General features: G+C 50.1%; 58 protein-coding genes (2 of these 58 cut by a window edge). 19 read left to right on the top strand and 39 right to left on the bottom strand.

All coding sequences use genetic code 11. From position 1 onward, the window contains the following. Together BUB81_RS03180 and greB are read right to left on the bottom strand one after the other, a co-directional pair. On the bottom strand, positions 1-2,153 hold the 5' portion of the coding sequence (locus BUB81_RS03180) for a Tex family protein (protein ID WP_073318719.1). The gene continues 181 nt to the left of window position 1, outside the view; the window shows 2,153 of its 2,334 coding nt (coding positions 1-2,153); the start codon lies at positions 2,151-2,153; its stop codon lies off the left edge, out of view. Between the two features lie 183 nt (positions 2,154-2,336). Next, positions 2,337-2,825, bottom strand: a complete 489-nt coding sequence (gene greB / locus BUB81_RS03175) for a transcription elongation factor GreB (RefSeq protein WP_073318048.1) — start codon at positions 2,823-2,825, stop codon at positions 2,337-2,339. Positions 2,826-3,065: 240 nt separating this feature from the next. On the opposite strand from greB, the gene BUB81_RS03170 reads away from it, so the two are divergent. Then, a complete protein-coding gene (locus BUB81_RS03170; protein ID WP_073318045.1) occupies positions 3,066-3,350 on the top strand; it encodes a hypothetical protein in 285 nt (94 codons plus the stop codon). 292 nt (positions 3,351-3,642) lie between these two features. Here BUB81_RS03170 and fkpA read toward each other — a convergent pair whose 3' ends face one another. Then, positions 3,643-4,410 (bottom strand): FKBP-type peptidyl-prolyl cis-trans isomerase, encoded by a 768-nt coding sequence (gene fkpA / locus BUB81_RS03165; protein WP_073318042.1) that lies wholly within the window; start codon positions 4,408-4,410, stop codon positions 3,643-3,645. Positions 4,411-4,755: 345 nt separating this feature from the next. Here fkpA and BUB81_RS03160 point away from each other — a divergent pair, with 345 nt between their 5' ends. The 4 genes from BUB81_RS03160 to BUB81_RS03145 all read left to right on the top strand — a co-directional run bounded on the left by BUB81_RS03160 (position 4,756) and on the right by BUB81_RS03145 (position 7,922). Further along, positions 4,756-5,703: a WD40 repeat domain-containing protein gene (locus BUB81_RS03160; RefSeq protein WP_073318716.1), complete on the top strand. Its 948-nt coding sequence runs from the start codon at positions 4,756-4,758 to the stop codon at positions 5,701-5,703. Next, a complete protein-coding gene (locus BUB81_RS03155; protein ID WP_073318038.1) occupies positions 5,700-5,945 on the top strand; it encodes a SlyX family protein in 246 nt (81 codons plus the stop codon). The genes BUB81_RS03160 and BUB81_RS03155 overlap by 4 nt, the downstream gene beginning before the upstream one ends. 205 nt (positions 5,946-6,150) lie before the next feature. Next, positions 6,151-7,335: a S1 family peptidase gene (locus BUB81_RS03150; protein WP_073318035.1), complete on the top strand. Its 1,185-nt coding sequence runs from the start codon at positions 6,151-6,153 to the stop codon at positions 7,333-7,335. A 14-nt stretch (positions 7,336-7,349) separates the two neighbouring features. Further along, a complete protein-coding gene (locus BUB81_RS03145) occupies positions 7,350-7,922 on the top strand; it encodes a hypothetical protein (protein ID WP_073318032.1) in 573 nt (190 codons plus the stop codon). A 70-nt stretch (positions 7,923-7,992) separates the two neighbouring features. On the opposite strand, the gene BUB81_RS22335 is transcribed toward BUB81_RS03145, so the two are convergent. The 6 genes from BUB81_RS22335 to BUB81_RS03115 form a co-directional block, all read right to left on the bottom strand. Beyond that, positions 7,993-8,880, bottom strand: a complete 888-nt coding sequence (locus BUB81_RS22335; protein ID WP_245819102.1) for a hypothetical protein — start codon at positions 8,878-8,880, stop codon at positions 7,993-7,995. A gap of 114 nt (positions 8,881-8,994) precedes the next feature. Beyond that, a complete protein-coding gene (locus tag BUB81_RS03135) occupies positions 8,995-9,618 on the bottom strand; it encodes a DUF1294 domain-containing protein (RefSeq protein ID WP_073318029.1) in 624 nt (207 codons plus the stop codon). Between the two features lie 17 nt (positions 9,619-9,635). Next, a complete protein-coding gene (locus tag BUB81_RS03130) occupies positions 9,636-11,384 on the bottom strand; it encodes a flotillin family protein (protein WP_073318027.1) in 1,749 nt (582 codons plus the stop codon). Between the two features lie 21 nt (positions 11,385-11,405). Next, the gene (locus BUB81_RS03125) at positions 11,406-12,038 is read right to left on the bottom strand and encodes an OB-fold-containig protein (RefSeq protein WP_073318024.1); all 633 of its coding nucleotides are present in this window, start codon (positions 12,036-12,038) and stop codon (positions 11,406-11,408) included. 81 nt (positions 12,039-12,119) lie between these two features. Continuing rightward, a complete protein-coding gene (locus BUB81_RS03120) occupies positions 12,120-12,629 on the bottom strand; it encodes a YgjV family protein (RefSeq protein ID WP_073318021.1) in 510 nt (169 codons plus the stop codon). A gap of 52 nt (positions 12,630-12,681) precedes the next feature. Beyond that, positions 12,682-12,888, bottom strand: a complete 207-nt coding sequence (locus BUB81_RS03115; protein ID WP_073318018.1) for a YheV family putative zinc ribbon protein — start codon at positions 12,886-12,888, stop codon at positions 12,682-12,684. Between the two features lie 116 nt (positions 12,889-13,004). Here BUB81_RS03115 and BUB81_RS03110 point away from each other — a divergent pair, with 116 nt between their 5' ends. From BUB81_RS03110 to BUB81_RS03095, 4 genes are read left to right on the top strand one after another with little or no spacing between them, the layout of a single operon-like run. Continuing rightward, positions 13,005-14,903, top strand: coding sequence for an ATP-binding cassette domain-containing protein (locus tag BUB81_RS03110; protein WP_073318015.1), 1,899 nt, complete (start codon positions 13,005-13,007; stop codon positions 14,901-14,903). Continuing rightward, the gene (locus tag BUB81_RS03105) at positions 14,872-15,333 is read left to right on the top strand and encodes a TIGR02444 family protein (RefSeq protein WP_084526164.1); all 462 of its coding nucleotides are present in this window, start codon (positions 14,872-14,874) and stop codon (positions 15,331-15,333) included. Before BUB81_RS03110 ends, BUB81_RS03105 begins: the two co-directional genes overlap by 32 nt. Continuing rightward, positions 15,330-16,349, top strand: a complete 1,020-nt coding sequence (locus BUB81_RS03100) for a hydrolase (protein WP_073318009.1) — start codon at positions 15,330-15,332, stop codon at positions 16,347-16,349. Before BUB81_RS03105 ends, BUB81_RS03100 begins: the two co-directional genes overlap by 4 nt. Continuing rightward, a complete protein-coding gene (locus BUB81_RS03095; RefSeq protein WP_073318006.1) occupies positions 16,346-16,570 on the top strand; it encodes a YheU family protein in 225 nt (74 codons plus the stop codon). The genes BUB81_RS03100 and BUB81_RS03095 overlap by 4 nt, the downstream gene beginning before the upstream one ends. A 43-nt stretch (positions 16,571-16,613) precedes the next feature. Here the strand turns inward: BUB81_RS03095 and BUB81_RS03090 are convergent, their stop codons facing one another. Further along, positions 16,614-17,165 (bottom strand): outer membrane beta-barrel protein, encoded by a 552-nt coding sequence (locus BUB81_RS03090; RefSeq protein ID WP_073318003.1) that lies wholly within the window; start codon positions 17,163-17,165, stop codon positions 16,614-16,616. Positions 17,166-17,558: 393 nt separating this feature from the next. On the opposite strand from BUB81_RS03090, the gene BUB81_RS03085 reads away from it, so the two are divergent. After that, positions 17,559-19,190 carry an OpgD/OpgG family glucan biosynthesis protein gene (locus BUB81_RS03085; protein WP_073318000.1) on the top strand — a complete coding sequence of 544 codons (1,632 nt, stop codon included), beginning with the start codon at positions 17,559-17,561 and terminating at the stop codon, positions 19,188-19,190. Next, positions 19,171-21,135 (top strand): glucans biosynthesis glucosyltransferase MdoH, encoded by a 1,965-nt coding sequence (gene mdoH, locus BUB81_RS03080; RefSeq protein ID WP_073317997.1) that lies wholly within the window; start codon positions 19,171-19,173, stop codon positions 21,133-21,135. The genes BUB81_RS03085 and mdoH overlap by 20 nt, the downstream gene beginning before the upstream one ends. An 84-nt stretch (positions 21,136-21,219) precedes the next feature. On the opposite strand, the gene BUB81_RS03075 is transcribed toward mdoH, so the two are convergent. From BUB81_RS03075 to nudE, 3 genes are read right to left on the bottom strand one after another with little or no spacing between them, the layout of a single operon-like run. Then, positions 21,220-21,789 carry a YceI family protein gene (locus BUB81_RS03075; RefSeq protein WP_073317994.1) on the bottom strand — a complete coding sequence of 190 codons (570 nt, stop codon included), beginning with the start codon at positions 21,787-21,789 and terminating at the stop codon, positions 21,220-21,222. An 11-nt stretch (positions 21,790-21,800) separates the two neighbouring features. Next, complete coding sequence (gene cysQ, locus BUB81_RS03070) at positions 21,801-22,619, bottom strand: 3'(2'),5'-bisphosphate nucleotidase CysQ (protein ID WP_073317990.1); 819 nt, start codon at positions 22,617-22,619, stop codon at positions 21,801-21,803. Next, the gene (gene nudE, locus BUB81_RS03065) at positions 22,612-23,184 is read right to left on the bottom strand and encodes an ADP compounds hydrolase NudE (protein ID WP_073317987.1); all 573 of its coding nucleotides are present in this window, start codon (positions 23,182-23,184) and stop codon (positions 22,612-22,614) included. Before nudE ends, cysQ begins: the two co-directional genes overlap by 8 nt. A 68-nt stretch (positions 23,185-23,252) precedes the next feature. Here nudE and yrfG point away from each other — a divergent pair, with 68 nt between their 5' ends. From yrfG to BUB81_RS03050, 3 genes are all read left to right on the top strand, one after another. After that, positions 23,253-23,936, top strand: coding sequence for a GMP/IMP nucleotidase (yrfG, locus tag BUB81_RS03060; protein ID WP_073317984.1), 684 nt, complete (start codon positions 23,253-23,255; stop codon positions 23,934-23,936). 13 nt (positions 23,937-23,949) lie between these two features. Next, on the top strand, positions 23,950-24,480 hold the full coding sequence (gene yjjX, locus BUB81_RS03055) for an inosine/xanthosine triphosphatase (protein ID WP_073317981.1): 531 nt from the start codon (positions 23,950-23,952) through the stop codon (positions 24,478-24,480). A gap of 97 nt (positions 24,481-24,577) precedes the next feature. Then, positions 24,578-24,979: a hypothetical protein gene (locus BUB81_RS03050; RefSeq protein WP_073317978.1), complete on the top strand. Its 402-nt coding sequence runs from the start codon at positions 24,578-24,580 to the stop codon at positions 24,977-24,979. Positions 24,980-25,031: 52 nt separating this feature from the next. On the opposite strand, the gene BUB81_RS03045 is transcribed toward BUB81_RS03050, so the two are convergent. From BUB81_RS03045 to gspC, 12 genes are all read right to left on the bottom strand, one after another. Next, positions 25,032-25,796, bottom strand: a complete 765-nt coding sequence (locus tag BUB81_RS03045; protein ID WP_073317975.1) for a type II secretion system protein N — start codon at positions 25,794-25,796, stop codon at positions 25,032-25,034. Further along, positions 25,793-26,269: a type II secretion system protein GspM gene (gene gspM, locus BUB81_RS03040; protein ID WP_073317972.1), complete on the bottom strand. Its 477-nt coding sequence runs from the start codon at positions 26,267-26,269 to the stop codon at positions 25,793-25,795. Before gspM ends, BUB81_RS03045 begins: the two co-directional genes overlap by 4 nt. After that, positions 26,269-27,471 (bottom strand): type II secretion system protein GspL, encoded by a 1,203-nt coding sequence (gspL, locus tag BUB81_RS03035; RefSeq protein ID WP_073317969.1) that lies wholly within the window; start codon positions 27,469-27,471, stop codon positions 26,269-26,271. Before gspL ends, gspM begins: the two co-directional genes overlap by 1 nt. After that, positions 27,471-28,457, bottom strand: a complete 987-nt coding sequence (gene gspK, locus BUB81_RS03030) for a type II secretion system minor pseudopilin GspK (protein WP_073317966.1) — start codon at positions 28,455-28,457, stop codon at positions 27,471-27,473. Before gspK ends, gspL begins: the two co-directional genes overlap by 1 nt. Next, positions 28,450-29,067 (bottom strand): type II secretion system minor pseudopilin GspJ, encoded by a 618-nt coding sequence (gspJ, locus tag BUB81_RS03025; RefSeq protein ID WP_073317963.1) that lies wholly within the window; start codon positions 29,065-29,067, stop codon positions 28,450-28,452. The genes gspK and gspJ overlap by 8 nt, the downstream gene beginning before the upstream one ends. Next, a complete protein-coding gene (gene gspI / locus BUB81_RS03020) occupies positions 29,064-29,453 on the bottom strand; it encodes a type II secretion system minor pseudopilin GspI (RefSeq protein WP_073317960.1) in 390 nt (129 codons plus the stop codon). The genes gspJ and gspI overlap by 4 nt, the downstream gene beginning before the upstream one ends. Next, positions 29,450-30,094: a type II secretion system minor pseudopilin GspH gene (gspH, locus tag BUB81_RS03015; RefSeq protein ID WP_073317957.1), complete on the bottom strand. Its 645-nt coding sequence runs from the start codon at positions 30,092-30,094 to the stop codon at positions 29,450-29,452. Before gspH ends, gspI begins: the two co-directional genes overlap by 4 nt. Positions 30,095-30,108: 14 nt before the next feature. After that, positions 30,109-30,546 carry a type II secretion system major pseudopilin GspG gene (gene gspG / locus BUB81_RS03010; protein WP_073317953.1) on the bottom strand — a complete coding sequence of 146 codons (438 nt, stop codon included), beginning with the start codon at positions 30,544-30,546 and terminating at the stop codon, positions 30,109-30,111. Continuing rightward, positions 30,546-31,769 (bottom strand): type II secretion system inner membrane protein GspF, encoded by a 1,224-nt coding sequence (gspF, locus tag BUB81_RS03005; protein ID WP_073317950.1) that lies wholly within the window; start codon positions 31,767-31,769, stop codon positions 30,546-30,548. The genes gspG and gspF overlap by 1 nt, the downstream gene beginning before the upstream one ends. Next, positions 31,769-33,304, bottom strand: coding sequence for a type II secretion system ATPase GspE (gene gspE, locus BUB81_RS03000; RefSeq protein WP_073317947.1), 1,536 nt, complete (start codon positions 33,302-33,304; stop codon positions 31,769-31,771). Before gspE ends, gspF begins: the two co-directional genes overlap by 1 nt. Then, positions 33,304-35,304, bottom strand: a complete 2,001-nt coding sequence (gene gspD / locus BUB81_RS02995; RefSeq protein WP_425435066.1) for a type II secretion system secretin GspD — start codon at positions 35,302-35,304, stop codon at positions 33,304-33,306. Before gspD ends, gspE begins: the two co-directional genes overlap by 1 nt. Positions 35,305-35,393: 89 nt before the next feature. After that, positions 35,394-36,320: a type II secretion system protein GspC gene (gspC, locus tag BUB81_RS02990; protein WP_073317943.1), complete on the bottom strand. Its 927-nt coding sequence runs from the start codon at positions 36,318-36,320 to the stop codon at positions 35,394-35,396. A 123-nt stretch (positions 36,321-36,443) separates the two neighbouring features. Between gspC and hslR the strand changes: the two genes are divergently transcribed. The 3 genes from hslR to BUB81_RS02970 all read left to right on the top strand — a co-directional run bounded on the left by hslR (position 36,444) and on the right by BUB81_RS02970 (position 39,699). Then, complete coding sequence (gene hslR / locus BUB81_RS02985; protein ID WP_073317940.1) at positions 36,444-36,848, top strand: ribosome-associated heat shock protein Hsp15; 405 nt, start codon at positions 36,444-36,446, stop codon at positions 36,846-36,848. A gap of 25 nt (positions 36,849-36,873) precedes the next feature. Continuing rightward, positions 36,874-37,773 (top strand): Hsp33 family molecular chaperone HslO, encoded by a 900-nt coding sequence (gene hslO, locus BUB81_RS02980; protein WP_073317936.1) that lies wholly within the window; start codon positions 36,874-36,876, stop codon positions 37,771-37,773. Positions 37,774-38,139: 366 nt separating this feature from the next. Then, positions 38,140-39,699: a phosphoenolpyruvate carboxykinase gene (locus BUB81_RS02970; RefSeq protein ID WP_175555760.1), complete on the top strand. Its 1,560-nt coding sequence runs from the start codon at positions 38,140-38,142 to the stop codon at positions 39,697-39,699. 78 nt (positions 39,700-39,777) lie between these two features. On the opposite strand, the gene BUB81_RS02965 is transcribed toward BUB81_RS02970, so the two are convergent. The 6 genes from BUB81_RS02965 to BUB81_RS02940 all read right to left on the bottom strand — a co-directional run bounded on the left by BUB81_RS02965 (position 39,778) and on the right by BUB81_RS02940 (position 46,214). Next, the gene (locus BUB81_RS02965; protein ID WP_073317930.1) at positions 39,778-40,389 is read right to left on the bottom strand and encodes a cytochrome c oxidase assembly factor Coa1 family protein; all 612 of its coding nucleotides are present in this window, start codon (positions 40,387-40,389) and stop codon (positions 39,778-39,780) included. Between the two features lie 191 nt (positions 40,390-40,580). After that, positions 40,581-41,921, bottom strand: a complete 1,341-nt coding sequence (gene envZ, locus BUB81_RS02960) for a two-component system sensor histidine kinase EnvZ (RefSeq protein WP_073317927.1) — start codon at positions 41,919-41,921, stop codon at positions 40,581-40,583. Positions 41,922-41,933: 12 nt separating this feature from the next. Next, positions 41,934-42,656: an osmolarity response regulator transcription factor OmpR gene (gene ompR, locus BUB81_RS02955; RefSeq protein ID WP_073317924.1), complete on the bottom strand. Its 723-nt coding sequence runs from the start codon at positions 42,654-42,656 to the stop codon at positions 41,934-41,936. 104 nt (positions 42,657-42,760) lie between these two features. After that, the gene (locus BUB81_RS02950) at positions 42,761-44,014 is read right to left on the bottom strand and encodes an ArsB/NhaD family transporter (RefSeq protein ID WP_073317921.1); all 1,254 of its coding nucleotides are present in this window, start codon (positions 44,012-44,014) and stop codon (positions 42,761-42,763) included. A gap of 182 nt (positions 44,015-44,196) precedes the next feature. Then, positions 44,197-45,093 carry a phosphoribulokinase gene (locus BUB81_RS02945; protein WP_073317918.1) on the bottom strand — a complete coding sequence of 299 codons (897 nt, stop codon included), beginning with the start codon at positions 45,091-45,093 and terminating at the stop codon, positions 44,197-44,199. Positions 45,094-45,200: 107 nt separating this feature from the next. Further along, on the bottom strand, positions 45,201-46,214 hold the full coding sequence (locus BUB81_RS02940) for a potassium channel family protein (protein WP_073317915.1): 1,014 nt from the start codon (positions 46,212-46,214) through the stop codon (positions 45,201-45,203). Between the two features lie 220 nt (positions 46,215-46,434). On the opposite strand from BUB81_RS02940, the gene BUB81_RS02935 reads away from it, so the two are divergent. After that, positions 46,435-46,686 carry a superinfection immunity protein gene (locus tag BUB81_RS02935; protein ID WP_073317912.1) on the top strand — a complete coding sequence of 84 codons (252 nt, stop codon included), beginning with the start codon at positions 46,435-46,437 and terminating at the stop codon, positions 46,684-46,686. 50 nt (positions 46,687-46,736) lie between these two features. On the opposite strand, the gene BUB81_RS02930 is transcribed toward BUB81_RS02935, so the two are convergent. From BUB81_RS02930 to prmA, 7 genes are all read right to left on the bottom strand, one after another. After that, positions 46,737-47,546: a putative porin gene (locus BUB81_RS02930; protein WP_073317909.1), complete on the bottom strand. Its 810-nt coding sequence runs from the start codon at positions 47,544-47,546 to the stop codon at positions 46,737-46,739. A 233-nt stretch (positions 47,547-47,779) separates the two neighbouring features. Beyond that, positions 47,780-49,066, bottom strand: coding sequence for a phosphoribosylamine--glycine ligase (purD, locus tag BUB81_RS02925; protein WP_073317906.1), 1,287 nt, complete (start codon positions 49,064-49,066; stop codon positions 47,780-47,782). Positions 49,067-49,083: 17 nt separating this feature from the next. After that, a complete protein-coding gene (locus tag BUB81_RS02920; RefSeq protein WP_073317903.1) occupies positions 49,084-49,896 on the bottom strand; it encodes a class I SAM-dependent methyltransferase in 813 nt (270 codons plus the stop codon). 84 nt (positions 49,897-49,980) lie between these two features. Continuing rightward, positions 49,981-51,579, bottom strand: coding sequence for a bifunctional phosphoribosylaminoimidazolecarboxamide formyltransferase/IMP cyclohydrolase (gene purH, locus BUB81_RS02915; protein WP_073317900.1), 1,599 nt, complete (start codon positions 51,577-51,579; stop codon positions 49,981-49,983). Between the two features lie 170 nt (positions 51,580-51,749). Continuing rightward, on the bottom strand, positions 51,750-52,043 hold the full coding sequence (fis, locus tag BUB81_RS02910) for a DNA-binding transcriptional regulator Fis (protein WP_073317897.1): 294 nt from the start codon (positions 52,041-52,043) through the stop codon (positions 51,750-51,752). A 30-nt stretch (positions 52,044-52,073) separates the two neighbouring features. Then, the gene (gene dusB, locus BUB81_RS02905; RefSeq protein WP_073317894.1) at positions 52,074-53,072 is read right to left on the bottom strand and encodes a tRNA dihydrouridine synthase DusB; all 999 of its coding nucleotides are present in this window, start codon (positions 53,070-53,072) and stop codon (positions 52,074-52,076) included. Positions 53,073-53,277: 205 nt separating this feature from the next. Then, positions 53,278-54,159, bottom strand: coding sequence for a 50S ribosomal protein L11 methyltransferase (gene prmA, locus BUB81_RS02900; RefSeq protein WP_073318690.1), 882 nt, complete (start codon positions 54,157-54,159; stop codon positions 53,278-53,280). A gap of 185 nt (positions 54,160-54,344) precedes the next feature. Between prmA and BUB81_RS02895 the strand changes: the two genes are divergently transcribed. After that, positions 54,345-55,949, top strand: a complete 1,605-nt coding sequence (locus tag BUB81_RS02895) for an amidase (protein ID WP_073317891.1) — start codon at positions 54,345-54,347, stop codon at positions 55,947-55,949. 54 nt (positions 55,950-56,003) lie between these two features. Here BUB81_RS02895 and BUB81_RS02890 read toward each other — a convergent pair whose 3' ends face one another. Next, positions 56,004-56,144 carry the final stretch of a high-potential iron-sulfur protein gene (locus tag BUB81_RS02890; RefSeq protein WP_073317888.1) on the bottom strand. 153 nt of this gene lie beyond the right edge of the window, so 141 of the gene's 294 nt are visible here — the last part of the coding sequence; its start codon lies beyond the right edge, outside the window; it ends in the stop codon at positions 56,004-56,006.

Below are 56,144 nucleotides of genomic sequence, written 5' to 3'. Positions count from 1 at the left end.
ATGGTAAAAGAAATACGCTTGCGCTGCGTGTCGACTTCCAGCACCTTCACTTTAACAATGTCACCCGCTTTCACCACTTCTCGCGGATCCGAGATAAACTTGTTGGTCAGCGCAGATATGTGTACCAGACCGTCCTGATGCACACCAACATCAACGAACGCACCAAAGTTTGCAACGTTGCTTACTACACCTTCCAGAATCATACCGGGCTTCAGGTCGGCGATGGTTTCTACACCTTCTTTAAAGGCTGCGGTTTTGAACTCGGGACGAGGGTCGCGCCCAGGCTTATCCAGTTCTTTGAAAATGTCTTTCACTGTAGGGACACCAAAGGCGTCGCTGACGAACTCTTCAGGGTTGAGCTTGCGCAGTAAGTCCGTATTACCAATCAGGTCATTTACCGCTACGGCAGCTGTGTTTACGATAGCATCAACCACAGGGTAGGCTTCCGGGTGCACCGCTGACGCATCCAACGGGTTCGTGCCGTTCACAATACGCAGGAATCCCGCGGCTTGTTCAAAGGCTTTGGGTCCCAGGCGCTCTACAGATTTCAGGTCTTTACGGCTGGCAAATGCGCCGTTGGCGTCGCGGAAATTAACAATGTTCTGAGCCAGAGTTTTGTTCAGGCCTGATACGTAGCTGAGCAGTGCTGGAGAGGCGGTATTCACATCGACACCTACCGCGTTTACGCAGTCCTCAATAACCTGATCCAGCGATTTGCCCAACATGCTTTGGCTTACGTCGTGCTGGTACTGACCGACCCCAATGGCTTTCGGCTCAATCTTAACCAGTTCTGCCAGTGGATCCTGCAGACGACGAGCGATAGATACCGCACCACGAAGCGACACGTCCAGCCCGGGTAATTCTTTTGATGCCAGTTCAGACGCTGAGTAAACCGAAGCCCCTGCTTCGCTCACCATGATCTTTTGCGCGCCCAGTTCCGGGTTTGCTTTTAGCATTTCGGCTACCAGCTTATCGGTTTCCCGTGAACCGGTACCGTTACCGATACTGATTAATTCCACTTTGTGTTGTCTGCACAGATTTGCCAGCGTGCGTTGGGACTTATCCCACTGGTTTTGCGGCGCATGCGGGAAGATAGTGGTGGTACCTACTACTTTACCTGTGGCATCCACAATGGCGACTTTCACGCCGGTACGCAGACCCGGATCCAGCCCCATAGTGACTTTTGCACCGGCGGGTGCAGCCATCAGCAGATCGTTGAGGTTCTTGGCAAAGACGTTGATGGCCTCTTCCTCGGCTTTTTCGCGCAGCTGACCAAACAATTCGGTTTCCATGTGCAGCGCGATTTTAATTTTCCAGGTCCATTGCACAACCTGTGCAAGCCAGCTATCTGCCGGGCGGCCCTGGTTACGGATATTGTAGTGCTCAGCAATTAAGTGTTCACAGTGTGAGGTTTGCCCTGGTGCTTCTTCCTGTCCCGGGTCGGCAACCAGTTGAATGTGGAGCATGCTTTCGTTGCGTCCGCGGAACATCGCCAATGCGCGATGCGACGGTACATTTGCCAGCTTTTCACTGTGATCAAAATAATCACTGTATTTTACGGCGGCGGTTTCCTGCCCTTCCACAACACGACTGCGGATATGCGCATTGTCGTTAAGATAACGGCGGATTTTCGCCAGCAACGCAGCGTCTTCAGCGAAGCGCTCCATCAGGATATAACGTGCGCCTTCGAGTGCTGCTTTGGTATCTGCTACACCGTTGTCGGCAGTGACGTAAGTTTCAGCGGTGCTCTCAGGGTTTAATGTAGGATCGTTGAACAACGCATCTGCCAGTGGCTCCAGACCAGCCTCGATGGCGATTTGGCCTTTAGTCCGGCGACGCGGCTTATACGGCAGATACAAGTCTTCAAGTGTTGTTTTGTTGTCTGCTTGCTGGATCTGTGCGGCTAACTCGTCGGTAAGCTTACCCTGCTCGGAAATGGACTTTATGATGACCTGGCGACGGTCTTCCAAATCACGCAGGTATGTCAGGCGCTGTTCCAGCGTTCTCAACTGGGTGTCGTCCAGTCCTTGCGTAACTTCTTTACGGTAACGGGCTATGAACGGTACGGTAGCCCCTTCATCCAATAGTTTTACTGCGGCTTCAACCTGTTTAGGGTTAACGGCAAGTTCGTTGGCAATGGTATTTGTTATCATCATGGAATTCAGGCGGTAGTCGATAGTTATGGAAAGTGACCCTTTCCTACCTTAATGCGATCGTTGTGAGACTGAGCAACACGCTGCTAATTCTAACTGCTTCATAGGCGAATCAACAGGCTATGCCCGTTATATTTGGGCCTGAGTATAGCATCGAATACTCGGGTGTCACATCGGTTTGCCCTATATCTTGTCAGTGGTGTCGTACCATATTTTATTGATCCACCAATCAAAACGGCCCGCTTCAGTCACCACCGTTACCTCGTCATCTGCTTCTTTGCCAATCAGGGCTCTGGCCATGGGTGCATCCACTGAGATCACATCCTTGCGATCAAAGATTTCGTCGTAACCTACAATGCGTATTGTCAGTACTTTACCGTCGTCATTTTCCAGCTCTACAAATGCGCCGAAAAATACCTTTCCTTCCTGTTGAGGGTGATAGTCAACCACTTTAAGGTTTTCCAGACACTTGCGAAGGTATCTGACACGCCGGTCGATTTCTCGTAGCTTCTTTTTGTTGTACTGGTAGTCAGCGTTCTCACTGCGGTCGCCCAAACTGGCGGCCCAGGTCACCTTACGGGTGATCTCCGGACGCTCTACGCGCCACAGGTAATCCAACTCATCACGGAGTTTTTGATAGCCCTTTCGGGTAATTAACGGTGTTTTTGCCATAAGTTGTTATAAAAAGTTAAAAAAATACCGGAAACAGACGATAACTTGTGTAGCATATTAGCGACAAATGCTGTAGCTTTGGTGAATAAATCACATTAATGACTACAATCTATACTAAAGGTCCATGGTGGCTCGCTGCTAAGTCGATTAATGTAACTAAAATGTAAATTAACTGAACGATGTCACATTTGAAGTGACTAATGAATTACTGGCATCGACTTTACCTGAACTGAAGAGATTATGCGTCAACCAACTGAAAATGAGCAACCAAACAATGCAGAGTCATCGCTTCGGCATGCGTCTGCGGGTGTGCTTGGCCTGGCGTTAATGGGATTCGTATTGCTGATTACCGGTGTATTGATGTTTGCTCTGACAACTATCGAAGCACTGACACAACACGAGGACACCAAAACCATTATTTCCATACTGGTGGGTCTTGGTATGTACCGCTTAGGCAAGCTGGTTCTTCAAAAAGTGGGTAAATTCAAACTGCCTCCTGACCGCCGCCGTAGCGTCCTGTCTTAACGACATTATTGTCGTTATAAACACGTCGTTTTTAGAACGAATCATTCCTAAACAATGACCACTTTTCGCTGGATAAGTCAGCGCCTTGTACTATCTTTATAGAGACAAACAAACACTGTCTGACAAACATTGCCCGAATAACTATTTGGGCGCATCCATTGGCCTAAACGTTAAGGCTGTAATGGTGCAGAAAAGTAGGGACTCACAGACAAGCAGGGACTGGTGCTGTAAAAAAGCCGACATATTACTGTCGGCTTTTTCCATTTTTTCGGTACTGGTGACGCCAGGCTTATTACTCGCCCTCTGCCTCAGCTTCCGGTTTCACCACTTCTAACAACTCTACTTCAAATACCAATGTAGAGTTTGGTGTGATGTTACCTGTAGCACGTTCGCCGTAAGCCAGTTCAGAAGGAATAAAGAAGCGGGTTTTACCGCCTTCTTTCATGGTTTGAACACCTTCCGTCCAACCAGGGATAACACGGTTCAGTGGGAATACCGCAGGTTCGCCGCGAGAGTAAGAAGAATCGAACTCAGTGCCGTCCAGTAAAGTACCTTTGTAGTGTACTTTTACCGTATCAGTTGCAACCGGGCTGGCGCCTTCACCGGCAACCATTACTTCGTACTGTAGGCCAGATTCAGTGGTGACAACACCGTCTTTCTTGCCATTTTCAGCCAGGAATTCTGCACCTTTTACCAGGTTTTCCTCTGCAAGCTGTGTTGCCATTTCCTGTTGCTTGGCGCGCATAGCTTGCTCGCCAGCTTGGGCCAATTGCTGAATTTCGTCAGTTTCGAACAATAACGTGTCGTTCATACCGTCTTTCATGCCTTGCATGATCGCCGCGGTATCCAGACCTTCGCCAAACTGCTCCATTTGCTTGTTACGTGTGAACACGAACATACCCATGCTTGCACCCATCGCGTAGGCTTGCTTTTGGGCGTCAGTCATTTCTTCTTTTTTAATGGCAGGGGCAGCTGCTTGTTCAGTTGCACTTTGCTGAGGCTGACATGCCGCCAGACCCAATGTTGCGATTAGCGAAAGGGCAACAATCGACTTTTGCATAAACTTCTCCGTTATAAATTTAATCCGGCAATTCGCATAGCCCACAATAGCCCGCATCAACTGCCGTATGTAAAGGTAATTTTTTCGCGTCCGATAATATACTCAGGTACTGTAACACGCTTGGTATAAAAAACGAGTCCCCACCGATGAATTACCGGTTACAACCGGCTAGTGAATCACATTGCACTACGTGTGCGGTGTTTTACAATGGGGGTATACCTTTATATTTGTGACCTGGGCTGATTAAACTGATCGGTTAAACAGGTCAGCCAGGGTAACAACAAAACGCTTATGACCACGATAACTGCAAAATCGTTCCTTCAATTTTTACCAGGTTGTCTGCTGATGCTGGGCTTGTATGGCTGCACGGTGCCGGGCACAGAGCCTGATAACAGCTGGAGGCTGGTTGAAGAAGGAGCTTATGCCGCCGATATTTCGCCAGACGGTCAACTCAGTGTGGTGTCGGGTATCAACAATGGTATTCATGTATGGCGCTATGGCGAGGCACAGCCCTTGTTTCAGTGGAGTCATCAGGGGGAAGGTAATAATCTGGTTGCCAGTGTGCACATAGGCGCAGACAGCCAGTACGCAGTAACGTCAGATCGAGAAGCCTTTGCATTGTGGAGTTTAACCAGCGGGGAACCAGTAGGGTTCTGGCGAATTGATGAGTCCACTATTCGCGATATTGCGGTGTCTAATCAAGGGCGTGGGGTTTTAGTCGGGCGTTCGAATGGCAAAGTGATGTACTTCGAACCGGTATCTGGCCGTCGAATTGAATTTTTAGGGCATCAGGAACGCGTTAACAGTGTGGATATCACCCCGAATGGCAACTATGCCTTAACGGGAGGCAATGATTATGTGGCGTATTTGTGGAGTACGCAGACCGGGCAGGTAATCCACACATTTACGCATCCAAGCAGAGTGACTCTGGTAGCACTGGATGATGCAGGACGCTATGCCTTTACCGCAGATAGTCAGCAAAAATCCCAGATTTGGAATGTACAAACAGGTGAACCTGTCAGTCAATTGCAGTATATTGCGCGCCAGAAAATCTTTACCGATGCGGTGTTTTCTGAAGATGGTAAGTACTTGCTAACCGGTGCGCCGTCCCGACGAGTTTATGTGTGGGATGTGCAAACGGGTGAGCAAGTGGCTGAATGGAAAGTGGCGCCGCGAGAAAATATGACCCCGCCGTCTGCGGTGGTTTATGCCGTAGGCTTTATTGACCCCCAACATGTGTTGTCAGTGAGCAGCAGCGGATTAGCCGAACTTTGGAGTAATTCATCACTATGACTTCTGAATCACAACAACTTGCCGACGAGCTTGCGGTCGCAAATCAAGCCATAGAAGAACTGCAAACCAAACTGGCGTTTCAGGAACATACCATCGATGCGCTGAATGATGCCTTGTCTTCTCAGCAGCGTCAGCTTGAAAAGATGGAATTTCAGTTGAAGCACGTCATCGACAAAGTAAAAGGCATGGAGCCGTCAAACATTGCCAAAATGTCGGAAGAAACGCCGCCACCGCACTATTAGCGCGGTGAAAAATATTATTTTTTCTCTGCATGTGCGGGCAAATAACTTCATCCAAAGTAGGATTTAGCCGCTCTTTACTTTTCAGCGAAGAGTGGCGCATAATCGTTCAACAAAAGGCAGAATGGACTCGCGTCTGCAACATCAACACACTGTCCTACCTTGCTTTTTAGCGAAAATTCCTATCTACCAACGGATTGTAATTTACATGAAAAAAATAGCAGTTGTACTCATATCCCTCATCCTGTTGGGGTGTGAAGCCACGCCTGTACAAAATGCGTCACAGGTAAAAACGAAAAGTAAACTCAACCCGGACATTCAACTCCCATTAGATGTGTCTGTTGCTTACTACGTTGATAAAAGCAAACCTGATAGAAAAATTAACTTTTATGGAAAACTGGAAGAAGCAGCAGAACTGGTTGTTAAAGACTTTTTCTCGAACAGCGAAAAGTTGTCTTCCACCAGTGATTTTGATTACTTAATTCAACTGGGAGCTGTGAGCGACTGGGACTTTGTCTGGGGCGGTTACGAGTCTGATCTTGAGCTTGTGATCAAAAACCGCAACGGCGATACCGTATTTAAGCGCCAGGTACAGAGCAGTGCCAGCGGAACGGGCGGGGTGTACGATTTTAACGCGGTGTATAACGCCTTTGTGAAAAGCATTAAAGAAAACCTCATTGATTTCCTGAACAGTCAGGATCGCAATTTGGTTGCTACAGCATCTGAAGCTGACCAACCCGTTTCAATTAAGGATTTCTTTGACGACATTAACCCTGAAGGCTCGGGTACCGGGTTTTACATTGATAAAAACGGTACGCTGGTGACCGCTGCTCATGTAGTAAGCGAGTGTATTCTAGTTGAGGTGAAACACAAAGGCCAAACTCACGCTGCAACCATTGCCAAGTCAAGTGAGTTACTGGATTTAGCCGTACTGACGACGGAATATCAGAACCCGGAAAGCATCTCGATCAGTGAAGAACTCGATGTAAGCTTAGGTAAGCCTTTGTTTGCGACAGGCTTCCCATTGTCTAACTTGCTGTCTGATTATCCTTCGCTTACCGTGGGTAACGTTACCTCACAAGGCGGATTAAAGGGAGCAAAAGGCAGTTTTCAGTTTTCTGCGCCAGTACAGCCGGGTAACAGCGGTGGTGCTGTGGTCGACTACAGCGGTCAGCTTCTGGGGGTCGTTTCTGGCTCTCTGAACCAACGCATGATGCTGACTAACGCCGGTACGACATCGCAAAATGTGAACTTTGCCATTGGTACCTCACTGCTTGCGAAGTTCCTGAACAAAGGGGGCTTCTCGTACAGCACCAATGCGCCGGCAGCGAGTTTTGAAGAGGCATCAAAACAAGCCGTTGAATATACCAATCAAGTTTTATGCTACCAATAAGGGAGTCTCGAACAATGAAAATGTACCGATTTGCCGTAGCATCGTGTTTATTGAGTGTCGCCGCCGTATCTCATTCATTCGCGCAGGACACTGAAGCGGCTATCTTCAACTACACCCACGAGGGAAAGGCGTACCCGCCGGTGTTTTTTGTTACCAATGTTGAAGACAAGTTGATTAAGGAAAAACTAGAAGAATACAAAGCGTTTACTGCATTGGATGACAAGGCTGTGGGCCTGCCTATTGGCGTGCGTGTGCTGAAAGGACACCGCACGAAACAGGATGGCACCCAGTTTTCGTCACTGATGCTGTCAGCCAGTACCCTTGGTATTATCCCGGTTGTATCGAACAAAGAGTTCAAAGTTCGCTATGACGTGTTTGTTCAGGGACGGTCAATTGAGAGTTTTGAGTACATGATGGACTCCACGGACGTGAATAACTTTTGGACATCGGCGTACAAAGAGCATCAGACCACGCCAACGGAAGAGCAGTTCTTGCTGGATACCCTGCCGCAGTTCCTGAATGAGTTAAGTAAATCTGATATTTCTCAGGAAACCTTTGCTGAATACTGGGAGTATTTCGGCGAGTAACAAGCATTGAATTTGCAGGGGCTGGAAGTATCACGGCCCCTGTTAGTTACGCCTTATTTGTGGGCAGGGGCTATTTCCCTGCCAACAAAACCTGTAGCCAACGAATGTCCTCTGGCCCCAGTTTTGCCTTAGCGTGCTTTTCTGGATCGGCCAATATCTCTTTATACACGTGGCTTATAGCCACTTCCGTCAGATGCCGCCAATCACAATGCTCAAGCGCAGGTAAACTGGCGTTTGCCAGATTAGGGTCATGCAGCGGATCGTGCTCCTGCTCATTGGTGCGCAGTGCAAATTCCAGTTCGTTGAGGATAGGGTTAGTCACTTTGAGCGTGGTGGCAGCAGCAAACTGGGCGAGTACGTGCTCTTCGGCCTGTTTCGCCTTGTGCTCAATCTGCGCCCGCGTGGCTTTTTCTCCAAGTGGTTTTAATCCATGACGAGATAACATGCCTGAAATACTCGGGAGCACTGCTTTCAGTGCTATGCCGGCGCCGATGAGAGGATTAAAAATTGCTGCTAATGCGCCCACCGCCAACATGCCGTAAGTGAGCTTGCTGTCCATGGCGTCAATATCGTCGGCCAGTTTTTCCAGGGTGCTTTGCGTATTGCTATTGGTATCAAAAGCCATGCTGCGGGCAGTTTCCACCATATGCAAACGCAGTGCGCCCTCGTAATGCTCGTTAGGAAAATGAAATACGCGCCGTTTTGGCAGGTCATTTATCTCCGGCGAGCCTGATGGCAATGTACGCATGGTGTGCAATGAAAAGCCAATATCACAGGTGTGATTAGGAATAACAAAGTAATGCTTTTCATCGTACTGTACGTCCTGTGGCTCGCTGCGTTCAAGGGACACAATAACCGGTAAAGCGCCTATATGCTCTTTTACCATCCCTAGCTTGGTATCCAGCTCCGCTTTCGCCGCATCCCAGCTTTTACTAACTCGGTTGAGCCAATCCTTCATGTAACGCTATTTCCATTTGTGTTGTAAGCAAAGTGTACGCTTATAAAACAACCAGGCACTTACTTTCTGTTTGGGAGTACAGCAATGAGTATTCGTAAAGAAAGGCACTGACTGCTAAATCGAATGTAGCAGCGACTGCCCTGACTCGGTAAACACATAACTCAGCGCAGCAAGATTAAGTGCCACCATGCACCAAAATGTGACCTTAAATGTGGTTTTGCTGGATTTATGACGTAGGGTGCGCTGCGCTACATACGCACCAGGCCAGCCGCCGAGCAAGGCAATGAGCTGTAGGTGGGCTTCAGGGGTTCGCCATCGGCCGTGTTGCGCCGCTGACTTGTCCCAGGCATACATCAGAAATGCCAGCAAACTGGCGCCTGCATAAATGAACATCAATTCAACCGGTATTGTGCGAAGTACAGTCAGTGCAACCAGAGCAATGCAAAACGCCAACGTGCCCAAAATAGCGGGTTTACTGCTGCCTGAGGAGCGCTGCGATTTTGATTTACGGGTATGGCCGGATTTATGATCTGCCAGCAACATGACGTTAACTGCTTTTGCCTTGCCGTCTGTCTGCTGAGCTACTTCATACACGATGATGTCACCGTCAACAGGGCGTCTGGAACGACGCGAAAAGGCGCTGATGTGCACAAACGCCCGCAGGCCGCCGCCATTGGGCTGCACAAAGCCAAATCCTTTGGCATCGTTCCAGTTACTTAGCTTTCCCTGGTGTTTCAAACTCTGAAACCCTAGACTTAACTGGCTTTCGGTGTTTCAGTTGTTTCTTCCGTCGCCGAGGCATCGTCAGTGGCGTTCGCCGGCGTTAAATTCCCATCGATAATGGCATTGCCGTGTAACAGGTCTTCCAGCGTCCCTTTTTCTTTGTCTACCAGACCTACTTCACGAAGTAATGAGTCCACCAATGGTGCGTTAGCGCGGTAGTTCAGTGCTGCTCGGGTCACCTGATCAGACAGGCTACCGCCTTCGTTGTGCGTGCTGCCTACGCCACCCGCGCCGGCGTTATACCCTTGCAGGATTTTAATGCCATCGATGTTTTCCAATGGCTTAACGGCACTTGCAATGATCTCTGGTAGAACTTTGAGTACAGCCAATGAACGCTGCAGGTCGATTTGCTCTTCTTTCAGGGTATTTTCGGCGTCATATAACGCTTTCTTACCCGCGGCTTCTACCGCAAAGACTTTTTCATCGGCTTCTGCTTGCAGTTTCTTGGCGTCGGCAGAGGCTTTAGCTTCGGTTAGAATGGCTTCTGATGTATTGATGGCCGCTTCGCGTTTGGCTTCGGCTTCTACGGTAATGTTAACCGCTTCACGCTCTGCCTCTTTACGGGCATCTATCACTTCGATTTCCATTCTACGGTTTGCTTCCGCGACCTGACGTGCCGTGATAACCGCTTCTTCTTTCTCTACTTTCAGCTTCTCGGCTTCCGCGGCTTTCGCGCGGGCTGCAGATTCTTCTTCCGACTTGTTCGCAATGGCGATTTGCTTGTTTTGCTCAGCCACTTCTAACTGTTGCAGTTGCTGAATACGCGCTTCTTCAATAGCCCGGCGCTTTTCAATTTCGCGGGCTTCGATGTCACGGTCTTTTTCAATTTGTGAGGCAGCAATGGCTTTGTCTTTAGCAATCTCGGCCTGGCGCTCTTCCCGCTCTTTCTCTTCGCGCTGCTTGGAAATTTCTGCTTTTTGCTCCTGGCGTTTGAATGCCAGTGCTTGTTCTTGCAGAATTTTAGCTTCTTCTTCGTCACGCTTGATGTTTAACGATAGCTTTTCCGCTTCCAGGTTACGCTGTTCAATCTGAATGCGGTTTTCCTGCTGGATGTCGTTGGTTTCTTTGCGCTTTTCTTCAATGATTTTGGCCAGGCGAGCACGACCTTCGGCATCGAACGCATTGTTTTCATTGAAGAACTGCAAGTCGGTCTGGTCGAAGCCGGTTAAGCTTACCGATTCCAGCTCTAACCCGTTTTTCTCCAAATCGTTCGCTACACTTTGCTGAACTTTTTGTACAAAGTCGGCGCGCTGTTCGTGCATTTCGGTCATGGTCATTTCAGCTGCAACGGCACGAAGCACGTCAACAAACTTCGATTCCATCAGCTTTTTCACTTCTTCGGCACGGGTGGTGCGTGTGCCAAGTGTTTGCGCGGCCATCGAAATGCCACTGGCATTCGGCGCTACGCGCAAATAGAAGTCGGCTTTCACGTCAACCCGCATGCGATCTTTAGTGATCAAAGCGTCTTTCTGTGTTTTTTCCACTTCAATACGCAGGGTATTCATGTTGACCGGAATGATTTCGTGTACCACCGGCAGTACAATGGCGCCACCGTCTTTAATGACTTTCTCGCCACCTAAACCGGTTCGCACGAACGCAGTTTCTTTAGTGGCACGCGTATACAAGCGCGCAAATAAAAAGCCAACTGTGATAGCGGCAATAAGGGCTGCACCGGCCGTAAACAGAATAGCGGGGAGGTTACTCAGATCTGTCGAATCCATGCTTACTACTTCCTTTGAGGTTTAAAGTTCTATATAGCGGGTGGCCAGCCAGCTGTGGTGTTGCTTTTTCACCAGCACCACCTTGTCGCCTTGTTGAAATATGTCTTTGGGCTCAATGGGTTCAACCAGCAAATAGTGGGGCTGTTCAAACGCATCTAAAAATTTGGCTTCTGCCGGGCTGGCGGCTCTTGCCGTGCCCACTGTGATATGACCTACGGAACCGACTAATTGTTCCGAGCTGGTGGCAGACGACTCGTGTTTCGGCAATAAACGGGCAATTACCCCGCCTAAACGCGCAGTAATGATCAGTGCGGCAATAACCGAAATGGTAACAACAATAAATACCGGGAAGTGTCCGCCAATCGCAGACTGAGAAACCATATTGGTGAGAATGCCAATGATACCGAAAGAGGTAAGTAGAATAACCAGCCACACCATGAGTGGCAGGCGGTCGAGTGACAACCAGCTGGCAAGTGCGGTCAGACTGCCTGCTGATGCGACGGCATCGGCGTCGAAATCAACCTGGTCGTCGGCAAGGCCAAGCAGGCTAATGCCCATAAGCGTCCCGACGACTTCCATAACAAACAGTGCTGCAACAATACCGAGCGCACAGCTAAACCAAAAATTGGCGTCGCTAAGAAAAAATGACAGCATTTCCACCGTCCCTGATGGTCTTAACAGGCAATCAGTGTAGTCATTTTTTTAGGCTGGGGCAAAAATTTTAACGCCGGTTAATTAGTTGGTTATCTGGGCTTTTTTAAGGATATACAGTCGCCAGATGGTAAAGCTGTTTACCATCAACAAAGTAGCTTCCAGCATGGTGCCACCAATCGACCCGACAATAATGTTATTGGTGAGCCAGCACAGTGCGCCGCATAAAAACGCCAGGCGCATTTTTATGCCCGATAGACAATACAGCGCATAAGTGCCAATGCAGGTACCAATGATAGGAAATAAGTCATACCACACATCGGCGAAATACAATCCGATAGCCAGTGTCATGACGATAAAGATATACGCCACCGTGCGGGAGCGGGTTTTAATCGACAACCCGGTTCGAACCACCGACAGCAAGGCACTCAGGCACGCAGTAAACGCACCCAGCAACGCAAAATGCAGGGCGTGATTTAAGTTCATCACCACCATCATAATGCGCAGGCGCTGATCGTTTTTTTGGTAAAAGCACAAAATGCCAAGCACAAAGCTTAGCAAGCCAAATGCTTGAGCCAGATTAAATTCAGGCATAACTAGAATTACCAGACTGTAAGTAAATACTTACTCTTTAAAAAACTGGATGTTAGTCGGGCTTAAATACGCCAATGACGTTTTCGGTACCACGACTTGCAGACTGCACATTTGCCTGTGGCTGGGATTCCGTGTAATCACATTCCACACAAGCCAGTTTCTCAACGTTGTTTTCAAAGTACAGCATAATGGTGTCTGTGGCTTTGCAATTCGGGCAGGTTGCACCGGCAACAAACCGTTTTCGCTGACGTTTACTCATAATACACACCACAATTATTCATTAATGAAATACGCCCTCACGACAAAGAAGATCGCCGCGTTGGGTTCTGCTATTATACCGCGCTTAATAGCGATATCACAGGCAATCAACGTTTTATGATCCAGTTATCACAGATCACCTTCATGCGCGGCAGCAAAGTACTGCTGGACGAAGCGTCAGCGCAGGTGTTCCCCGGACACAAAGTCGCCCTCATTGGCAGTAATGGCTGCGGTAAGTCGAGCCTGTTTGCGTTGCTACGCGGCGAACTAACGTTGGATGCAGGCGACGCCAGTGTGCCAAGCGACTGGCGGATCGTCAGTGTTGCACAGGAAACGCCAGCGGTATCGCGCAGTGCCATTGAATACGTCATCGACGGCGATAAGGTTTTACGCAATCTGCAACAACAGTTGGCGCAAGCAGAAGAGGCTGGCGACGGCGAGGCTATTGCAAAGTATCACGACCTGTTGGCTCAGGCTGGAGCCTATGACGTAGAGGCGCGGGCAGCGACCATCTTAGACGGTTTAGGTTTTTCGACTGCGCAGCTCAGTGCGCCGGTCACTGATTTTTCAGGTGGTTGGCGAATGCGTCTTAATTTGGCGCAGGCACTGTTGTGTCCGTCTGATTTATTGCTGCTCGACGAACCGACCAACCACCTGGATTTAGACGCGGTGATTTGGTTAGAGCGTTGGTTACAGCGTTATCAGGGTACATTACTGCTCATTTCCCACGACAAAGCCTTTATCGATAACTGCGTGGCGCAGATAATCAGCGTAGAGCACCAAAAACTGGTGACCTATACGGGCAACTATTCCAGTTATGAAACTCAGCGCGCAGAGCGTATTCGCTTGCAGGACATCGAATATCGCAAGCAGCAGGACAAGATTGCCCACCTGGAATCCTTTATTAACCGCTTTAAGGCCAAAGCCAGTAAAGCGAAGCAGGCACAAAGCCGGATCAAGCAGTTAGAGCGCATGGAAACCCTGTTACCTGCGCACCACGCCAGCCAGTTTAGTTTTGAATTTAAAACGCCAACGGCATTACCTAATCCCTTAGTGCAAATGGAACAGATCACGTTGGGATACGACGACCATATCGTGTTGCAACAGGTAAAGTTAAACCTGGTACCGGGGAGTCGCATCGGGTTACTGGGCCGCAATGGTCAGGGTAAATCTACCCTCATCAAGTTGCTTGCACAGGTACACGAACCCAAAACTGGGGTGTTTACCACCGCCAAAGGTCTGAATGTGGGCTACTTTGCTCAGCATCAGTTGGAAACACTGGACCCGGCTGCATCGGCGTTATTACATCTGCAGCGGCTGGACAAAATCACTACCGAGCAACAGTTACGTGATTACCTCGGAGGCTTTGGTTTCCATGGCGATGAGGCAACCGCGCCGGTGGCGCCAATGTCTGGTGGTGAAAAAGCTCGACTGGTATTAGCGCTTATTGTTTATCAGAAACCGAACCTGCTGTTGCTCGACGAACCCACCAACCACCTGGATTTGGAAATGCGCCATGCGCTTAATCTGGCGCTGCAAGGATTTGAAGGCGCGATGGTGCTGGTATCGCACGACCGTTTCTTATTGTCTGCGGTGTGTGAGGATTTCTATTTGGTAGACAGAGGCGAAGTGGCACCATTTGACGGTGATCTGGACGACTACCGGGATTGGATCTTAGCGCAACAGCAAGAAGACAAGCCGGTTTCAGAGAAGCCAAAAGTGGATCGCAAAGCTGAAAAGCGGCGTGAAGCCGAGTTTCGCCAGGCAACGGCCCCGCTTCGCAAACAAATTCAGCAAGCCGAACAGCAAATGGAAAAGCTTAATAAATCACTGGCAGACGTCGAGTCGTCCCTGTCAGACACCGCGTTATATGAAGCTGACCAAAAGCCACAGCTCATGAAGCTGCTCGACGAGCAAACCAGCATCAAAAATAAGTTAGACGATGCAGAAGCGTTGTGGCTGGAAGCCCAGGAAGCATTAGAAGATGCAAAAGCCGAGTATGATGTTAACGCCTGAGGATTTTTGGCAATTCAGCGTTAGCAGATACGGTAAACCCGGTGTGGCCGACGCCTGTCTGACGCTGCAGGACCAGTTTGGTATTAACGTGAATCTGGTGCTGCTGTATTGCTGGTGTATTGAGCATAACTATCAACCTTCATCTGCAGCGCGAGAGGCGATGCAGGACGCGGTGGCGCAAATCAATCCGGCTATTGAGTTGCATCGGCAAAAACGACGGTTGGCAAAAAGTTCACCGAATTACGAAGCTATGAAGCAAGCTGAGCTGGAACTGGAAGCAGAACAACAACGTGCGTTAGTGGCAGCATTGTGTTTTTTTGAAAGTGAAACAGAAACCACGGACATCAATGATCCAATTGAGCGTCTGGCGCACTATTTACACGTAGCAACGCAACCTGACATTAACCCCTACTTACAAGCAGTACTATGATTCGCGCACTTTCTTCACACGGACGGATATTACAAAGTAGCTTTCAGGCCCCCAAATGGGCTCGAAACCGCCACATACAAACCATATGGCCCCGCTTTATTCAAAAACGCATGCCGCTTCGCTACACCATGGAGCGAGTGAAATTACCCGACAGCGATTTTGTCGACCTGGCCTGGGGGCCTGCTCCGCCATCGCCAAGCGGAATGGTGGTCATGTTTCACGGCCTGGAAGGGTCGATCAACTCGCATTACGCCAACGACATGATGGCCTTTTTGACCAAAGCGGGTTGGCAGGTTGTGCTAATGCACTTCAGAGGTTGTAGCGGCGAAATTAATCAGGCACCCAGGGCATATCACTCGGGTGAAACCAGCGATCCGGCGTTTATTCTGTCATTGCTGAATGAGCGCTATCCTGCCCTGCCAAAAGTGGCAATGGGATTTTCTCTTGGCGCCAATATGTTACTCAAGTTATTGGGGGAGAACCCTCAGGCACTAGGCTTAAAAGCCGCCATTGCTATTTCAGCGCCGCTAAAGCTGGATGAGTGTGCTGCCAGTGTGAATCAGGGATTTTCCAAGGTTTATCAGAAGTACCTGCTGAACAGCATGAAGCATAACCTGCTGCAGAAAATGCAAAAGATTGATTACCGCGGTATTTTGCAAATCAGTCAGCACGATATTCAGGGTATTCATACGTTTCGGGATTTCGACGACAAAGTTACTGCACCGCTGCACGGTTACCAGGATGCCGACGATTATTACGAAAAATGCAGTGCGTTCTATTTTCTAAAAGGCATACACTGCCCTACGCTAATTTTACACGCGCTGGACGATCCTTTCATGAATGAAAACGTGGTGCCGGGAGAGCAAGATCTGTCGTCTGCAGTGACGCTGGAACTGAGTGAGCACGGTGGTCATGTCGGCTTTATGCAGGGCACGCCAGTTAAACCGGTCATTTGGATGCATGAACGTGTAAAGCGATTTTTTGCTGATTACTTACCGTTACAGGCGGCGTTATGATCATCCCCATTAGTGAGTTGTCTGCCGACACATTGGAAAATATTGCCAAAGAGTTCGTGCTGCGCGAAGGCACCGATTACGGCGAAATGGAATTTGATCTCTCAACTAAAGTGGAGCAAGTGCTGGCGCAGTTGCGCAGTGGCAAGGCGGTATTGGTCTATTCGGAATTACATGAAACGGTAGATATTCAGCAAGCAGATCGCTACCAGGGAGAGGAGTAACACAGCGTATTCAATGAACACGCTGCGTTGAATCGATGAGTGTTTAGAAAGCGTAACGCGCTGTAACTTGCAGCACATCGGCATCGTCGATGAATTTGTAGCTCGCACCTACCGCAAACTGTGGATTGAAGTAATAGTTCGCGCCTACTTTCAGCGTAATGTCGCCTTCGTCGACGTCGAAGTAACCCAGCTCACCGTTTAATTCCAGTTCTGGCGAAATCATTGAGCGCACACCGGTCACCAGGCTGTATCCATTGTCGTCGTAGTTGTCCGCGTCAATGCGTTCGAAGTTTGCGCCTACATAGGCATCGGTGGTGTTATTCACCGATAGACGGTAGCCACCACCCAATGTGAGTGTAGTAAAGTCAAAGCCTGACTCGTCCAGCCAGCCAAATTCACCGTTGGCGTAAAAATTACCATCGAGTAAATATTTCCCGGCAACGTGTAAACCATCAGGTTCAATGTTGCTGTTGTCAAAACCATAGCGGGTGTAACCCCCTTCTACATAGCGCCAGTCCGGCGTGTCCGCCAACGCAGGAAGAGAAACAGAAAGCAGGGTGCTGCCGGCTAACATCAGTTTTGTGATTAATTTCATACAAAATTCCTTATCAACAAATGAATCTCCCTGACTATCGCAAACACCGGGCCAACCCAGCTATCTGTTGCTATTAAATTTAAATAAATACAATTAAATCAATGTCTTGATTGTAATTTTTTGCTCTGCCTTGCTTTTATATAGCTTCCCGGCGGGAAAGACACACAACGATCTCATGGCATAGTGTTGCAAATTCCCTACACTTTCTTGGCCTAAAGTATAAGTTACACGGTCTTGGGTGTTATGGGTTGCGACAAAAAGTGAATGTTTACGTTTTTTAACCTAATGAATTTTATGGATTTTGTTTATTTTTTCTGTGTTGGGAACAGGGTTGGATCGGGAATTGCTCTATGACATTACAGGTGCAAGGAATTCATAACATTGGAGATCAACATGGCGCTTTTTCTAACAGCCGATTCCCGACCGGCGCGCTATTTGGCACAAACAGGTTCACAGTATAGTAAGGTCGCAATCGCTGGCCTATGCTTGCTTATGGCAAGTTTCGCGGCGATTGCTGAGCCGGCACCCGCTTATCAGGGTGTGCCGCCACAGGCCAAAATTTTACAAAGCGTCATTGAGTCTGCTGAGCACGCTGCTTCGCAAGACTTTGAGACGAGCGATCACGATCTGGATGACGCTTTGAAAAATATGGATTATCAAACATACCGGGCCATTCGCTTTAATGCTGACAGTAGCTTATGGCGCGGCGAAAACGACTACGAAGTACAGTTTTTTCACCCGGGGTTCTTATATCAGCAGCCCGTGACGGTTTATACGGTAGGCAGCGACAACCAGCCAGTTCGTTTGCCGTTTCAGCGTGATGCATTCAAGTACGATGCTACAGCGGCACCGCTGGCCGGTGTTACCAAAGAAAATAACGGCTATGCCGGTTTCCGTGTGCACTACCCAATAAAGAACCAACAATACAAAGACGAGTTCGCGGTGTTCCTGGGCGCGTCGTATTTTCGCCTGGTAGGTGAGTCGCATGTTTACGGTATTTCTGCACGCGGCCTGGCGATCGATACTGGCTTACCAGAAGGTGAGGAATTCCCGCACTTTACCGAATTCTGGCTGATCGAACCCAAGGACGGCGAGCCGATTACTGTGTACGCCCGCCTGGAAAGCCCGTCGGTAAGTGGTGCGTATAAGTTCGTTATTACACCGGGAAGTGAGTCAGCTATGCAGGTAGAAAGCTGGTTGTTTGCCCGCGAAGACGTGAATAAATTAGGTGTTGCGCCGTTTACCAGCATGTTCCTGTACGGTGAAAACAGCAGTAAGACGCCGGATGACTATCGGCCTGAGGTGCACGATAGCGATGGCATGTTGCTGCACATTCAGTCGGGTGAACAAATCTGGCGTCCGCTGACGAATCCTTCACAGCTGCAAATAACGTCTATGCGCGACACCGCGCCAAAGGGCTTTGGTGTATTGCAGCGCGATACGGCCTTCGACAATTACCTGGACAGCGAAGCGAACTATCACATTCGCCCTGGTTTCTGGGTAACCCCTCAGCAAGGTTTTGAGGCGGGTCGATTGGAGCTGGTGGAGATCCCAACGAACTCGGAAACCCACGACAATATCGTCGCGTACTGGGTGCCGGAAGCACCGTTTAAAGCGGGCGAGCACCGCTACTTTGCTTACACCCTGTCAACCGTGACCGGATTGGGTGAAGGCGTTATCGACGGCGAATCAGAAGCAACTATTGCCCGCGTGATCAGAACACGACAAGGGGCGGCGGTGTTGCCTGGTGAGCAGGACAACGCCGTGGCGACCCGACGCTTTGTTGTGGACTTTGCAGTGCCTGAGGACATGACTTTCGACCCGGCCAAGCTGGAAGTCAAAGCCGGTGTTGCACAGGGTACGATTCGTCAGGTAAGGGTGTTTCCTGTCGACGGTGGCAAAACGCTGAGAGCCACGTTCCTTGTTACTCCACAAGGGAATAAAGCGACCGATATGCGAATTTTCATTCATCAAAATAACCAACGTGTCAGTGAGGTATGGAACTATGTCTACCAAGCAAAATAATCCCCACTCGCACGCTACTCACCGTGCGCCTAATGCAGCTTCTCTGCGTACCTGGGGCGAGGGTGTGCGACTATCCATCATGGCGTTACTGGTGTTGCCAACGGCCTCGTTGGCGACCTGGAGCCTGTACGAAATTTTTAAACCGAATCAGTTAACCGGGTTGGAAATTGCCCAACTAGTGCTGAGCACGGTACTGTTTTTATGGTTGTCCATGTCGTTCTGGACGGCCGCAATCGGGTTTGTTTTGAAGCTGTTTAACATTGACCCGTTAAGTATGCAAAAAGCACAGCCGAGCCCGAATGCCAACACCCCGCTAACGCAGCGTCACGCTGTGGTTATGCCGGTGTACAACGAAGACACACGCCGCATTATGGTGGGTTTCGAAGCTTGTGTGCGTGAGCTACTAAACAGCAAACAAGGTGCACAGTTCGACTTCTACATGTTGTCTGACACCACGAAACCAGAGATGGCTCAGGCGGAACTGGCTGCATGGGAAGCGCTACAGCAACGTCTTGGTGCTGCGGCTGGTCAGGTTTTTTACCGTCGTCGTGAAAAGAACGTTGGTCGCAAAGTTGGCAACCTGGCTGACTTCTGTCAGCGTTGGGGCAGTCAGTACGAGTCGATGATAGTGCTCGACGCCGACAGTATTATGTCAGCTGAACGCATGTTGGATTTGGCGCAGCGTATTGAACAAAACCCGGACACCGCACTGGTACAAACCATTCCGATGCCGGTGCGCCAGCACACCTTTTTTGCGCGCTTTGTGCAATTTGCCGCGCACTTGTACAGCCCGATGCTGGCTACCGGCTTGTCATTCTGGCAAACCGACAGCGCCAATTACTGGGGCCATAACGCAATTATTCGTATCGCGCCTTTTATGCAACATTGTGGCTTGCCTACCCTGCCCGGGAAAGAACCGTTTGGCGGTGATATTTTAAGTCACGACTTTGTTGAGGCTGCATTGCTGCGACGCGCTGGCTGGCAGGCGTATCTGCTAACAGAGACTACCGGCAGCTATGAAGAAGTCCCGTCGAATATGATTGAATACGCTACCCGTGACCGTCGCTGGGTACAAGGCAATATTCAACACCTGGGTTTGTTGGGCGTAAAAGGCCTGAAGACCACCAGTCGCCTGCACTTTTCGTTCGGCGCCTTTGCCTATATTTCGTCGTTGCTGCTGTTGATGGTGCTGGCGTTTGGCACCGCTGACGCGCTGATCAAAGCGTTGACTCCGGTTCAGTTTTTCAGTTCGCCGTATCAGTTGTTCCCGGATTGGCAGATTGCCCGTCAGGGTCTGATGTTTGCCACCATGTGGGGCACCATGGCGATGCTGTTTATGCCTAAAATTCTGGGCTTGGTGCTTGCACTTATTCAGCGCCGTGATGAATTTGGTGGCGCATGGCGTTTGCTTAAAGGCGGTGTAATGGAACTGGTGATGGCCATTATTATTGCGCCGCTGATGATGTTCTATCACAGCTACTTTGTGCTCAGTGTGTTTATGGGCACCTCTGTTAAGTGGGAAGCACAGGCCCGTGAGGGCAGTATGGTGCCGTGGAGTGTGGCGTTCAAGCGTTCACACGTGGCTACTCTCACCGCTTTAGTCTGGGGTTCAGTAACGGCGTATTACACGCCGGCGTTATTTGCCTGGTTGTCACCTGTGCTGGTGGGCCTGCTGCTGGCAGCACCAATTATTCGCCTTACGTCCAGTTTGAGTCTGGGTAAAGCCAGCTTCCGCAGTGGCATCTTTGTGATCCATGACGAGTTAAAAGAATGTCAGGCGCTTAAGCGTGTACGTTTGGGCATGGCAAATTACCGCGAACCAGTGTTGGCAGAAGCCGGTGCGTTGCCTGTACCGGCGTTACCGGAAACCCATTGGGTGCCCATGACCATTCAGGACTTCAAAGAAAAGCCTGCTCCACGGGCATTGCCTCAGGCTGCTGCTTAACAGGGAGTGAAAGCGACAAGTTAATCAAAGGCGGGTGCAGACAATTCTCCTCAGGCTGCCCCGCCTTTTCTATTTCTGAAGGGGTTATTTCTCGAAAGTCACGCTAAAGGTGACTGGGGCGTTAAAGGTAATGCTCTTCAGACCCGCTATGTTTTGCAATGCTTCAACGCCGCCTTTCAGACCAAAGGTGTCGGCGCCGATCAAGGTGGGTGAAATCGTCGATGCCTGAATCGTATCGTCAGACAGCTTGCTTACCATTACGTTAAAGCTGACTGGTGCAGTCATACCGTGCAGGCTCAGTTCGCCTTCAACCACACTTGCTTTACTGGTGCCGGCTGCCATATCCAATAGCGCTGACGGCAGTGTGGCACTGAAGGTTGCGGTAGGGTATTTAGCTACTTCAAACAGCATTTCCTGCATGCGGGTGTTGCGAATGGGAATATTGGTGTTCACTGAATCCAGAGGCACTTCGATGGTTAAGGTGCCAGAGTCAGACAGTTTGCCGGAAAAATGGTCAAAGCTGTGGACTTCAGTAACCTGCGCGTTTTTGGTGGACATGAAGTGCAAAGCAGAATTGTCCTGATCCAACGTCCATTGGGCAAACGCTGACGCTGAAAGTAAACCAGAAAGTAACACTACAGATTGTTTAAACATAAACTCGCTCCTTAATATTGGATGATGTCCTGCCAGGGGACGTTTTGGTCGCCCAATACAACAAAGTCCGGGTTTTCCAGAGAATGACGCTGGTTATAGCTCAGCGGTTCGAAGTCAGCCGCAAAAATGGCTCCGCCTGCTTCTGAAACAATGCATTGCGAAGCGCCGGTATCCCACTCGCCGGTCACGCCGATGCGCATAAAGGCATCTGCTTTTCCTTCAGCTATAAAGCATGCTTTTAACGAACAGCTGCCCAGTGGCAGTGTCTGATACACCCGTTTTGCACACATTTTACCGATCACACGTTCGCGTGGCTGGCGTCTGCTAATTGCCAGAATCACCACGCTGTTATGCGGGTCGTCCAGCTTGCGCACACTAATTGGGCCGGAAGATTCAGGTGACTCTTTAAATGCACCATGCCCCTTAATAGCATAATAGAGACTTTGCCCTGGCGGCCAGAAAATCACCCCTATCTTAGGTTGATTGTTTTCAATCAGCGCGATATTAACGGCAAAGTCGCCACTGCGTGCGATAAATTCCTGGGTGCCGTCAATGGGGTCGATTAACCAGTAGCGGTCCCATTGACTTCGTTCTTCAAGGCTGGCGTGTTTGGTTTCTTCCGACAGGATCGGGATATCAGGCGTATTGAGCTTGAGGTGCTGACAAATGATTTCGTTGGCTTTGTAATCGGCGCTGGTCACGGGTGACTCATCGGCTTTCTGATAACTCTCAAAATCGCCTTCGTCGTACAGAGTCATAATGGCTTCACCGGCGGCGATAGCGGCTTCTTTGGCTATATTTAACAGCGCTTCATCGGTGTGTTCAGGCATAGTCGGGGTGCTCCTTTAACCACTTTTGAGCAAGGAAAAGCGCCGCGACGCAGCGGGCTTCAATAAAGTCGTCGCGGGCGAGTAATTCATCGGCACGGTCGATAGGCCAGCGCACCACTTCCAGTGGTTCAGGCTCATCGCCGGGTAATTGTTGGGGATACAGATCATGAGCAATTACGATGGTCATTTGCGCGTTAAAAAACGTCGGTGCCATATTTACTTTATGCACTTCCTGCAGGTCATGAGCACCAAATCCGGCTTCTTCCTTTAATTCGCGGTTGGCTGCTTCCAGTGCGGTTTCGCCCTGGTCAATGAGCCCCTTGGGGAATCCCAGTTCATACGAGTGGGTGCCTGCGGCATATTCTCTGACTAACAGGAAATGTCCATCCTGGACGGCGACGATCATTACTGCGCCACGGCTGTAACCTGCCATTCTCTCAAACTGGCGGGTTGCGCCATTGGAAAACTCCAGGTCTACTCGTTCAACGCGAAAAAAGCGGCTCTCGGCTACGATTTTGCGTTCATGGATCCGCGGTAACGTTTTGTCCTTTTCAATATTGCTCATGTTGTTCAGGTCAGTCTTTCGTTATCATAGTGTCAGTCTTAAGATTAACGTATTTAAAGGAAAAGCGCTTGCCATTTCTGCCTTGGAAAGAAATCAAAACGGTTCTGCTGGATATGGACGGTACGCTGCTGGATTTGCATTTCGATAATCACTTCTGGCTGGAGCATTTGCCGCAAAAACTGGCCGAGAAAACCGGCCAGTCACTGGCAGTGTGTCGGGCCGATATGCTGGCTCACTACGAACGCGTAAGCGGCAAAATCGAATGGTACTGTCTGGACTACTGGGCAAAGTATCTGGATATGGACATAGTGGCTGCCAAACGCGATATCGAGCATCTTATTGCCATGCGTGATGACACCCTCCCGTTTCTGGATGCGCTGCACGAAAGCGGGCGCGAAGTGGTGCTGGTGACCAATGCACACCCGGGGAGTTTGTCGCTGAAAGTCGAACATACTCAGCTCGACGCGCACATTGATACGCTGATATCTACCCATGAGTTCGGGGTAACGAAGGAATCCCAGGACCTGTGGCGAGCATTGCAGCAGCGTTTGGGGTTTGATCCGGCTACAACGCTATTTGTGGACGACAGCCTGACGATTCTTGAAGCGGCTAAAACATTTGGCATTAAACACTTACTCGCTGTTAGTAACCCCGATAGCAAGCAACCGGCAAGAGAGATAACCACGTTTCCTGCCGTGACTGACTATCGCGATATTCTCGACGATATTCGCAATAATCCGCCAACAAATTAACAGGAGTCAGGGAATGAAACTGATTGTAGGCTCAAAGAACCCGGTAAAAGTGAACGCAGCACAGATTGCGATGAATCAGGTGCTGGGTAACATTGGTGAACAGGATGTGTTGGGCATGCATGCCCCGAGTCTGGTGGCTGAACAGCCCATGACGGAAGCAGAAACCCGCTTAGGTGCGGTCAACCGGGTAAAAGCGTGTATGCAGGCTGAAAAGGCTGACTGGTATATTGCCATAGAAGGTGGCGTGGATAACTTTGAGGATGGCCCGGCAACGTTTGCCTATGTGGCGATTTGCAATGGTGAACAGTGGTCTGTCGGCCGCAGTGCAAATTTGCCTCTGCCAAACAGTGTCTACCAGGCGTTGGTTAATGGCGAAGAGTTGGGACCGGTCATGGACCGCACGTTCAATACCGTAAACGTAAAACAAAAAGGTGGGGCAATTGGCCTGCTCACCAATAATCTGGCCACCCGGCAAAGCGTGTATGAACTGGCTGTGATTTTAGCAATGTCGCCGTTTAATCATACGACCCTGTTTTCAAAATAACCGTCACTGGCCAGCTCAGCCCGGCCAGTGTCGCTATCATAGCTTACGAACAGACAACGAGACCCTCACCAACAGGGACTAATGTAAAGGAATTACCATGCAGGAACACAACACTAACAACGTTGCTGATGCCCCCTCTCAACCCGAGCAGAAGAAACGCGGTTTTTGGTTATCGACATTTCTTATTCTGATGTTTATCGCCAACCCGCTCACTGCATTTATGTATTTTTCGGCGCCGGACCTCATCGTTTCGACCCAACCGAAGGCAACAATCGGGATTGTCTATGCCCTTGGCGTAATGAGTGTCATTAATTTTGCCATTGCCGTAGGGATCTGGAGCTGGAAAAAGTACGCGGTGTACGGCATGTACGCCTCTGTCGCCATTGCATTTGTGATTAATATTTACCTGGGTATTGGCATTGTTGGTGCGTTATTTGGTTTACTTGGTGGTTTACTTATCTTTCTGACAACCCGCAACCGCTGGCAGTGGTTTAGCTGATACGCCATATCTCATTCAGGCCTCAGTTGAGGGCCTGAATGAGTAGACAGTATTAGCGAATGTCGTAGTGGATATAGCCCTGGCTGTCTGGCTGACCAAAAAACTGGGCAGCGTCGTGAACTTCCTGAGGAAGTGACGGGTCCGGCTTAAATTTCGATGTTGCGGTAAATGTGGAAAAGTCGGTGGCAGCCTGAGCGTCCAGCGTTAATCCAAATGCGTTGGGCTCTGCCACGGAAATAATATATTGCTTATTGTCGCAGCGTAAGGTCGCAGAAAAATTACCCAGTTCAATAGGCCCTTGCGTGCCTGCTACTGACGCGTTCAGCCAATCGCCATAGGCCATCATCTGCGAGCAGATACCCGCTTCCAGCGTCAGGGATTCAACATTGACGCGAAACCGGCCACCGGCATCGACTGGCAGCGGCAATTGCACTTCTGCCAGTACAAGGTCAACCGGTAAATACAACAGAAAGTCGCTGGCGGTGAGATTCCCTTCAGACAATAAATCGACCTCCAGAGGCCCTTTAAACGCAATGGCATTGGCTGATCGCATATTGCCTGCGTCTAAATCTACCGACAAGGTGCCCATGAACAGCGGTAAGGCAGACAACGTCCAGTTGACCTGTTGAATGGGCATGTTGTTCACTACTACGCGATCGATGTGACCCTGCCAGAGGGTACCAGACACCTTGCCGAGTTTTACCGTATTCGGCAAAGGCAGGCGGTATGCCACTTGCGCTGCAGGTAAATACGCTACTAATAATACGAGATACAGGAAAAGGGCGGCGAGGATCCATCGCCAATACTGTTTTATCATTTACTCAGCACCAATCGTCTGACTTTAATCATGCCCGAGGCGTCGGCTTCGGTAACATCCAGTTGGTCAATTTGTACACCGCGAGATTCGAGGTGATCAAGCCAGGCTAACAAGTCGTTAAATACCGCCTCATCAATCCACACCTGCAGGTTGTCGTTTTGCGGTTGCATACGCGAAATCACCAGCGAAAACTGATTGCTGGAAGACGTTACGGCTTGCTGTAATGAGCCGTTGAAAGTGCGGTTGCCAGACTGGCTGCGACGTAAAATAGCGGCGCGTGCTGACTGCTCTTCTACCCAGCTGAGTAGTTTTTGGTTATTACTCAGTTGTTTGGTTTGCTGGTCGATGCCCTGGTTTAACGGCGCCCAAATCCCCCAGTAGAACAGGCCGATCAGTACAACGATTGCCGATAGTAGTACCAGTCGCTGTTCGCGCTCGGTCAGGGCCGCGTATTTCTGCTTTAAAAACTCCATTACGCCCCCTTAATTGCCATGGTACCGATGACTTTGTCATCGCGGTTATTAATGGCGCCTTCTTCCACACTAAAGCCTGCCGCTTCCGCACCGCGTTTGAATGCTTGCAGCGCATTAAAGTCCTTGCCTTCCGCTTGCATGCGAATTTCGGTGCGATTGGCATCAAAGCGAATGGTTTGTGGCGTGACCTGAGAGCTGGCAAAGGCGTTGTTGAGTTGTGCCAGCATGACCAGCAGTGAGCTGCCACTGCCGCCTTGTTCTAATTCACGCATTTCACGTTCTATACGTGTTCGCGCGTTTCGATAGGTGCCGAGATCCGGAAAGCCCTGCTTAATGACAGCATCGATTTGGGCAGAAAGCTCGTCGTTTTGCTGTTCTAACTGCTGCAAATGCAGTACTTTTTCGCCAATCGTTAGCACCAGTACCAACCCCAGTAAAATTGCGGGTGTACGCCAGAACTGCCAGACCTGATTGTGTTGCTTTTTAACTTTGTATTGACCCTGCAACAGGTTAAACGACGCAGACAATGCGGCTTTTGCCAGCTTACCCGCTGGCGGCAATCCGGAGTCGTCAGCCTCTACCGTAATATTGGGTACAGCGTGTAAATCCATGTCTGAAAGCGCGGTTACGGTAACGCCTTCCGGTATTTGCTTGGCCTGAAAGGCCAGTACGCTGGTCATAAAGTCGGTTTCGCCCTGCATGCCCTGCCAGCTTCCCTGACGCACAATGAGTTGTTCGCCCAGTGCAATGGCCGACCAATGCTGGTCGTCAGGTTGCGGCAATGCCAGCGTGTCAGGCAGCATAGTGTCGCAGCTAAATCCTGCGTCTTCTATCCATTGGCGCCACTGAGCTACAGCCTCGTGGCTCACAATAGCTACCGCTTGCTGATTACCGGTCTTCGGACCAAATGCGAAGAACAGCTCACTGATATCGTCAGCCAGCTCATCTTCCAGCATAAACGGAATGGCATTCAGGATTTTGCGATTGGCTTTGGGTGGCAGGTCTACCTGACACAAACGCACGTCTGCGCCGGGCACCAGTACCAGCGCTTTACGCAGCCGGGTACGTTCGGTGAGGCTGGCCAGTGCGCTGGCGTCAGGCAGTTCGCCACTGGCGATTACATCCTGGTCCTGCGTTGACCAAACAACCCAGTGAACCGGATCGGACATAGTGGTGCCAAGTCTGACAACTAACTGTTCCATTATTTCAAGACTCCAAATTCGCGCCGTAACACATTCACGTCACCTGCTGAGGTGGCATTAAACACCGAACTCATGGCAAAAGTTGCCTCATTGTAACGGCTCTTGGTATGTAAAATAAAATACTCTGTGGTTACGGCGAACCATTCTGTTTGGGTAGTGGTTAATTGCAGGGCGGTAATATCGGGCTCTGCTAGAAAATCGTTTACGTCATCCCAGCCATCCTGGGGCCTGGCGCTAATGACGCTGTTTGCCTGTTCGGTGCTCAAGCCGGTTAAGGCTGCTAACAGGGGAGCGTGGTCTTCCGACAGGGTATTCACGTTAATCGACATCAGGTTGCTGCTCGGGATGACACAAACCATGGGCAGTAAACTGTCCAGCCACTGAGGCTCAACCCCGTTGATTAGACGCAGCTCTGACTGACTTGCCAGCATGCTGTTTGCGGCCAGGTAAGGAAACTCCCGCGACGCGTATTCGCTTTCTTCTGCACCATATACCCGCATTTGGTCGTCGGCATCAATCCAGTCTCCCAGTGAATCGCGAATGGTATCGACGGTGTAACTGTCGATGTCTTCATTAACTAGTTTGATCAACCGGGCAAAGGCAGTCAGGGCTTCTGACGGTTCGGTGGCTGAGACATTTTGTTGGTTGGCGTCGGGCAGGGCGTTCAGATTAAAACAGCTCTGCATGTCTTCCAATCTTGCGCTGATTCCACCGTTGTCCATGGGGTACTCGAACTCTTCTGCCCATGGCTGGTTTAAATGAATCTTGTCGCCGGTTTCCTGCATTAACGTGCCGATAGATTTGCGGGCAAATTCCTCGGCGCTAACGGCGTACCAATACGCCTGATTATTGTCTTTAATATTGATCGCGCGTTGCACCTGCAGTTGAAGTCGGGCGCCCATTTCTGTGGCGATGATGGCAACTAAAGCCACAATCATTAGCACAATCAAAAGCGCGGCGCCTTGTTGGCGATGTGGGTTAACCATTGCTGGCTACTCCGCCAATGGCAAAGGTGCGAATAAATTCACCGCCTTTTTTGGTGGTTACCGTTACCCGGATGCCGTCGGGTAGCCGTTCACCGGTAAAGCTGTCGTGCCAGCCGTCATTTCTACCGTCTTTCTCGCCGGTATTAAATTCCAGCTGAAAGTCAGTCACGTCGCTGAGTACAACCCGGACTTTAGGCTCATAACCCAGAACGTTATCAATATAGACGGTATTGAGACGTTCAATATTGCCGTTCTTCAGGCGATAAGCCACGCCTTGCAGGGTGCTGCGGGGCAACATGAGTTTGGGGTTGTGCCAGCCGCCACGCACAAAAGCCATGCCGTCGGCATCGCTATCGTCCAGCTCGCCGCCGCGAAAGACGGTTTTATTCTCTTCGCCTTCTACGCGAACCGGCCGGTCGACGACCTGTAATACGTCGCGTTCAAGGGTAAGCATAAAGCGCTGCAGTTGTTGTAGTTCTGCAAACTTTTCAGTGGAAGCTTCGTCACTATCGATCACGGTGGTCAGCAACGCCGTGGAAGCTAGGCCGATCATGGTGAAAATGGCCATCGCAATCAATATTTCAATCAGGGTAAAGCCACGCGCTGTCATTGGGTCGCCTCGCTTGGCTTGGCAAGGTAAGCCACCACGGTGGTAATATTATCTGCGCGGCTCTCTTTTAAGCTCACACTGATTTCAACGGCTTTAAAGTCACTGTCATTAGTGGCTTTTACCACCTGAGTCCAGTACCAGGTGCGGCCGGCCATATCCTGCTGGCCTTTTTGATTGTTCTTCAATGGCCAGGGGCGTTCCATCAGGATCTCGTTCAGACGATTATTTGCCACCCAGGTTGCAACGGCGACTTCTTCAATCTGACCCACGCCATTTAAGTGTTCGGAAGCGGCCTTCATTATGGCAGTGCCGGTTACTGCGAAAATGAATAATGCCACCATGACTTCAAGCAGGGTCAAGCCAGACTGGCGCACAAGCGGCTTCACGGTAACTGCTCCAACGGGCCAACGACCTCTAGTGGTGGCATATCGTGATTGTTCAGCAGAAAGTAAGCGGGTACGTCGTTGCTGAAATCCGGCTCAAAATAGAAGGTCAGGCTAAAAGGGGTAATTTCCCCGCTCGACAGAATCAGAATTTGCGGCGGAGGTGGTGGCGGCGCTTCTTCGCCAATGTTCATTTCTTTGTCGTTAACACTGAGCGTGGCATCAAACAGCTCACGGTCGAACAGGCTGTCATCGGTTTGCCAAGGTAAATCGTCCAGCGCCAGGGTGAAATAAAAGGGTTCGGTGAGCGTGACAGGCTCATATACCTTGTTGCCCTCTATAGGCAGCCAGTTGTCTTCTTCATCCAACTGCATAAATGTGTAGCTGCGCGCTTCGGTGTCAAAGTAGATGCCGAGTTGCTGCTGGTTCAGTACGGCAAAATCGCTGGCCATATCAATGACCACCTGTAATCGACGTACTTCGCGTTCAAGTTGTTCTGACGGGTCGCTGCCAAAGGCGTTAAATACCACATAACCGGCGGTTAAGCCCATCAACAGCAGGACCAGCATTACCTCAAGCAGGGTAAAGCCGCCCTGAGCGCGTGGCAAACTGTGTAAAGCAGAAACGGAGCTACGCACGCGCATGGAGGTAAATTCGGTTAGTTCAGGTATTCGTTAATATTCCAGTTACCAATGTCGTCATCGGTGCCTGGCTCGCCATCCGGGCCGTTAGAGAAAATATCAATTGTGCCCATTTCTCCCGGGCTGATTAACGCATAAGGATTGCCCCATGGATCATCAGGTAAACGTTTGATGAAGCCGGCTTCCGGGTAATTACGTGGGATAGGATCAATCGTCGGGGCTGTCACCAGCGCGTCAAGACCTTGTTCTGTAGTCGGGAAGCGGTTGTTCTTCAGTTTGTACATTTCAAGCGCACTTTCCAGTTGCTGAATATCGACAGCGGCCTTTTTAAGCTGCGCTTCTTCCTGGTTACCCAGAATTTGTGGTGCGACCATAGAAGCCAGAATACCGATGATCAGCAGTACCACCATGATTTCAATTAAGCTGAAACCCGATTGTCTGTTTAAGTTTTTCATTACACGTTCACCATATTATTAAGCGCAAGTATCGGTTGAATAATTGCCATGACTATAAATAACACCACTGCTGCCATCGATACGATCAGCACAGGCTCGAAGACTTTTAATGAGACACCAATGAGTGCTTCAAATTCCCTGTCCTGATTGTCGGCCGAGCGGCTTAACATTTGTTGTAGCTCACCTGAGCGTTCACCCGATGCAATCATGTGCATCATCATGGGCGGGAAAATTTTGGTGTTGTCGAGTGCCGCGCGCAGGCTGCTACCTTCTTTTACATTGACAGCGGCTTCGCTAATTCGTTCTTTAATATACACATTTTGCAGTACATCCGTAGATATCCGCATGGACTCAAGCAATGGCACAGCACTGGCCGTTAAAATACTCAGTGTGCGTGCAAAACGGGCCGTGTTTAAGCCTCGGGCCACTTTGCCTACCAAAGGTAAATTAAGCATAAAACGGTGATAACGCAGTTTGATTGCGGGCTGCTGAACCAGTCGCTGAAACAGCACAATTGACAGCATAATGGCCACTAACAAATACAGGCCGTATTGCTGCATCCATTCACTCACGCTAATCAACACAGTGGTAATGGTGGGCAGATCCTGACCCATGTGGTCAAACTGACCGACAATTTTTGGCACCACGACCGTGAGCAGTACGACTACAATCATCATGGCAAAAAACATCATGATAGCCGGGTAAATCAGCGCCTGTATAATCTGGCTTCGGGTTTGCTGACGGCGCTCGGTGTAGTCGGCTAAACGGTTGAGTACGGTGTCGAGGTGCCCTGACTTTTCGCCCGCCGCCACCATGGCGCGAAAGAGGTCATCAAATACGCTGGGGAATTCCGCCAGTGCGTCGGCCAGGGTATGCCCTTCCACGACTTTACTGCGCACTGCCATCATCATGTTTTTCTGGCGGGTCTTTTCGCTTTGCTCCGCCACAGCCAGTAACGCTTCTTCGATGGGCAAAGCCGATTCAATCAGCGTCGCTAACTGACGGGTAAGCAGCGCCAAATCACTGGCAGAAATACGCGGCTTAAATAACTGAAAGCCGCTACTACTGCTGCCGCTGCTCTTTTCAGCCACTTGTTCAACTTCCATGGGCACAAGACCCTTTTCGCGAAGTTGTTGGCGAATCTGGCGGGCGTTGTCACCTTCCAGTACACCGCTTGTATTCTTGCCTTTGGCATTAATGGCTTTATAAGCAAACGCCGCCATTAGTCCTCCCGGGTCACACGTAACACTTCTTCAAGCGCAGTGTGTCCGCTCAGGACTTTGCGGCAGCCATCTTCGCGAATACTGGGCGTAGATTTTCGCACGTATTTCTCAATGGCCTGTTCGCCCTTCCCTTCGTGCATCATGGTGCGAATGGTTTCATCCACGATCAACAGTTCGTGAATACCCGTTCGGCCACGATAGCCAGTTTGGTTACAGGCGGCGCAGCCTTTAGGCGAATAAATAACACAGGAATGACCGTTCTCCAGTCCTAATATTTCCGCTTCCTGCTCACTCGGTGCATGTGCAGTTTTGCACTCCGGACAGAGGGTTCTTACCAAGCGCTGTGACAGCACAGCCAGTAAGCTCGACGACAGTAAGAAGGGTTCAATACCCATGTCTTCCAGACGCGTAATCGCGCCAGCTGCGGTATTGGTGTGCAGGGTTGAGAGCACAAGGTGACCGGTTAAACTGGCCTGTACGGCGATTTGCCCGGTTTCAATATCACGAATCTCACCGACCATCACCACATCGGGGTCCTGACGCAGTATGGCGCGCAGGCCTCGGGCAAACGTCATGTCTACCCGCGGGTTAACCTGGGTTTGTCCAATACCCTGTAAATCGAATTCAATAGGGTCTTCAACGGTTAAGATGTTGCGGTCTTTGGAATTGATTTCGGTCAGGCCGGCATACAGGGTGGTACTTTTACCAGAGCCGGTTGGGCCGGTAACCAGAATAATGCCGTGAGGTTTGCGAATGAGTGACGAAAAGTGGCCGCGGTTTTGTTCGGTCATGCCTAAATCAGCTAGGTTCAGGCGCGCATTGTTCTTGTCGAGCAAACGCAATACGACCCGCTCGCCGTGGCTCGATGGCATGGTCGATACCCGCACGTCTACCGCACGGCCTGCGATACGCAGCGTAATCCGGCCATCCTGGGGCACGCGCTTTTCGGCAATGTCGAGCTTGGCCATTACCTTAATCCGCGAAACCAACATAGATGACAGTTTACGATTTGGGCGCAGGATTTCGCGCAGCACACCGTCGACGCGGAAGCGCACGATAAGTTGATTTTCAAAGGTCTCGATATGGATATCGGACGCGCCTTCTTTAATCGCTTCGCCCAACATAGCGTTAATGAGTTTGATGATAGGTGCATCATCTTCACTGTCGAGCAGGTCCTCGGTGTCGGGCAGTTCTTCTGCCAGCGAAAACAAGTCACTCTCGTTGCCAAGATCTTCCATTAACTGTTTGGCAGCAGAGGAGTCGCGCTGATAAGCCTGGGTCAGTAACGGCTCAAACTGTTCCTGAGCCAGCTCTTTCAGTACTAGCGGCGCGGCATAGTAGCGGCGTACTTCGGCGAATACCTCCAGTGGCGTTTCACTGGTGTGATAAAGCAACGCCGGCTCCTGATTAACTTCCAGCAGGACTTTATGGCGCTTGGCAAAGCCAAACGGCAACTGACGTTCGGTCTGGATAACCTGTTCGTCGTCGGGTTGCTCAGGCTGCCCGGCAGTTTGCGTGTCGAGTAGCTCGCTCATTAGTTGCCGTCCTGTTCAGCCTGTGCCTTTTTCTCTTCTTCGCGACGCTTCAGGTACTCTTCATAGGAAGGCGGTAGCGCCAGGCTTTCATCCCAGTCCGGCAATACCGGAGTATCGGTTTGCGGCATCAGGGTTACACCCTGAGACTGGCGCTGAAGCTGTTCTGCGCGAATAAAGTTATATTTCTGCTTGCTGATCTCGTTCATGGTCACGCCGTCACGTACGATCTTAGGACGCAGGAACACCATGAGGTTACGCTTGCGCTTACTCGACGTAGTCGACTTGAACAAGTGACCCAAAATCGGAATGTCGCCCAGCAGAGGCACTTTTGACACACTTTCCTGTACGTCTTCATCAATCAGACCGCCCAACACAATGGTGCCGCCATCATCCACAATAACCGTGGTTTTGATTTGGCGCTTGTTGATGGATATATCGACAGCTGTGGCACCCGATACGCTGGATACTTCCTGTTCGATAGTCAGCTGTACCGCGTTACCTTCGTTGATTTGCGGTGTAACCTGTAACTTGATACCGACTTCCTGACGGTCTACCGTCTGGAATGGATTAGAGTTGTTAGCGCCCGTGGTAGTACCGGTAATAATCGGCACTTCCTGACCCACAATGAAGAACGCTTCTTCGTTATCCATGGTGGTTAGGTGTGGGGTTGCCAGAACGTTGGAATTGGTGTCGTTGCTTACGGCCTGTACCACCGCGCCCCATCCATTCTGGATAACGCCGGCAATCAATCCGTTAGCACCGCCAAGTAGTGACGCCAGAGAGGTAAAGTCGCCTTCTGTAACATCGGTCGTGGTGACTACTTCACCATTGGCAGTAACGTAAGTTGAATTTGTTGTCTGGTCTTCGGCTTGTCTTAATGCAACTGCCAAAGAACCGACCGGGATCACGCCGTTGTTAAACTGGGTACCGCCGCCCTCTTCCGAAACCAGTTGCACACCCAGTGACGTACCGTCACCTTCGTACATTTCTACGATAATAGCTTCAACCTGTACCTGAGCACGGCGCACGTCCAACTGACGAATTACCGCTTCCAGTGAGCGCATCATATCCGGCTCGGCGGTTATGACCAGTGCATTTGAATCCTCGTGGGCGTCAATGCTGACATCGCGATTGCTGCCTGTAGAACGTCGGGCATTGTTACCCGTGCCTTTCTCTTCGGCCTGAATACTGTCACTGACGCCCTGGAGCACTTTAACCAAATCATCGGCTTTAGCGTAATTTAAGAAGATAACCCGGGTATTACCGTTGGTTTCCAGCTCCTGGTCCATGCGCTGGATCAAATTGATCAGTCGCTGACGGGCTTTGGCGTCACCACTGACAATTACGCTGTTGGTGCGGTCATCGGCTACGACGCGAGGCTCTGACTTGGTACCCGTATTTTGCTTGCCCTGGGACTTGTTGATGCTTTCTACAATGCGCACCATTTCCGAGGCTGAAGCGAATTGCAGTTTGATGATATCGACTTCTTCGTCACCGGCGCGGTCAACCCGCTCAATGATTTCAACCAAGCGGTTTACTACCGCTGCACGGCCGGTCAGCATCATTACGTTTGAAGGGTCGTGACTGACTACGTTACCGCCACCGGCCTGGTCATTCAACTGGCGCAGAATAGGCGCAAGCTCTCGCACAGGCACGTTGTATACCGGAATAACCCGGGTAATCATTTCGTCACCGTCCAGTGTGGCGTCTTCTACTACCGGAATATTTGAGGTTTTGGCGTCTTTAGAACGCACGACCTTTAAAATGCCGTTTGGCATTTCCACAACGGCGAAGTCATAAACCTGCAACACGTTCAGAAAAAACTGGTAATACTGCTCTTCGTTCAGCATGTCATAGCTAATGACGCTGATTTTGCCGCGAACGTTAGGATCAACAATGATGGTTTTCTGCAAGTTTTTACCGACGATGGTAATAAACTCGTTGATGTCGGTATCCTGAAATTTGGGCATACGTTCGATGGCCGCGGCTTGCACACACATAACGGTTGCACATACCGCAATACTAATCCGGGTCAACCAGGTTCGACCAACTTGCCTCATAGTTTGTATCCTGTTCACTGTTGCGTTCATTACTGCTCTGGCATGTCTAAGTACAGTGTAATGTATTCCCCATCCCGGGTTACTGTAAGTTCAATAGACTGCGCATCTCTAAGCTCACCCATGGCATCTCGGGCCTGGGCGGGGTCTGTTAAGTCCAGACCGTTTATCTGAATAACGACATCGTCGTTTATTAACCCTACCGACTCAAACAAGCTGGCGTCTTTGCCCGGTTTTACGCGGTAGCCAATCATCTGACCGTTTTCCAGTGCGGGTGTAACACTGATGAAATCGGTGAAGCTAGCCGGCTTCTCTCGCAGCGCTTCAGTTGCTGCAACGGCGTCTTCGCTAAGCTCGCGCGCCCGGCGTGCTGGTTGGGCACCTGCTCTGGCCGGTTGGCGATTGCGAGCGGCGTTATTGGCCGCGTTTTGCTTGCTAAAATCGAGCCCGGCCAGCATGAGTGTTTCATGTTGACCGCCATTTTTAATGATGACTCTGTCTATATGGACCTGACTCAGTATGGCATTCGTTCCGTCAATTTTATCGCCAATAGCGTAAGTGGCTTGTTTTCCTCGGTTTTCTATTACTGCCGTACCGGCTTCTTCATCGGTACTGGCCACTAAACCGGACAACACCAGGTTCAATCGGGTTTCTGGTGCGTCGGTGATGGTTTCCTGAACCGGTGGTGGCGCACTTTTATTTACTTCGCCAAACAAATTCAACTGTTGTATTTGGCCAATATCGACCCCACGTTGAGAGCTGGCGACTGAACCGGTATAACGGGGTGTTGAAGCCGCAGGTGCGTTTGATGACGGCGTGGGAATGAGTTTCCAGGTCATGTCCGCTGCATAGGCGATCAGATAAATACTTAATAATACAAGCACAACCACGCGAATACGTGTTTGATGTGTAGTCAGCAACGCTGGGATATTTTGCAAGCTGGTTTGATTAATTATCATCTGAAAACAACAAATTGGTGGAACATAAGCCGCTATATAACAGTCACATCATAGCCTAGTCTGAGCGGGGGCAACAACCTTAATGCAGGCAGGTTAAATAAATATGACAATTTTGTATGTAAAATGCCCATGGTAAACGACAACAATGCAGCCTTAAAAGTACGACTGGACAAATGGATCTGGGCGGCGCGTCTTACAAAAACACGTGCTCTGGCTAGAGACCTGATTCAGGCCGGAAAAGTTCACTATAATGGACAAAAGAGTAAGCCGGGTAAAATTGTAGAGTTAGGTGCGCTGATTAAAGTACCTGCCGGCTGGGACGTAAAAGAAGTGGAAGTCACTGGGATTGAAGAGAAGCGTCAGCCAGCGAAACTGGCTGAACTGATGTATCAGGAAACGGCCGATAGCGTGGCTAAACGCGAGCAAAATCAGCTGGCCAGAAAGATGCAGACCTTCCACAGTCCGAAGCCGGAAAACCGCCCCGATAAAAAACAGCGTCGCGAATTAATTAAGTTTAAGCATCAATAGGGCGAATGCCCGGACAGGAATTGAGATGAATCAGTTTGATCAACTACATCGTTATTTATTTGAAAAAGCCAGTGTGCGTGGCGAGTTGGTGCGACTTCAGGACGCACTGAAGCCTATCGTTCACAGCACGGACTACCCCCAGCCAATTCAGCAACTGTTAGCTGAAATGGCTGCAGCCACGAGTTTACTGACCGCTACGTTAAAGTTTGAAGGCGAAGTTGGCTTACAAATTCAGAGTCAGGGCAAAGTGCGCTACGCCGTTATTAATGCAACACACGAGCAGCAGCTGCGCGGCGTGGCACGTTGGGATGAAGAGGCGGATTTGTCTGAAGCCACTTTTAGTGAGTTGGTTGAAAACGCGGTACTGGTGATCACAATTACGCCCGAAGAGGGTGAGCGTTATCAGGGCGTCGTGGCGCTGGACAAAGGATCGCTGGCCGGTTGTCTGGAAGACTACTTCGAGCGCTCAGAACAGTTGGCCACCCGCGTGTTCATTCATACCGACTTTTCAGACAATACACTGCCAAAAGCATCGGGTATGTTCCTGCAGGTGGTTCCGCAGTCAGCTGAATCTACCAAAGTAACCAGTGACAGCGAATTTGAGCACTTGTGCGCGCTAACCGAAACCATGACAGCAGAAGAGTTGTTCTCATTACCCGCAGAAGACGTGCTGTATCGCTTGTACCACGAACAGGAAGTACAGCTTTACACACCAAAACCTGTATCGTTTGCCTGTACATGCTCTCGTCAACGCAGTGCCGAAGCCCTGAGAAACCTGGATAAGCAGGAATTACTGGATATCATCAGGGAAGAAGGTGCGATTGCCATGAACTGTCAGTATTGCCACACCGAATATCGCTTTGATGAAATCGATATTGAAGCATTACAGACTGGTTACAACGACGGTTCATCTACCCCACAATAAGTTCTTCAAAGGCAGCACAACCTCTCTGAGCGTTGTGCTTGCCGCTCCCCTTGACCTGCGTCAATATCCCTTTTTCCAAATAATATAGAGTAAATACGTAGCCTGTAGAGGATGCTTTACATGGTGTTAGTGGTGCTTTACACCATATTCAGGCTTTGTAATTCCAGCCTGAACAGACCCTGGTACGGCAAAATTGAGGGTGTTTTTTGTAGTGACTTTCAGAAAAATTATGAAAATTGCACAAAATTAATACCCAGTATTGTTCAGTTTGATGTTGTTGAATGCCTTTATTGCTATACAATGGTTGGGCTTTTAGTAAATTCTGAAAGTCTGGGTGAAAGTTTACAGTTTTGAGGGTGAAGTGATATGACCGCGGCAGCAGCGATTCAATCAGCAGCAAAGGAATGGGCAAATTTATCGGCAGCGGTGCTCGTAGAGCATGCGCTGAGTAAGGGTGAAGGGCAGCTAGCCGCAAATGGTGCGTTGGTTGTAGAGACAGGCAAGCGAACAGGGCGTTCGCCGCTTGATCGGTTTATTGTGAAAGAGCCGACAACAGAGCAGGATATCGACTGGGGCAAGGTAAATCGCCCGTTCGATGCCGGCAAGTTTGATGCGTTGTGGAAACGTGTGGAAGCACACCTTATGGGGCTGGAAGAATATTACAGCTCTCAGTTACAGGTTGGTGCGGACCCTGAGCATGCGTTACCTATTGTCGTGCGTACACAAACAGCGTGGCAGCATATCTTCGCCAAAAACATGTTTATTACGCCGGACCACTGGAACAGCGAGAACAAGCCGGTGTGGCAAGTACTCAACGTTCCCGGCTTTGTGTGTGAGCCTGAGCGCGATGGCACAAACAGTGACGGTACTGTGATCATTAACTTCGCAGAGCGCAAGGTACTGATTGCCGGTATGCGATATGCCGGTGAAATGAAAAAAGCCATGTTCTCTGTACAAAACTTCCTGCTACCTGCCAAAGAAGTATTGCCGATGCACTGCTCTGCAAACGTGGGTGCTGAAGGTGATGTAACCTTGTTCTTCGGGTTGTCAGGCACAGGTAAAACAACACTGTCAGCGGATCCTAAGCGCTTCCTGATCGGTGATGATGAGCACGGCTGGGCGCCGGGATCAGTCTTTAATTTCGAAGGCGGGTGCTACGCAAAATGTATTGACCTGTCGCAAAAGAACGAGCCAGTGATTTGGGATGCCATCAAGTTTGGCACCATTCTGGAAAACGTGGTGTTAGACGACGCCCGCACGCCTGATTACGCTGATGTATCTCTGACACAAAATTCACGTGCGGCCTACCCGCTTGATCACGTTGAAAAACGTGTAGTGGAAAACATGGCTGGCGAGCCGCGTTCAGTGGTGTTTTTAACCTGTGACGTATCAGGCGTATTGCCGCCGGTATCAGTGTTAACCGAAGAAGCTGCAGCGTATCACTTCCTGAGCGGTTACACGGCCAAGGTCGGTTCAACGGAGATTGGTTCAACGTCAGACATTGAGTCCACGTTCTCTACCTGTTTCGGCGCACCCTTCTTCCCGCGTCCGGCAGGCGTATACGCAGAGCTGTTAATTAAACGTGTGAAGGAATTCAACGCCAAGGTGTACCTGGTTAACACGGGTTGGACCGGTGGTCCATACGGTACGGGCAAGCGCTTCGATATTCCTACTACCCGTGCGGTCATCGACGCGATTGTGAATGGCGATCTGGCGAATGTTGAAACAACGCACATTGACGGTCTGAACCTTGACGTGCCGGTAGCTGTGCCTGGTGTAGACAGCAAGCTACTGGTACCCAAAGAGACCTGGGAAGATAAAGCGGCCTACGAAGAGTATGTTGCTAAGCTGGTAACAGACTTCCAGGACAACTTTGAACGTTACGATGTGTCTGATGCTATTAAGCAGGCAGGTCCGGGTAACTAAGCCATAGGCTTACCGATTTTTATCACGTCCTCAAAGTGATAAATTAGCCCGTTTGCGCGAGTAAACGGGCTTTTTTATTTATTCTACCGGTGTCACAACCTGAATCCTGGTGTCTGACTCAGGCCAGTGCACGATAACGTTATGTAATACCCACACATCCATGTCTTTATATGCCTGGACGTACGCTTCAGCCTCACCTTTGGGGCCGGATAGGGAATATTGCAAATAGGCTTCTCCATTTGATCCTGATGTTCGAATGCTCCCCGTAACAAAGTAGCCTGCTTCAATCGGTTCGCCGATCACGTCAACAACGTCAGCATGTTGCGATATTGCCGTCAAAGATTGCTCGAAAGCATCACCTTTCAGCATGTTGCCAATCAGCGTGAAGAACAGAGGGAAAACAACGAGCCAGAGAATAAATCCAGCGTTTCGCCATGATTTTTGTGTTTGTTTAAAGTGTTCTACATCGCGCCATGTTCTGTTTTTCCAAGCCCATTCATTGCCTTTGGCGCCGAGTATGAAAAACATAAAAATATTGACCAGGGGCACGAACATTAACAGCGCTATGTAAGTGCTATTGCCAATGCCCCAAATCCAGTTAAGTAAAAATGCGCCCCAGTTCCAGCCTTTCACTTCCGGTGGTACTACTGACTGTTTTCCTAATCCTGAGGTGTATTGTTGTTGATTCATGTTTAGGTTTGCTCCCATCCCTGCCTCTATGCAAAGCACTTTAATTAACATCGTCACAGTAACACGGCTTGCGCGGTTTTATGTAGGTAAAAGAGCGGTATCCCTGCTATCGCTTCGCGATTCAGGGACGACGAAATGGGAATGTTCAGGGATGACGGAATGGGAAAATTCAGGAGTGCCAGAGTCGCGCTCTACAACCCTTCACTGGGCAGCCAGAATTCAGCAATGAGTCCGCCGTGGGGGTGATTTCTTAAGCTGATTTGCCCGCCGTGCATTTCAATGATGCGTTTGGTAATTGCCAGGCCGAGCCCTGAGCCACCTGAACCTCGGGCGGTGTCGCCCTGAGAAAACGGCCGAAACATGGATTCCAGACAGTCTTCCGGAATGCCCGGGCCAAAGTCACGGATCGCACATACCACACGATGGTGCTTTTCTTCGTAATAGCTGGTGACTTCAATTTTATTGCTGCCGTAGCGGAACGCGTTTTCAATGAGGTTTTCCATCACCCGTTTAACCGCGACTTTGCGCAGCGGAATGGGCGGCAATGGGTTTAGCTCGGTGTGAATATGTTTGGCTTCCTGACCATCAGCCTGACTGGACGCATTGGCCTGACGATTGTGTACCAGTTCGTTGATCAGGGCGTTCAGGTTAAGGACTTCTTGTTTTTCCTGCTGCTCCTGACGGGCATACTCAATAAACTGGTCGATGATGGCGTTCATGTCTTCGATGTCGCTGACAATGCCTTCTTTTATCCAGTCCTGATCGTCTGGCAGCATTTCAGTTGCCAGGCGAATACGGGTAAGCGGCGTACGCAGGTCGTGGGAAATACCCGCGGTCATTACCATACGGTCGTGCTCAAGCTGTTTAATGCCCTGGTTCATGCGGTTAAACGCGCGGGTTACTTCGATCATCTCGCTGCTGCCTTCTTCAGGCAGAGGCGGTGGGAACTGCCCGCGACCAACCTTCATTGCGGCGCGTTGTAAGGCACTTAACGGGCGGTTCAGCCGCAGTACAAATAGCCAGCCGCCACCCACACTCAGAATACCAATAAGCAGCAAATACAAAGTAAGTGGGAAGATATTGGCGTCGCTGAGTCCGTACACTGGCATGCGGATCCACATGTCCGGCAGGCTTTCTATATTCAGCCATACATAATAAGGGGTGTCCTGTTCGGTAAGTAACGGCGTACTGATGCGCACTTCGGCTTTTTCACCCAGTTGCTGACTTACCTGATCAGACATAAATTTGTAGAAGGTGGCCTGCCCCAGTTCTTCTGTTTGCGCTTGCTGAAAGCTGAAAAACTCAATGCCCGTGTTGGCACTGAGCTTGTCGATGTAGCCCGGGTCGGTCACCAGTGCACGCTGGGTTTTTAGCGTCGCTGCCTGGGTTGCTATCAGGCTGTTGATTTGCTCATAGCTGGGGCGAATAAAATACAGGGTAACCGACAGATACGAGACTACCTGGTTGATTAGCAATAGTACGCCAATCAACATCACCGTTTGCCCGAAGGCACTTTTAGGAAGTAGTCTCACTGGGTAGGTAACTTATACCGCTTCGCCATCAGGCACGAACACATAGCCCAGACCCCAAACGGTCTGAATATACCGTGGGCTGGCAGGGTCTTTCTCTAACATGCGGCGCAGGCGCGAAACCTGCACGTCGATGCTGCGCTCCAGCGCACTGTAATCACGGCCACGCGCGAGGTTCATGAGTTTGTCGCGCGACAAGGGTTCGCGTGGGTGAGTAACCAGCGATTTCAGTACAGCAAACTCGCCACTGGTCAGCGACAGCGGTTTGCCATCGGCGGTCATTTCACGGGTGGCCAGATTCAGGCGGTATTCGCCAAACTCCACGATCTGTTCTTCCAGCGAGGGCGCGCCGGGTGCCTCAATGGTTTGGCGACGCAGCACTGCACGTGCTCTGGCTAACAATTCACGGGGGTTAAAAGGTTTTGGCAGGTAGTCATCGGCGCCCATTTCAAGACCAATGATTCGGTCTACCTCGTCGCCCTTGGCGGTCAGCATAATAATGGGCATCTTACTTTCGGCCTGTCGCAGGCGTCGGCATATGGATAAGCCGTCTTCACCCGGTAACATGAGATCCAGAACCATCAGGTGAAAGTTCTCGCGCTCTAACAGACGGTCCATCTGTTCAGAGTTGGCGGCACTGCGAACCTGAAATCCCTGTTCTACCAAATAGCGTTCCAACAGACTGCGCAAGCGCATGTCGTCGTCGACAACCAATATTTTTGATGTTTCCTGACCCATTGCCGGCCCCAATTACTAATGTACTCGTTGCAACTATAACCCTAAGTGCAGCAAGACAAAAGTGCCCAGATGTTTCAGCGAAATGTGGATTGTTACAAAGCGTGTCAGGCAACCGGCATAATATAAGTGGCCACCCCGTACACCAGGGCGTAACCCAGAGAGTAAGCAACCAGTAGCAGTACAAAGTACTTGCCATAACGCGCGAAGCTCAAGCCCTGTACTTTGCTCATGGCAACAATACCTGCTGCTGAGCCGATGATCAGCAGGGAACCGCCCACACCTACAGCATAGGTCAGCAGCATCCATTCGCTCACGGTCATGGTGATATTGGCTTTCAGCAATGCGGCGGTCAGCGGCACGTTGTCTATCAACGCTGACAATGCGCCCATGATGTAGTTGGCCACCGTAGGCGGAAACATCTCGTAAAGATAAAGCAAGGAATGTAATGCTTCGATGTGCTCCAGCATACCTACCAGTAATAACACCCCCAGGAAGAACAGCAGGGTGTCGAACTCGATGTAGCGAATATAGTCCAGGATCGGGTCCTGGTCGTCGTCATCGCCCAGTGAATTCGCCACCAGAAACATAATGGCCATGCCAGCCAGAAAACTCAGCATAGGGGGAATAGAAAACAAGACGTTCAGGATTAGGGTGAACAGGATTGTGGCCAGGAAAATACCGGCAATCACATAGTCGATACGGCTGGTGTCGTGCTGCGTTTTACGAATTTTAACCACACCGCTCATGCCGGTACTCAACAAGGTGGCCAGCAGCATGACTGCCAAAAACGACGGGACGAGTAACCAGAACAGTTGAGTAATAGTGACCTTGTGCTGCATAAATATCATCAGCGTGGTGACATCGCCGGTGATCAGCGAAACCCCGCCGGAATTAACCGAAAAAACCACCAGTACGGCAAAACGCAGTGTTTGATTGAGCGGTAAGCCCAGAGACAGCACCATGGCAATTGATACCAGGGTAGCAGTTATGTTGTCGGCCAGAGACGAGAAGCAAAAGCTGAACAGCGCAGTGATAAACATCAGCTTTTTGAGTGATATTTGCGATGGCATCACCAAATTGAGCATGTTGGCAATCAAGCCTTTGCGGTTGAGGTAGGCCACAAACGTCATGGCCGCTACCAGGAACAGCCAGAGCGTTGAGATTTCCGTAATGTTATGCAGCAGCCCTTCGTTAATGTGTTCAGTTTGCTCGGGGCCAGAGGACGACATAAACAGCAGCATCCAGGCAAGGGTGCCAAAAAACAGCGTAATTTTGGCTTTGTTGACGTGTAAAACTTCTTCGAACATAACGCCTAGCAGAGCCAGGGCGGCGAGGAGAATGAGGACAGTATCGAGCATAACGATTTCACCACAATAACAGTGGCGATATTGTAGGGTTGTGGTGTGTTGAGTAAAGTGAAAACACGCCCAACCGGACGTGTTTTGAGGTATATCAGCTATTCATTTAACGAATGCACGACCTTGGTCTTAATACTAAAGAAAGCCAATGTAATCAGCGTGTTAAATATATGTTTGAACTGTTACTGAACCCAGTCCATTTGATAGCCACGCTTCTGCTTACGCTTCATGAGATCTTCGATTAACGGGGTTAATATTAACTCCATAGCCAGACCCATTTTGCCACCCGGCACAACCAGCGTATTAATCCGCGACATGAACGAGCCGTCGATCATTTGCAGTAAATACGGGAAGTTGACGTTTTTCATTTCGCGGCGAAAACGAACTACCACAAAGCTTTCGTCTTGCGTTGGGATTTCCCGCGCGCTGAATGGGTTCGATGTGTCAACGGTAGGTACGCGCTGGAAATTCACGTGAGTACGAGAAAACTGCGGTGTGATGTAATGGAAGTAGTCGTCCAGACCTCGCACAATGCTGCTCATTACGGCTTCGCGTGAATGCCCGCGGTCGGTGGTGTCCCGTACAATCTTCTGAATCCACTCCAGGTTTACGATGGGTACCATGCCAACCAGCAGGTCCACGTGTTTGGCTACATCAATATCTTCGGTTTTTACCCCGCCGTGCAGCCCTTCGTAGAACAATAAATCGGTGTTGGCCGGTAATTCCTGCCAGGGCGTAAACGTGCCTGGCATTTGGTTAAACGGGACCGCATCGTCGAAGGTGTGCAGGTATTGTCGAAACTTGCCACTACCGTCGTCACCGTATTGCTGGAACAGGGTTTCCAGTAATGCAAAGTCGTTTGCTTTCGGGCCAAAGTAGCTAATGTGCCGGCCCTGCTCCTGAGCTTTGCGAATTTCAACTTCCATTTCAGGGCGGGTGAAGCGGTGAAAGCTGTCTCCGCCTACGTAGGCGGCATCAATGTTTAAATTGCGAAAAATGTGGCGAATGGCATTGGTGGTGGTAGTCGTACCCGCACCGGAAGAACCTGTTATCGCTATAATGGGATGTTTAACCGACATGACAATTCTTTGTTAAGTGGACACACTGCAACCGGGTTGCTAACCAGGGAGTGCTGTCTCAGCGCGAGAAAACCAGACCCTAGTTATATGCTGTGCGAGCAGAATAATCAAGCGTCATCCTTTTTTGGTGTCTGGTGTGAAACAAGGGACTTACCACAGTGGGGGCAGAAGTTTACGCCCTGCGCTCCCCCGGTTTGACGGGTGTTTTCCACCGCCAGATCAATGAGCAGGTTGGCCTGTTCATCGTCTAAATCCAGTGCTTCGCGCAGCTGATTTAAACGGCCCAACTCGTGCGGCGACAGGCTGCCATCTTCCATGACTTCCAGTACGTGTTTGCGGAAAGTATCTCTGCGCACCCGGCTAAGTTCTGACAACCTGGCGGCTAAAATACCGGCCGGAAGTGCAAAGATACCGACACCTAAAATAGTAATAATGCCAGAAAATAGTTTGCCCAGCGGCGTGATGGGCGTCACATCACCGTAACCTACCGTGGTCAGCGTGTTGATGGCCCACCACAGTGCAGCAGGGATGCTACCAAATGCATTGGGTTGTGCGTGCTGTTCAATGTAATACATTCCGGTAGCAGACAGGACCATCACAATGATCAGCACGGATACTGCTGCGAATAATACCCGGGCCTCTTTGCGAATAACGGTAAGCAACAGGTTTACTGACCGGGAATAACGGCCCAGTTTAATTAAACGGGTTAAACGCAGCAGTCGTAAAATCCGCAAATCAATGACAAAGAACATACCCAGGTAGAATGGCAAAATGGCAAGTAAATCGATTAGCGCCATCGGGGTAAACAGGTAGCGCAGCCGTTGTTGCCACGGCTCGGTGTAGGGAGCCTGCCGGTACACTTTGGTGTGTGGCGCATGCACACAGCTCCACACCCGGCATACATATTCCAGGGTAAATACCCCAACCGAGAACACTTCAAACCAATACAAGGGCTCGGCCCATTGCTGATGAAAGCTGTGCACCGTAGACATCATCACTGCAAATGCATTCAGCAGAATTAGCGCTATCAACAGCAGGTCGAACACGCGACTGGGCGTATCGCCTTTTGGGGCGGGCTCCAGTATGTGGTATAGGCGTGCCGTCGGTGAGTATTGAGTCATAGTACTTCCTGTTTGAATGACTACCTTAGCTCTCGAAGTAGCGTGAAGGCAAGACATCAACATGCAAACCTTGATTTGCATTAAGGTTTGAAATAGTCAGAAACGATCTTTACAGGAGTTGCCGAAGGCAGCGATATACAAAATTAAATGCGCTTTTTTTGTAATCTTTTCTTCAATACCAAGACTGTATACCTGAATGTATCGCTTAAAGGACAGGTAAATGGACGCGCTATCGCAATTTTTTGCGACCACCGACCCCATGTTGTTAATGGTAGTGGGAGCATTGGTTTTATTGACGTGGTTTCTCCCCGCGTTAGTGGCATTGGTGTTTAATCGAAAACAATTTAAATTGATTCTCCTTGCCTGTGTACCCGCGGGCTTTTCCCTTATCGCTTGGTCTGGCGTAATGGTATGGGCGTTAACGGGGAATATGGTTAACCGGTTCCGCAAGAAGGCTGTTGAACCGGTTTAGGCTATTGTTTGGCAGATATGCCTTGGTTTGCTTACCTGCCTTATTGGTTGTTAGAAACGGTAGCTGGTTGTCAGCGTTACTGTTGCCAGGCCGTCGTCATCCCCGCCTATGCGAGCACCGGCGCCAACCTGCAATGAAAAGTTGCGTGTAAACCAGTAATCTAATGTGAGTTCTGCAATATCACCGTCGTCGTAAAGGTAGTTGGATTCATCCTCATCCATCAGGTAGGTGAAATTAAGACTGATACCAGGATTAAAGAAGTATCGAACATCCAATGTGGTATTTAGCGCACCAGAAAAGATAACCTCAGTACCTATATCCCAGCCACTGCCATTCGTAATATTGGTGTAGCGTGCGAACGCTTTCAGGTTATTTTGATTGTTGGAATAGGTGCGAGCAGACACATAGTCATCTCCATAGTAATAAACGGGTCTGCTTTCCCGGTATTGATAATAGTTGCCTATACCTACCTGCCATTGTGGAGTAATGAAATAGCCCACATCGATGTCGGCGGTTGCGTAAGTTGTCGTGGATGTCCTGTCGTAGTCAACGTAACGTAAATCCGCGTTAACCACCCATTTGTCGTCGATAAACCATTCGCCGCCAGCCTGGTAGAAGTCATATATGTCGGTGGTGAAGTAGCGTCCGTAGGCGCTGTTGATTTTGTTCAGGTAGGGCGAAATCAGATGTGGCTGATTTTCTGTGGGAACATCACTGAAGTAGCGTTTGTATTGCAAGCCGATAAACGGCGAGGTGTAATCCTGTAAATCGCCAATGCCGAAAGTCACTTCGTTTTGTGCCGCGACGCTGGAAAAAGACAAGAGTAGGGGGCTACTGAATAAGAGCGTTTTTAATCGCATAACCATTCCTTGATTAAAGACTAACTGATACAGGAAAGCTGATACTTCAGTTGCGAGTGCACCAATCCATGCTTTATATAATTACTGTAGTAAGTCTGTGCAACTTAACTAAAAGTTCCAAATAACAAAAAACGGGTCACTGTGGTGGTGAAAAACGTTGGTCAAATATGGCTATTAAGAAGTGATAGAAACAACCAACCCTACTCATTGGCAGGGTTGGCGTTTAAGTACGATTAGCTGTTTTCGCGGGCAATGGCGCGGTAAGCAATATCGTTGCGGTAGTATACGTCTTCCCAGTCAATCGCCTTGGTTAACACATAGGCTTGTTGTTGGGCTTCGGTCACGCTGTTCCCTAATGCAGTAGCGCACAAAACACGTCCGCCGCTGGTTACAACGTCGTCACCGTTTAATGCAGTACCTGCGTGGAATACTTTACCGTCAAGTTTGGCGGCATCATCCAGACCATTGATGACTTTGCCTTTGGCATAATCACCCGGGTAACCACCTGCGGCCAATACCACGCCAACAGACGCACGTGGGTCGAAGTCGATATTTGTACCGGCCAATTCGCCTTTACAGGCTTTCAGGCACAGTGCCACCAGGTCAGACTGTAAACGCAACATGATCGGCTGTGTTTCCGGATCGCCAAAGCGGCAGTTGTATTCAATTACCTTAGGCGTGCCGTCTTCCATGATCATCAGGCCTGCATACAAGAAGCCGACATAGGGGTAGCCTTCTGCAGCCATACCGGCAACAGTAGGGTTGATCACTTCATCCATAATGCGCTGGTGGATGTCAGGCGTCACTACCGGGGCAGGTGAATATGCGCCCATGCCGCCGGTGTTGGGGCCTGAGTCGCCGTCGCCGGCACGTTTGTGGTCCTGACTGGTTGCGAAGGCCGCTACGTCTTTACCGTCTACCATGACGATGAAAGAGGCTTCTTCGCCGTCCAGGAACTCTTCAATAACAACACGGCTGCCTGCGTCGCCAAAGGCGTTGCCAGCCAGCATATCGCGAATAGCGTCTTCCGCTTCCTGCAAGGTCATCGCCACGATGACGCCTTTACCAGCCGCCAAGCCGTCGGCTTTAACCACGATCGGCGCACCTTTTTCACGAACGTAGGCCAAAGCAGGTTCGATCTCGGTGAAGTTTTGGTACTCAGCAGTTGGAATGTTGTGACGGGCGAGGAAGTCTTTGGTAAACGCTTTTGAGCCTTCCAGCTGCGCTGCGCCTTTGCTAGGGCCAAAGATAGTCAGACCTTCGGCCTGGAACGCATCAACCACACCAATAACCAGCGGCGCTTCGGGGCCGACAATGGTTAAATCAATCTGGTTGTCTTTGGCAAACGCGACCAAAGCGCTTACGTCAGTGGCAGAGATATCCACGTTAGTCAGCTTGTCTTCAATGGCTGTGCCTGCGTTACCCGGTGCCACAAAGACATCGGTTACACCAGCAGATTGAGACGCTTTCCAGGCTAACGCATGTTCGCGGCCACCGCCGCCAATCACAAGTACCTTCATTGAGTAGATTCCGTTAGTTAATCAGGTTTAACAAATTTCAGGGTCATGCGGTCACTCTCACCAATGGCCAGATAGTGGGCCTGGTTTTCTTCCCCTAAACGCAGTGATGGAGGTAATGTCCATACGCCGCGAGGGTGTGCCGCAGTATCAAGTGGGTTCGCATTTACTTCGCTGCTGGCGACCAGTTTGAAACCAGCTTTTTCAGCCATTTTAATTACGTACGATTGCTTCATGTAGCCTGAGGACTCCATGGTGTCATCGCTGGCGGTTTCCGGTAAACGGTGATCCACCACGCCCAGCATGCCGCCGGGTTTCAATGCGTTGTAAAATGCGGTCATGGCATTCAGCACGCCGTCATCTTTGGCGGCCATATACCAGTTGTGTACGTTTCTGAACGTCAGCACGCGATCGGCTGAGCCTGCTTCTGCCACTGTTAAGGCTTTAACCGGGTGAAAAGCAGTCAGTTCAATGTTGCTGTAGGGGGCGTGGTTCGCCATTTTGTCTTTGAACGCAGCCAGCGAACGCTGGTAGTAACCCGGACTGTCGGCGTCTACAAAGAAGTGCGCAGCAACCAGCTTGCCGTTGTCTTTTAACAACGGTGCCAGGATGTCGGTATACCAACCGCCGCCCGGGCTGATTTCTACTACAGTCATCGTAGGTTGAACGTCAAAGAATCGCAGAGTTTGCTGAGGGTGACGATACTCGTCACGCAGTTTAGCCTTGGCGGAGCGGTGCTCGCTGGCCGCCGCATCGGCAACAGCATCAGCCTGCACGGTAAGCACAGGTGACGATAACAAACTCGCTAGTAACAACAACGCTGATTTACGCATGGGATTTCCTTTCTGTCGTGATTATGCCGTTAGCCTAACACAGAATATTAACATTCGTGATGTCAGGCTAACGCAAATCATCGCTTAGTGGCGGAAATGACGCATGCCAGTAAATACCATCGCAATGCCGTGCTCGTCAGCTGCGGCAATCACTTCGTCGTCGCGCATTGAGCCGCCCGGCTGGATAACGGCTTTGATACCCGCTTCAGCAGCGGCATCAATACCGTCACGGAATGGGAAGAAAGCGTCAGAGGCCATAACAGAACCCGCTACTTCCAGGCCTTCGTCTGCGGCTTTAATACCGGCGATCTTCGCTGAGTAAACGCGGCTCATCTGGCCTGCGCCCACGCCAATAGTCATACTGTCTTTGCAGTACACAATAGCGTTAGATTTCACGTATTTCGCTACTTTCCAGCAGAACATCAGATCGCGCAGTTGCGCTTCGGTAGGCTGAACTTTCGTCACCACCTGCAGGTCTTCCATGTCGACCATGCCGAAGTCGCGCTCTTGCACCAGCAAGCCGCCATTAACGCGTTTGAAGTCGTAGCCGTCAGTCAGCTGACCTTGCCAGTCGCCGCAAGCAAGCAGACGTACGTTTTTCTTAGTTGCAACAATCTCAGCCGCCTGATCAGACACGCTTGGGGCTATGATCACTTCAACAAACTGACGGTCAATGATGGCTTGGGCAGTCGTGGCATCCAGCTCGCGGTTAAACGCGATAATGCCGCCGAACGCTGACGTTGGGTCAGTTTTGAAAGCGCGGTCGTATGCTTCCAGGATGTTTTCACCCAGCGCTACACCACATGGGTTGGCGTGCTTAACAATAACACAAGCCGGTTCCACGAACTCTTTTACGCACTCGAGAGCGGCGTCAGTATCAGCAATATTGTTGAACGACAGTTCTTTACCGTTTAACTGCGTGGCCGTAGCAACAGACGCTTCCTGTACGTTGTTTTCAACATAAAACGCCGCAGACTGGTGGCTGTTTTCGCCGTAACGCAGGTCTTGTTTCTTGGTCATTTGTACGTTGTAAGTGCGCGGGAACTCACTGTGATCGTGGCCGCAGTCTTCTGCACAATCGGTTGATTCAAGACGTGCACCGAAGTAGTTGGCAATCATGCCGTCGTACTCAGCAGTGTGCTCAAAGGCTTTAATCGCCAGGTCGAAACGGGTGTTGTAGGTCAGAGAGCCCGCATTGCTTTCCATTTCTGACAATACGCGGGCGTAATCGCCTGCGTTCACAACAATGGTCACGTCTTTGTGGTTTTTCGCTGCTGCACGCACCATCGTCGGACCGCCGATATCGATATTCTCGATGGCGTCTTCCAGCGTACAGTCTTCTTTAGCAACTGTAGCCGCAAACGGATACAGGTTAACGGCGACCAGGTCGATTGGGCCGATGTTGTTTTCGGCCATAACCGCTTCGTCGGTGCCGCGGCGTGCCAAAATACCACCGTGGATTTTCGGGTGAAGGGTTTTCACGCGTCCGTCCATGATTTCCGGGTGACCGGTGTAGTTTGATACTTCAATAACAGGCAGGCCCTGTTCGGCCAGCAGTTTGGCGGTGCCGCCAGTAGACAACAGTTCTACGCCTGCATCGTGAAGAGCTTTGGCGAACTCAACAATGCCGGTCTTGTCTGACACACTTAACAGTGCGCGTTTAATCGGTTTTGGTGTATCCATAGTGGTATCTTGCTTCGACGGAGGTTAATCAAAAGGGTTGTTCTGTTGCCTGACATCTATCCTTGTAGATAACGCAGTAAGTGTAATAAACCGCCAGGACTTTGGCTCACTGCGTGAAAACAAAAAGAGCACCAGAAGGTGCTCTTTGTTGGGCTAAGCCCAGTGCAGTCTTAGTTCATACCATACTGCTTTAATTTCTTGCGCAGCGTGCCGCGGTTGATGCCCATCATGATGGCAGCGCGAGTCTGGTTACCGCGGGTGAAAGTCATAACTTCTTCCAATAAAGGGGCTTCGACTTCCGCTAACACCAATTCATACAGATTGTCGATGTTAGTGTTGTCCAGTTGCTTCAGGTATTTGTTTACCGCTTGCTTAACTGAATCGCGCAGAGGCTTTTGTGCCTGAGTTTGCGACGGTGTTGTTACTGTAGTAGTAAAAGGAGAAGTTACATTTTGATCGAACATAATACTTTCTTGCTCTTTTGTTAATCAGTCTTAAGCTGCCGGGGAGATCTGTCGGCTCTCACCAGATTGCAGCGCGCTAAAATAGTCGTCAATGGCACTAAGCTGTTCACAGGTTAGCTCCAGTGCATTAAACGTTTTGCGGAATTGACGTTCCTTATCGTGTTCCGATAAATACCACCCCACGTGTTTGCGGGCGATACGGACACCTTGCTCATCACCATAAAAGTCATGAACAGCTGCCACGTGTTCCTTTAATACCGCATGTTGCTCCTGCAACGACGGCGGTGCCAGGAGGTCACCGGTTTTCAGGAAGTGGTCAACTTCTCTGAAAATCCAAGGGTTACCTTGTGCACCACGGCCAATCATTAATGCATCGGCCCCGGTATAATTCAGTACGTCCCTGGCTTTTTGTGGTGAAGTAATGTCGCCATTGGCCACAACCGGAATAGACACGGCCTGCTTAATTGCGCGGATCGTGTTGTATTCGGCTTCACCTTTATACATACAAGCTCTGGTGCGTCCATGTACGGCCAGAGACTGTATGCCGTTTTCTTGTGCAATGCGGGCGATGTCGACCCCATTGCGATTATCTGTGTTCCAACCGGTTCTTATTTTTAATGTGACCGGTACATCCACGGCGTCTACCACGGCTTTAACAATCGACTCCACTAAATCAGGGTACTGTAACAGTGCTGATCCAGCGTGTTTCTTATTGACCTTTTTGGCCGGGCATCCCATGTTGATATCGATGATTTGTGCACCGTTATCGACATTGAGTCGGGCTGCGTCAGCCATTAATGCAGGATCTGCCCCTGCAATTTGTACCGAACGTACCCCGGTCTCACCGCTGTGATCCATGCGTAACATGGATTTGGCGGTATGCCATACCCGTGGATTACTGCTGAGCATTTCTGACACAGCAAGTCCCGCACCCAGCCGTCGACACAGTTGCCTGAACGGCCTGTCCGTGACACCAGCCATAGGCGCAAGCATTAAGTTGTTGTCTAGCGTGTACTGACCAATTCGCATAAATAACACTCAAACTCTGCGCAGAAAATAACCACCTGTCCGAAACGGGGCGCTAAGTGTACGCGTTTTCTTTGGGCTTGAAAAGGCTAAAAATCACACAAAATTTGTGTTCTTAGTCTTGACAAAAAGATTTCAATTTTGTGTCAACGGGGTTACGGCGCGATTACACCGAACTGCTTGCATTAATTTTACAGAATCTTAAAGATTATGACTGTCGTTGCCCTGAAACCCGCGCCCATTCTTGATCTGTTACACTTTCGTCTAAATTGAAGTCGCGGCCGTAGGCGGCCTCGATGCGTGGAATTTGTTCAGCCAATATACCAGAAAGCACTAATAAACCACCGGGCTTACAGTAGCCGGTAATCACATTCTGTAGTTCAATAAGTGGTCCGGAGAGGATATTGGCCATCACGATATCGGCTTGCAGTGTGGGTTGGTTTTCCGGTAAATACACTGACAATCGGTCGTCTACCTGGTTGCGTTGGGCATTATCCATAGACGCTTGCAAAGCCTGAGGGTCAATGTCGATACCAATGACCTTTTTTGCGCCCAGCTTTAATGCTGCAATGGCCAGAATGCCGGAGCCACAGCCAAAATCGACCACGGTTTTGCCTTCCACATCGATACCGTCGAGCCAACGTAAACACATGGCGGTGGTAGGGTGCGTGCCGGTACCAAACGCCAGACCCGGATCAAGCAATACGTTTACCGCGTTTGGATCGGGGATATCCCGCCAGCTTGGGCAGATCCACAACCGGTTGCCAAACTGCATAGGGTGGAAATTATCCATCCATTCGCGTTCCCAATCTTTATCTTCCAGTGGCTCAAGACGATATTTAAAGCCTTCGCCCAAGATCCTGGCTTTTTCAAGACGTTTAATAATAGCGGGCATATCGTCACTGGCATCGTATAAACCGACAACCTGGGTATCCGGCCACAACATGACTTCCCCCGGCTTGGGTTCGTACATGGGCGTATCTTTGGCGTCAACAAAGGTTACGGCCTGAGCGCCATTGGCATCGAGCATGTTGCCAACCTGTTCAGCCAGTTCTGCAGAAGTATCAATTCGAAGTTGTAGCCAGGGCATATTGTTTCTCATTTGGGCCGGATAGTGAGGAAATAGTAATCCACTCCATAGAAAACTATCTATAAAACAGGTCGCCACCCGGCGACAGGCGTTAGTCTACCAATAAACCCTCATCATCCCAATAAGGATTGCGCGTTTGAGGGGATGGTATAAGATAAATTTCCGTACAAGAAAAGAGAAAGACAATGAGAATAAGCGGGCTAATTTTAGTGGTGAGTATGCTTTCAGCATGCGCCACATCGACAGAAAAAAAAGAAGAGCCGCAGTGGCTGTCTGCTACGGCAACTGAACAACTGCAGCTCATGGAAGAGGGAGCTCTGACGTCCGAAGCGTTAGTTGCCGGGTACCTCGACCGTATTGCGTCAATTGATAAAAGCGGACCAGGGATTAACAGTGTTTTGTCTGTAAACCCCAATGCGCTTGAGGAAGCCAGAGCGCTTGATGCGAAACGGGCACGCGGTGAAATCCTCGGCCCTCTGCACGGTCTTGCGGTACTGCTTAAAGACAATATTGAGTCAAAGGAGTTACCCACGACGGCCGGGTCGGTCGCATTACTGAAAAATGAGACGTTCCGGGATTCTCCGCTAGCCGAGAATCTGCGCAATGCTGGTGCTGTTATTTTGGGTAAAACCAATTTGTCGGAATGGGCAAACTTTCGTTCTGAACAATCTACCAGTGGCTGGAGTGCGGTGGGTGGACTGACTAGAAATCCACATATTTTGAGTCGTACAGCCTGTGGCTCGTCCTCGGGATCTGGTGCGGCTATTGCTGCAGGGCTTGCTTCGTTGGCGGTGGGCACTGAAACCAACGGTTCTATTATTTGCCCGTCTTCCATGAACGGTATTGTTGGCTTTAAGCCAACGGTTGGGCTGGTGTCCCGTCGCCATATTGTGCCAATTTCGCATACGCAGGATACGGCTGGCCCTATGGTAAGAAGTGTTGAGGATGCGGCACTGATGGTATCTGTGATGGCCAGTGAAGATAAAGGTGATGACGCAACTGTGTTTGCAGATCGCCCCAGCTCCGCCTCGCTTGCAGAGACTGAAGTTAGCTTGTCTGGTCTTCGGGTGGGTGTGGTCAGATGGCGTCAAGGCGACGACCAACAAGTGATTGCAGTGTTTGATGATACCCTCGACAAGTTGGCGTCCGCGGGTGCTGAATTAGTGGAAATTAACGAGCATTCACAGCCCGACGGGTTTTGGTCTCAGGCGTATTTAGTGTTACTTGCTGAGTTTAAAACGTCGTTGAATCACTATCTGTTGTCTAGTCCGGCGAATCTGCCTGTATCAAACTTAACGGAGTTAATTGGGTTTAACCGTTCATCCAAGCGGGAAATGGCACTGTTTGACCAGTCTATTTTCATAGCGGCGGAAGAAACCGGCGGCATTGAAGACGAACGCTATGCTGCTGCGCTAAACACGGTCAGAACCGCAACGCGAGACGAGGGCATAGATAAACTCCTGTCTCAGTACAATGTGGATGTGCTGATCGCACCGTCAAATAATCCTGCCTTTATTATCGACCCTGTTTATGGCGACAATGCGCCTAACGGCTTTGCGGGCATCGGCTTTATGGCGGCGATTGCGGGATACCCTCACTTAACTATCCCTATGGGGGCAGTAAGGGATTTGCCGGTGGGTATTAGCATTATTGGAGGTCAGTGGGACGACGCCATTGTGCTGGGCGTCGGTAAAGCCGTTGAAACTGCTGCTCCTTTCCGTTTAACGCCGGGTTTTTACTCCACTCGCTTTGACGCACCATCGCTTAGTGGTGTGACATCACCACAGTAACAATTAAACATAAAAAAAGCGGCTGGATAGCCGCTTTTTCGTTGTTCATCGCCTTTAGCCAGGCTTTTTCACCCACGCACTACACCAGCCATTGGTGTTAACTTGTTTGCCTGGGAAAATTGCACAAGGGCGCCACTCAGCGGCTGCATCACCTTGCACGTACATACAATTACCACACTGTGAACCTTCTACAGT

Origin of the sequence: Marisediminitalea aggregata, from assembly GCF_900129565.1 — a bacterium.
Taxonomy (GTDB): Bacteria; Pseudomonadota; Gammaproteobacteria; order Enterobacterales; family Alteromonadaceae; genus Alteromonas; species Alteromonas aggregata.
The sequence above is the reverse complement of the archived record's forward strand: the minus strand, read 5'-3'. Positions and strand labels throughout refer to the sequence as shown.

What these genes read in the sequence shown, in the direction of transcription:
- yjjX (WP_073317981.1), top strand. Translation starts at nt 23,950, where the DNA reads ATGAAACTGATTGTAGGCTCAAAGAACCCGGTAAAAGTGAACGCAGCA.
- gspE (WP_073317947.1), bottom strand. Translation starts at nt 33,304, where the DNA reads ATGAGCGAGCTACTCGACACGCAAACTGCCGGGCAGCCTGAGCAACCC.
- BUB81_RS03075 (WP_073317994.1), bottom strand. Translation starts at nt 21,789, where the DNA reads ATGTTTAAACAATCTGTAGTGTTACTTTCTGGTTTACTTTCAGCGTCA.
- BUB81_RS03145 (WP_073318032.1), top strand. Translation starts at nt 7,350, where the DNA reads ATGAAAATGTACCGATTTGCCGTAGCATCGTGTTTATTGAGTGTCGCC.
- fkpA (WP_073318042.1), bottom strand. Translation starts at nt 4,410, where the DNA reads ATGCAAAAGTCGATTGTTGCCCTTTCGCTAATCGCAACATTGGGTCTG.
- BUB81_RS03110 (WP_073318015.1), top strand. Translation starts at nt 13,005, where the DNA reads ATGATCCAGTTATCACAGATCACCTTCATGCGCGGCAGCAAAGTACTG.
- hslR (WP_073317940.1), top strand. Translation starts at nt 36,444, where the DNA reads ATGCCCATGGTAAACGACAACAATGCAGCCTTAAAAGTACGACTGGAC.
- ompR (WP_073317924.1), bottom strand. Translation starts at nt 42,656, where the DNA reads ATGGGTCAGGAAACATCAAAAATATTGGTTGTCGACGACGACATGCGC.
- gspG (WP_073317953.1), bottom strand. Translation starts at nt 30,546, where the DNA reads ATGAAAAACTTAAACAGACAATCGGGTTTCAGCTTAATTGAAATCATG.
- gspH (WP_073317957.1), bottom strand. Translation starts at nt 30,094, where the DNA reads ATGCGCGTGCGTAGCTCCGTTTCTGCTTTACACAGTTTGCCACGCGCT.
- BUB81_RS03100 (WP_073318009.1), top strand. Translation starts at nt 15,330, where the DNA reads ATGATTCGCGCACTTTCTTCACACGGACGGATATTACAAAGTAGCTTT.
- BUB81_RS22335 (WP_245819102.1), bottom strand. Translation starts at nt 8,880, where the DNA reads ATGAAGGATTGGCTCAACCGAGTTAGTAAAAGCTGGGATGCGGCGAAA.
- nudE (WP_073317987.1), bottom strand. Translation starts at nt 23,184, where the DNA reads ATGAGCAATATTGAAAAGGACAAAACGTTACCGCGGATCCATGAACGC.
- greB (WP_073318048.1), bottom strand. Translation starts at nt 2,825, where the DNA reads ATGGCAAAAACACCGTTAATTACCCGAAAGGGCTATCAAAAACTCCGT.
- purD (WP_073317906.1), bottom strand. Translation starts at nt 49,066, where the DNA reads ATGAAGGTACTTGTGATTGGCGGCGGTGGCCGCGAACATGCGTTAGCC.
- gspF (WP_073317950.1), bottom strand. Translation starts at nt 31,769, where the DNA reads ATGGCGGCGTTTGCTTATAAAGCCATTAATGCCAAAGGCAAGAATACA.
- BUB81_RS03105 (WP_084526164.1), top strand. Translation starts at nt 14,872, where the DNA reads ATGCAAAAGCCGAGTATGATGTTAACGCCTGAGGATTTTTGGCAATTC.
- BUB81_RS03050 (WP_073317978.1), top strand. Translation starts at nt 24,578, where the DNA reads ATGCAGGAACACAACACTAACAACGTTGCTGATGCCCCCTCTCAACCC.
- BUB81_RS02935 (WP_073317912.1), top strand. Translation starts at nt 46,435, where the DNA reads ATGGACGCGCTATCGCAATTTTTTGCGACCACCGACCCCATGTTGTTA.
- gspK (WP_073317966.1), bottom strand. Translation starts at nt 28,457, where the DNA reads ATGGTTAACCCACATCGCCAACAAGGCGCCGCGCTTTTGATTGTGCTA.
- gspC (WP_073317943.1), bottom strand. Translation starts at nt 36,320, where the DNA reads ATGATAATTAATCAAACCAGCTTGCAAAATATCCCAGCGTTGCTGACT.
- mdoH (WP_073317997.1), top strand. Translation starts at nt 19,171, where the DNA reads ATGTCTACCAAGCAAAATAATCCCCACTCGCACGCTACTCACCGTGCG.
- BUB81_RS03090 (WP_073318003.1), bottom strand. Translation starts at nt 17,165, where the DNA reads ATGAAATTAATCACAAAACTGATGTTAGCCGGCAGCACCCTGCTTTCT.
- BUB81_RS03150 (WP_073318035.1), top strand. Translation starts at nt 6,151, where the DNA reads ATGAAAAAAATAGCAGTTGTACTCATATCCCTCATCCTGTTGGGGTGT.
- gspL (WP_073317969.1), bottom strand. Translation starts at nt 27,471, where the DNA reads ATGGAACAGTTAGTTGTCAGACTTGGCACCACTATGTCCGATCCGGTT.
- cysQ (WP_073317990.1), bottom strand. Translation starts at nt 22,619, where the DNA reads ATGCCTGAACACACCGATGAAGCGCTGTTAAATATAGCCAAAGAAGCC.
- BUB81_RS03125 (WP_073318024.1), bottom strand. Translation starts at nt 12,038, where the DNA reads ATGCTGTCATTTTTTCTTAGCGACGCCAATTTTTGGTTTAGCTGTGCG.
- hslO (WP_073317936.1), top strand. Translation starts at nt 36,874, where the DNA reads ATGAATCAGTTTGATCAACTACATCGTTATTTATTTGAAAAAGCCAGT.
- gspD (WP_425435066.1), bottom strand. Translation starts at nt 35,304, where the DNA reads ATGTGTGTGCAAGCCGCGGCCATCGAACGTATGCCCAAATTTCAGGAT.
- BUB81_RS02930 (WP_073317909.1), bottom strand. Translation starts at nt 47,546, where the DNA reads ATGCGATTAAAAACGCTCTTATTCAGTAGCCCCCTACTCTTGTCTTTT.
- gspM (WP_073317972.1), bottom strand. Translation starts at nt 26,269, where the DNA reads ATGGAGTTTTTAAAGCAGAAATACGCGGCCCTGACCGAGCGCGAACAG.
- gspJ (WP_073317963.1), bottom strand. Translation starts at nt 29,067, where the DNA reads ATGACAGCGCGTGGCTTTACCCTGATTGAAATATTGATTGCGATGGCC.
- BUB81_RS03085 (WP_073318000.1), top strand. Translation starts at nt 17,559, where the DNA reads ATGGCGCTTTTTCTAACAGCCGATTCCCGACCGGCGCGCTATTTGGCA.
- purH (WP_073317900.1), bottom strand. Translation starts at nt 51,579, where the DNA reads ATGGATACACCAAAACCGATTAAACGCGCACTGTTAAGTGTGTCAGAC.
- BUB81_RS02895 (WP_073317891.1), top strand. Translation starts at nt 54,345, where the DNA reads ATGAGAATAAGCGGGCTAATTTTAGTGGTGAGTATGCTTTCAGCATGC.
- dusB (WP_073317894.1), bottom strand. Translation starts at nt 53,072, where the DNA reads ATGCGAATTGGTCAGTACACGCTAGACAACAACTTAATGCTTGCGCCT.
- BUB81_RS03115 (WP_073318018.1), bottom strand. Translation starts at nt 12,888, where the DNA reads ATGAGTAAACGTCAGCGAAAACGGTTTGTTGCCGGTGCAACCTGCCCG.
- BUB81_RS03160 (WP_073318716.1), top strand. Translation starts at nt 4,756, where the DNA reads ATGCTGGGCTTGTATGGCTGCACGGTGCCGGGCACAGAGCCTGATAAC.
- BUB81_RS03155 (WP_073318038.1), top strand. Translation starts at nt 5,700, where the DNA reads ATGACTTCTGAATCACAACAACTTGCCGACGAGCTTGCGGTCGCAAAT.
- BUB81_RS03045 (WP_073317975.1), bottom strand. Translation starts at nt 25,796, where the DNA reads ATGATAAAACAGTATTGGCGATGGATCCTCGCCGCCCTTTTCCTGTAT.
- BUB81_RS02965 (WP_073317930.1), bottom strand. Translation starts at nt 40,389, where the DNA reads ATGAATCAACAACAATACACCTCAGGATTAGGAAAACAGTCAGTAGTA.
- fis (WP_073317897.1), bottom strand. Translation starts at nt 52,043, where the DNA reads ATGTTCGATCAAAATGTAACTTCTCCTTTTACTACTACAGTAACAACA.
- BUB81_RS03120 (WP_073318021.1), bottom strand. Translation starts at nt 12,629, where the DNA reads ATGCCTGAATTTAATCTGGCTCAAGCATTTGGCTTGCTAAGCTTTGTG.
- BUB81_RS03130 (WP_073318027.1), bottom strand. Translation starts at nt 11,384, where the DNA reads ATGGATTCGACAGATCTGAGTAACCTCCCCGCTATTCTGTTTACGGCC.
- BUB81_RS03095 (WP_073318006.1), top strand. Translation starts at nt 16,346, where the DNA reads ATGATCATCCCCATTAGTGAGTTGTCTGCCGACACATTGGAAAATATT.
- BUB81_RS02950 (WP_073317921.1), bottom strand. Translation starts at nt 44,014, where the DNA reads ATGCTCGATACTGTCCTCATTCTCCTCGCCGCCCTGGCTCTGCTAGGC.
- BUB81_RS02945 (WP_073317918.1), bottom strand. Translation starts at nt 45,093, where the DNA reads ATGTCGGTTAAACATCCCATTATAGCGATAACAGGTTCTTCCGGTGCG.
- BUB81_RS02970 (WP_175555760.1), top strand. Translation starts at nt 38,140, where the DNA reads ATGACCGCGGCAGCAGCGATTCAATCAGCAGCAAAGGAATGGGCAAAT.
- BUB81_RS03170 (WP_073318045.1), top strand. Translation starts at nt 3,066, where the DNA reads ATGCGTCAACCAACTGAAAATGAGCAACCAAACAATGCAGAGTCATCG.
- BUB81_RS02940 (WP_073317915.1), bottom strand. Translation starts at nt 46,214, where the DNA reads ATGACTCAATACTCACCGACGGCACGCCTATACCACATACTGGAGCCC.
- prmA (WP_073318690.1), bottom strand. Translation starts at nt 54,159, where the DNA reads ATGCCCTGGCTACAACTTCGAATTGATACTTCTGCAGAACTGGCTGAA.
- BUB81_RS02920 (WP_073317903.1), bottom strand. Translation starts at nt 49,896, where the DNA reads ATGCGTAAATCAGCGTTGTTGTTACTAGCGAGTTTGTTATCGTCACCT.